This is a genomic window from Isoptericola halotolerans, from assembly GCF_013149785.1.
Lineage (GTDB): Bacteria > Actinomycetota > Actinomycetes > Actinomycetales > Cellulomonadaceae > Isoptericola > Isoptericola halotolerans.
This window is the reverse complement of sequence record NZ_JABEZU010000005.1, coordinates 168,243-225,913: the sequence shown is the minus strand read 5'-3', so window position 1 is coordinate 225,913 and position 57,671 is coordinate 168,243. Positions and strand designations below refer to the sequence as shown.

Here is a 57,671-nt window from a genome sequence, read left to right as displayed (position 1 = left end):
GCTCGACGACGCGCTGGCGGGCCGGATCGTCCCGTGAGCCGGCACGACGGCGCTCGATCGGCGGAGACGGCGTCTCGCTCGCCCGGGTGCCCGGCCGCTGCTTGACTGGCTCACCGGGCCGCCCCGCCCGCCGTCGTGCCCCGCCGTGAGGAGAGCCCGTGCCACCCACCGTCACCGTCGAGCGCGAGGACGCCGTCGCGACGCTCACGCTGCGCCGCCCCGAGGCCCGCAACGCCCTCGACCTGGCGCTCAAGGAAGAGCTGCTCGGTGCTCTGCGCGAGATCGCGGCCGACCCCGAGGTCCGGGCCGTCGTCCTCGCGGGAGCGGGGCCCGCGTTCTGCGTCGGCCAGGACCTGCGCGAGCACGTGCAGTCCCTCGAGTCGGGGGCGTGGGCGACCCAGCGGACGGTCGAGCAGCACTACAACCCCCTCGCGCAGACCCTCACCACGATGCCCCAGCCGGTGGTCGCAGCGGTGCACGGGGCGTGCGTCGGCGCCGGGCTCGGGATCGCCCTGGCGTGCGACCTGCGGGTGTTCGCGGACGACGCGGTGCTCGGCACGGCGTTCGGCGGTGTCGGCCTGACCTTCGACACCGGGCTGTCCGCCACCCTGACCTGGGCGGTCGGCGCGGCCCGCGCTCGGGAGCTCGTCCTGCTCGGGGAGACCTTCGACGCCGCGAGCGCGGTGGCGTGGGGAGTCGCGGGACGCGTGGTGCCCGCCGACGACGTGCTGCCGACGGCGCAGGAGCTCGCCGCACGGCTGGCGGCCGGCCCGCCCCTCGCCCACGCGGCGTCCAAACGTCTCGTCGCGGCGGCCACCACCCGTCCGTTGTCCAAGACCCTCGCTGCCGAGGCCGCGGAGCAGGACGCCCTCGGGCGCAGCGCGGACCACCGTGAGGCCGTCGAGGCGTTCCTGGCGCACCGGAAGCCGTCGTTCGACGGACGGTGAGCCGACGTCGCCGTCAGCGGCGAACCGCGTCGCTCCCGGCCAGCCCCGTGAGGAACCCGCCGACGAACGTGTCGCCGAGACCGATCGTCGTCGGACGCGCAGCGACCACGTCGTAGCCTGGCTCGCAGACGACGTCGGGCACCACGTCCGTCAGGCCCTGCGAGAAAGCGACAGCGACCGGGTCGCAGGGCCGGGCACACATCGTCGCGAGGTCGGGGGCCGAGAACGCGTCCCCGACCAGGTACCGGGTGGCGCCCATGACGATCCCGCTGCGCAACGACTCCCGGAACCGGCCCGCTCCCGGGCCGTGCGCCAACGCCCAGCTCTTCGTGTGCAGCACGCGCACACGTGCTGGCACCGCGACGGCCAGCTCCTGCAACGCCTGGCGCACGTCGTCGACGTCCAGCAGGTCTACCTCTCGGCCGAGCCACCACTCCAGCTCGTCCTCGTTCATCGCCCAGACGTCGACGACCGGGGCGAGCACGTCACGCACACGTCGGGAGAACTCCGGCAGGTGGTACCCGGCATCCTCGAAGTAGACGATGCCGTGCTGCGGGACGCGCTCCAGGTCGGCGCGGACGGTGGCGAGCCGATCGTCGAGGAGCTCCCGCTCCTGCATGACGTTGAAGCCGGAGACCAGCACGACATCGGCGACGGCGACCTCGTCCGCCCAGGCGTCGTCGATCACGAGGTCCCGGTTCGGCGGGTCGTTGACGTAGATGATCCGGTTCGACCTCGGCGCGACGACCTCGCCGTCGGCCAGCCGGACACGTTCCCCCTGTGCGAACTGCACGATGAGATGAGGATCGAGCGAGTCCTCGCGTGCACTGCACAGGTACGACGTCGAGGCCGGGAGCAGCCGGCGAACCGTGTCGTCGATGCTCACGAGATGCACCGTGGCTGGTAGTCCGACGGCGTCCATGGCCATGGCGGCACGGACGCAGGTACCGCCCAGGGTGACGCGCACCTCGAGGTGTCGCGCAAGCCCGGTGATGATGTCGGAGGAGGCGACGAACCGCTCTCCCCCGACACCGTCACGCACGAACGCCAGGAGGGTGCACAACAGGTCACGCTCGTCGCCGATGGCGCGTCCGGTGTCCAGGTCGGCGAGGGTCACAACGTGCTCGGCCGCGAGGTCCTCCAGGACGCGCGCGTCCCAGACGACCTCGTAGTCGACCGTGCCACCGAGCCCCAGGGCGAATCGTGCACTCATAGTGGGGTGCTGTCCCTTCAGCGGTAGAGCGAGGCCTTGCCTGCGGCGTCGAACAGGTCGATCTTGTGCGCGGCGACCTCCTTCATCGCTGCGACGCATGCCGGCTGGATGGCGTTGGGCTCTCGCACGCCGGCGTCCTCCAGCACGGCACGCATCGCGTGGTGGTACACGACCTTGATGTCGCTGGAGATGTTGATCTTGTTGATCCCCAGCTTGACGGCCTGGCCGATCTCCGTGTCAGGGTTGCCGGAGCCACCGTGCAGCACGAGCGGGATCGGGAGCGCGGCCTTGATCTGCTGGAGCAGATCGAGCCTGAGCTCAGGCTTGACGTGCTTCGGGTAGAGGCCGTGCGCGGTGCCCACCGCCACCGCCAGGCTGTCCACCCCGGTCCGTTCCACGAACTCCACCGCCTCGGCCGGCTCCGTGTAGGTGATCTCGGAGACGGCCACACCCTCCTCGGCCTGCTCGTCCAGCTTGCCGATGGTGCCGAGCTCTCCCTCGACGGAGAGGCCCACCGCGTGGGCAGACTCGACCACGCGACGCGTGATGGCGACGTTCTCCTCGAACGGGAGCAGCGACGCATCGATCATCACCGAGGTGAAGCCGATCTGGATGGCCGTGAGCGCCTGCTCGTAGGTGCCGCCGTGATCCCAGTGGATCGTCACCGGCACGCTGGACCGGTGGGCACGCTGGATGAGCGCAGGCAACAGGTCGTGGCCGAGGTGCGAGACCTCGTCGGGATGGATCGCCACGATCAGTGGTGCCTCGCGCTCCTCCGAGATCTCGAAGATCCCTTTGCCCATGGCCCAGTCGCTGATGTTGAAGGCGGGTACGGCGAAGTTGTTCTCGTTCGCGACGTCGAGCAGCGCGCGTCCGTCAATAAGCATGGTGATGCCTTTCCTGTTGTTTCGTTGAATCAGACCTTGACGGCGCCGGCCGTCATCCCACCGATGAAGAATCGCTGGAAGAGCAGGAAGAGAACCAGGACGGGAACGCATCCGAGGATGCTCATCGCCATCATCTCGTTCCACTCGTACGAGTGCTGCCCCATCAGGAGCTGGATCCCGATAGGCACGGTCCTCATGTCCTCCGTGCGTGTGAGCGTCAGCGCGAAGAGAAACTCGTTCCAGGCGATCATGAACGTGTAGACGCCGACGGAGACGAGACCAGGCACGGAGATCGGCACGAGGATGCGCCACAGCGCGGTCATCGGGCCGGCACCGTCGACCTTGACCGCCTCGTCCAGCTCGCGGGGCAACGTGTTGAAGTACCCGGTCATCATGATGATCGCGTACGGCAGGGTGAAGACCATGTACGTGAGGATCAGACCGGGGTACGTGTTGTAGAGGCGGAGCGCCACGACCAACCCGAAATAGGGGATGAGCAACGTGATCGGCGGCACGGCCTGGACGGAGATGATGACGACGTTGATCGTCTTCTTGCCCCGGAAGTCGTACCGGCTGAACGCGTAGGCGGCGAGCACGGAGACGGTCAGCGTCAGCACCGTCACGGACAAGGCGATGATGTAGCTGTTGGCGAAGAACCGCAGCTTGACCGTGTCCGTGAGGATCGCGACGTAGGCGTCCAGGGAGAACGTCTCGCTCACGAGCCGTGGTGGCGACGCGAAGATCTCAGGGTTCGGCTTGAAGGAGCTGGAGAGCATCCACAGGACCGGCAGCGAGGAGAAGCACGCACCGACCACGAGCGCGGCCAGCAGCGCTGCCTTCTTCCCGCGTTGCGGGGGTGGCGTCCTCAGATCGATGTCAGGGCGGCCGGTGGGGGCCGTCGTCACAGCCATGGTCAGTCCCTCCCCTTCTGGTGCCGCACGTAGAAGAACGCCAGCACCATCGACAGCAGCAGCACGATCACGGCCGCGGCCGACGCCAGCGAGAAGTCGTAGCTGGTGAAGGCCAGCTTGTAGGTGAAGGTGGACAGCACCTCCGTGGCGTTGATCGGCCCGCCACCGGTCGTCATCCAGATCAGGGGGAACTGCTGGCTGGTCCAGATCAGGTCGAGCAACGCCATCGAGATGATGATCGGTCGCAGCTGCGGGATCGTGATGTTCCGGAACTGCTGCCAGGCACCGGCTCCGTCGACACGTGCCGCCTCGTACAGGTCGCGCGGTATCCCCTGCAGACCGGCCAGCAGACTGATCATGAAGAACGGGTAGCCGGCCCAGATGTTGATGAACGTGACGGCGAGCAGGGCGCTCGACGGGTTCGCCAGCCACTCGGTCTGCCCATCGGTGAGCCCGAGCGACCCGAAGATGTAGTTGACGACGCCGTTCGGGTTGAGCAGGAGCCGCCAGAGCACGGCCACGATCGCGACCGTGAACAACCACGGCAGGACGTAGAGGGCGCGGAACAGCCCCTTCGTCCGATCGCCGAGCAGCGGTGAGTTGAGCATCAGCGCGAAGGCGAGCCCGATCGTGAAGTGAGCGACGACGGAGATGCCGGTGAAGACGAAGGTGTTCCGCACCGCGGTGTAGAACACCGGGTTGGCGAGGACCTCCAGATAGTTGTCGAAACCGACGAACGCCGGGTTGTCGCTCGTGATCACGCCGTCCATGAACGAGTACCAGACCACCATGATGATCGGCGTAGCCATCAGGATGATGAGTAGCACCCCGGTAGGGCTCAGGAATCCGTAGGGTGTGAGCCTGCGACGGATCTGGTGCGCGGGAGTGCGGCGTGCCGCCCGCCCCCGCGGTGGTTCCCCCGCGGGCCGCGAAGCGGCCGCAGGCCTCAGCGTCGTTGACACCTGACTTCTCCTTGGGCTGAGATCGTGCCGGGCAGGACGCCCGGCACGATCGCGGACAGGACGACGCCGAGCTAGAACTTCGCCTCCCACTTCTCCTGCGCCGCGGCAAGGGCCTCGTCCACCGTCTGCTGGCCGTCGAGAGCCTTCTGGAACTCCTCGCCGAGGTCGCGCATGAGCTGTTCGGCGACCGGCAGGCCGACGAACTCGTTCGCCGGGTAACCGTCCTGGTAGATCTCGAACGCGGCGGAGAACACCTCGTCGCCCTCGACGAAGTCGGGCACGGACTCGGTGTTACCCGGGAAGGCGTGCGCGGCCTCGGAGAGGTCGGCGTTCGGGCCCTCGCTCATGAGGAACTCGATGAGCTTGAAGGCTTCGGCCTTGTGCTCGGAGTTCTCGGCGATGCCGATACCCCACGACGCGTAGGGGATGCCCCGCTCACCCGTGTACCCGTCCTCGGCCGGGAGCGCCGAGACGCTGAAGCTCAGGTCCGGGTTGGAGTCCCGCAGGGTGTTCACGTGCGCGAGCGAGTCGATCATCATGCCGACCCGGCCGTTCGTGAACTCCTCGACCTTGTCCTGCTCCTTCATCGTGAAGGCACCGGGCGCCACGACGCCGGCATCCCACAGGTCCTTGACGAACTGCGCACCGTCAGCGACGTCGGGGTTGCCGGTCAGCGCCGGCTGCCCGTCGGACAGCATGGATCCACCGGACGCCCAGACCCACGACATCACGTCGTTCTGGACGCCGTTCGGCGCCTCGAGCGACAGCGGCAGCACCCAACCGTGCGTGGACTCGTCCAGCGCGGAGATCTTCTCGGCGGCGTCGGCGAACTCGCCACGAGTCTGCGGCGGGCCGTCGACCCCGGCCGCCGCGAGCAGGTCGTCGTTCGTGAACATCGGGTAGACGAAGTTGACGACGGGGATCATGTACGTCGAGCCGTCGACCTGGACCTCGCTAGCGAGGTTCGACGTGTCGTAGCCGACCTCCTCCATGACGGCCGACAGGTCGGCGATCGACCCTTGGCCCGCGAAGTCGTTGACCCAGGCGCCGTCGAGACCGACCACGTCCGACATCGTCCCTGCCGCGGCACCAGCGACCACCTGCTCCTTCGTCGAGGCGTACGGACCGGAGAGCAGCTCGACGGTGATGCCTGGGTTCTCCTCCTCGAACTGGTCCATCAGCCCACGGAAATACCCGTCCGGCAGCTCCGGCTCCCACCACTGGGAGAACTCGAGGACGACGTCGCCGCCATCGCTCTGCGCCGAACCGTCACTGCCGCATCCGGCCACGACCGCCAGGGCCGAGACCCCGAGTCCGGCCACCAGCGTCCGCCTGATCTGAGCACCGTTGCTCATGACAACTCCTTCCGAGATGCCGCTTCATGCGACATTCTGCGTTCTCATGCGTGTTTGCTCAACGTACTGCGGCGCCTTGGCGCCGTCAAGGGGATGTAGCAGCACAAATCAGCACCAGATTCCGCCGAGATGGGCCTCGTCACCGCAACCTGTCGCATAAAACGGCACAGGTGTGCTAAGTGTGTGTCATGGCCCCTTCTCCCACGCCAGACCCTGGCAACGGCGCACGTCGGCTCCCGGCTGGCCGCAAGGCCGAGCTCGCCGAGTTCGTCGCCCAGGCGGGCGAGGTCACTGTCGCGCAGCTCGCCGAACGGTTCGACGTGTCGGCCGACACGATCCGCCGCGACCTCGACGCCCTCGATGCCGACGGCGTCGTCGTCCGCACACACGGCGGTGCGGTCAGCACCAGTGCCGTGCCACGGCCGGACACCGGCGTCGAGGTACGCCTGCGACTGCGGACCGCCGCGAAGGAGCGCATCGGCGTGCTGGCGGCCTCTCTCGTCCGTGACGGCGCAGCGCTGCTGATCAACGCCGGCTCCACCACCTTGTCGCTCGCCCGCGCACTGTCGGACCACCGGGAGCTGACGGTCGCGACCAACAACCTGAGGATCGCGGCCGAGATGTCGCCCAGCGTCTACCGGGACCTGTACGTGCTCGGGGGTGCGATCCGGCCCAGCGCGCAGGCGACGTTCGGCCCGGTCCGCTTCGCCGCCTGGTCGGACGGCCCGGAGATCGACATACGGTGCGACCTGGCGTTCATCGCCGTCGGTGCCGTCTCGGTGACCGACGGGTTCTCCACGAGCAACGTCACCGAGGCGTCGATGATGAGCGACATGATGGACCGCGCCGAACGCGTCGTGGTACTCGCCGACTCGTCGAAGTTCGGACGACGCCTGTTCGCCACGGTCGCCGAGCTCGACCGTGCCGACGTCCTGGTCACCGACGCAGACCCACCCGCGGATCTGCGGGACGCGCTGACGGCAGCGGGAGTCGAGGTCAAGGTAGCCTCGGCATAGCAGTTCGGCCGGATTCCGCGACGACCACCCGAGGCTAGGCTGCCCGCGTGAGAACGCCCCGTTGGACCACACTGCTGCGCGCCGCGTCACGGGCGCTCGGCTCCGCGTTCGGTCCCCGGCCGGGAGGACGACGGTCCCCGGCCCGTCCCCCGGCCGGCGACTACCCGGGCGACTTCCTCGGCGTGGTGCGGCCCGTCTACTCGCCGCACCTCGACGGGAGGCCGGACCCGGGCGAGGTCGTGTGGACCTGGGTCCCGTTCGAGGAGGACCACACCCAGGGCAAGGACCGTCCTGTCCTGCTCGTCGGGCGTGACGGGCCGTGGCTCCTCGGGCTGCAGCTGACGAGCAAGGACCACGACCGGGGCGCCGCACGAGAGGACCGGTACGGACGCATCTGGATGGACCTCGGCTCGGGCCCCTGGGACAGCCAGGGCCGAACGAGCGAGGTGCGCCTCGACCGCGTCGTCCGCGTCGATCCCGCCAAGGTGCGGCGCGAAGGCGCGGTGCTCGACAACAAGCGCTTCCACTCGGTCGTCACCGCGATGCACAGGGCCAGGTAGCAGTGGACGTCTCACCGTCCGTCACCTGGACCCACGACCTGACGTTCAGCGACACCGACGTCCGCGAGCGCTACGCCTACCGAGAGCGTGGCGAGGCCGACCGCGAGCGGAAGTGTCTGACGATGCTCGCTACCCATGCCCCCGGCTTCGCTTCTCGGCCGCTGCGGCGTGACGTCGAGGAGCGCGCGCCCGTGATCATGATGGAGAGGTTGCCTGGGGCTTCCCTCGGAGGGCGGTACCCAGGTCGCATCGCTGAGACGGACGCTGCGTGCGCTCTACGCCGTGCCGCGCGACACCACCCTTGCCTCCGAGATCGGTGAACGGCCGCTCGGCCCCGCCATGCTCCGCCACGAGATCACTCGCTGGCTCCAAGACACCGGTGAGACGGCCACAGATGTCAGCCGGTCGACGTCGAGGACGGCGGTCGCACCGAGCCTGCCTACGGGCTCGCCGACGCCGTCGAGCACCTCGCAGGACGGATCGCTGGAACGTACCCACCGGACGCGCTGGCCGGGGCGGTCGGGCTCACCCCGGAGGAGCAGGACCGGATGCGAAGCCACCGTCCGTCGTGGGCGATGTACTGGCTCGTCATGCTGATGCCCGGCGACCCTGGGAATCCCGGCGTCGATGGTCAGACGCGATCAGACCTGGTAATCTAGTGCGCTGCGTGTCCGCCCAGGTCGGCGGACACAGCCACAGCTCCTCTCCACGGGTTCCCCACCCCAGTCCCGGAGCTGCGGCCGCCCTCTACGACCTATCCGCTCGCCGTCAGGCGAACACACCAGGAAGTACACCAGTGGCAAACATCAAGTCCCAGATCAAGCGCATCAAGACGAACGAGAAGGCTCGTCTGCGCAACAAGTCCGTCAAGTCGGAGCTGAAGACGCACGTGCGCAAGGTGCGCACCGCTGTCGCCGCCGGCGACAAGGAGGCCGCGACGGCCGCCCTGCAGACCGCGTCGCGCAAGCTCGACAAGGCCGTCTCGAAGGGTGTCATCCACACCAACCAGGCGGCGAACCGCAAGTCGGCCCTCGCGAAGGCTGTCGACTCGCTCTGACGCCCACGCAAGCCCTCACGAGGGCGCCGCTCCCGGATCGGGAGCGGCGCCCTCGTGCTGTGCCCCAGCCGCCGCCACGGGCCTCGCGCCCGGGCGCTCGACAGGCGCTCAGCGCATCGCGCGTGCCCGGGCGATGGTCAGGACCGCCTTCTCGACGGCGTAGACCGGGTCCCGCCCGCCGCCCTTGACGTCGGCGTCCGCCTGCGCGACCGCCGTGATCGCGGCGGCCAGCCCCTCAGGTGTCCAGCGCGCGAGATCCCGTTGGGCGTTGCGGACCTGCCAGTCCTGCAGGCCCTGCTCACGCGCCGTCGTCGACCCGCCCCGGATCGCCGCCACGCGTGCGAGCGTCCGCAGGCGCAACGCCAGCGCGGCCACCACCGGCACCGGGTCCGCGCCCGTGTCCAGGGCGTGCCGCAGCAGGGCCACCGCCGCGCCGGCGTCACCGGCGACCGCGGCGTCGGCGACCTTGAACCCGGTCGCCTCCACCCGACCGCCGTAGTAGCGGTCGACGGTGGCCTCGCCGATCGTGCCCGAGGTGTCGGCCACGAGCTGGGCGCACGCCGACGCCAGCTCACGCAGGTCGTTGCCGAGCGCGTCCACGAGCGCGCGCACAGCCGCCGGTTCCGCGCGCCGTCGCGCAGCCCGCAGCTCGCCCGAGACGAACGACACCTTGTCCGCGTCACGGCTGATGGCGTCGCACTGGAGCACGGGTGCGCCCGAGGCGAGGATCGCGTCCAGCATGCGCTTGCCCCGGTTGCCCCCGCCGTGGACCACGACCACCACGCCGTCGGGGTCCGGGGCGGCGACGTAGTCGACCATGTCCGCGACCAGGTCCTCCGTGCACGCCTCCGCGCCGCGGACCACGACGACCTTGGCCTCCCCGAACAACGACGGGCTCGCCGCGACCGTGAGCTGACCGCCGACGTACGCGGCGGCCTCCAGCTCGACCCGCTCGACGTCGGGATCGCGCGAGCGGGCGAGGCCGATCACGCCGTCGACGGCGCGCTCGGCCAGCAGCCCTTCCGGACCGCGCACCAGGACGACCGGGGCGAGCGTGGGGTCGTCCCACGGTCTGGTGTTCGCCGCAGGCTTCGATCGGCGTGCGGGGCGGGGACGGGACGAGGTCGTTGGCACGGGCCCAGCCTGCCAGACCGGTCGGACATCGGACCGGTCCGGCAGGCGGGTTCGCAGTCAGCTCGACGCGCAGCGCACCCCGTTGACGTGGAACACCTCGGGCGTGGTGCCGTCGGCGCCGCTGGAGATGAACCCGAACGTGACCGCAGCCTTGCCCTTGGCCTTGCCCTTCCCCTTGCCGGGATCGTCACGCGGCGCGGCGAGCACCGCGTTCCACGGCAGGTTGCGGGCGGTGACCGACGTGCCGTCCTGGCTGACGTCGGCGCTCCAGGAGTTGACGATCGTCTCGGTCGCCGACAGGTCGAAGGTCAGCTCCCACCCCTCGATCGACCCTGGCCCCAGGTTCGTCACCCACACCTGGGTGTTGGCCCCTCCCCCGGGCCAGGTGCCGTGCTGGGTGTACGACACCTCGCAGGTCGGTGCCGGCGGCTCCCAGGTCGGCGATCCGTCGCCCATGTCGGCCGCCCAGGAGGCGTACCAGGTCAGGGCGGCGTTCCAGTTGATCGTCGTCTCGTTCGTCGACCACGAGTCGCGGTGGTCGATGTAGCAGGCCTGCGGGGCGCAGCCCTGCAGGTTCGCCTGGGCGACCGGGTCCTGGATGCCCGAGTTCGGCCCACCGGCCAGCTTGCCGTCGGGGTAGGGCGGCAGCCGATCGGCCGACGCGTACCAGCGGCTGTGCATGTTCTGCGAGAAGTGCGTCCCGTACCCCTTGATGTAGGAGTTGTTGATGGCGTTGCGGCCCAGCAGGTAGTCGAACGTCTCCAGCGCTGCATCACGGTAGACGTCCTCGCCCGTCAGGTCGTACGCGGTAGCGATCACGGCCGCGTTGTTGGCCACGCTGTGCGCGGAGCCCCACTCGTAGTTGCCCGGGTTGTAGGCGTGGCCGAACGGCTCGGCCTGCTGGGTGGCCACGTACTGGTCGGCCCCCTCGATCACCGAGGCGATGACCTCAGCCCGTCCCGGCAGGTTGTTGGGCACCGTCGCCAGGTCGAGGCGGCCGGCCGCCGCGGTGAACTGCCAGCCGAACCCTCCCTGGTCCCAGATGTCCCCCTGCGCACCACCGACGTGGTACTCCGAGGACTGCACCGCCTCGGCGAACTCGTCCGCACCCGTGGTGAGGAACAGCTGGGCAGCCGCCCAGTAGAACTCGTCGCCGAGGTTCACGTCGTCGTACGGGCCGCCTCCCGGGTTCGGGTCGAGGTCGTTCGTGTCGGGCGCGTAGATCTCCGGGTGCGCCGCCGCGGCCTCCCAGGCACGCAGCGCGGCATCCAGCAGCTCGTCGGCGTACTCCGCGTCGTGCTCGGCGTACAACCGAGCACCCTGCGCCGCCGCGGCGGCCAGGTTGAGCGTCGCCGCCGTGGACGGCCGGTGCACGTAGCGCGGCATCGGGTCCTCGTGCGGCAGCGTGTTCAGACCCGTCCAGGCGATGTCGTGCAGCTTGTGGTGCGCCAGCCCGCCGGCGTCGACCACCTCGCCGCCGATCGTCATCTCCGTGCCGTCCGCCACCTGCATCGTCAGCATCCAGTCGAGGTTCCAGCGCGCCTCGTCCAGGATGTCCGGCACGCCGTTGTCCCGCTCCGGGATGACCAGGGTGGAGTCGCCCAGCGCGCCCTCGGCCACGACGCCCGCGTGCAGCGAGCGCTCGTAGGTCGCGAGCATCTGATAGACGGACATTCCCGAGTTCACGACGTACTTGCCGTGGTCACCGGCGTCGTACCAGCCGCCGGCCGCGTCGATGGTGTACCCCTCGGGGCAGAGCCAGCCGTCGGGGCCGTAGTGGGCGTCCGCCCCGAGCTGCGGCGCACCCTCGTGGTTCACCGCGCCGGTGGGTGGCAGACAGGGAACGGCGACGTCCCCCTGGTTGACGTCGTCGCCGCCGAACTCGGAGACGTGGCCTGCGGGTCGCACGTACTCGGTCTTCCTGAGATCGCCGTCCACCTCGATCGGCGTGATCTCGATGCCCGAGCGCTGCGTGTAGTAGACGTTGAGCGCATCGGTGCGCAGGCCCTCGTAGAGCGACGCGACGACGTCGAACGGGTACGACTCCTCGCCGTCTGCGGCCAGGCGGAAGCCCGTGCCGCTCACCGCGACGTCGGAGAAGTCGATCCGGTGCACGTCGAGGCCCGCCGAGGCATCGAACCCTGCGGGCTCCGACGTCCCGGCGGCGACCACGGCGTCGGAGGCGTCCAGCAGCTGCCAGGCGACCGGCTCGGACTCGTCGGTCACGAGCGTCGCGTTCTTCGGGCCGTCCGGCAGGTAGCCGAGCTGGTTGACGCGCACGCGCGGTCCCGTCTCGTGCTCGAACTGTGCGACCTCGCCCCCTGTCGTCAACGAGAACAGCTCCAGGCAGACCTCGAAGTCTGCGGCGTTGCCACCCATCTGCAGCTGGACCTCGGTGTCGGCACCGGCCTCGAGCTCGAACGTCTCCGAGAAGCTCTGCCCGTCCGGGCGCAGCGTCACGTCTGCGGAGTACAGGGGCGGCCAGTCCGTGCCCGGGTCCGGGATGATGACGCGCGCGGACGCCTGGGGCTGGGCGCTCGCCGTCAGCGTGACCGTGTAGGGGCGGCCCGCCTCGACCTCGATCCCGCCCTGGCCGAGGATGACGTCCCACTGGTTGCCGCCTCCGGGGACGACACCGCACATCCGGCCGTCCACCTCGGCGAGCTCGACGTCGCCGGCCACCCACCAGGGATCGAGCCCGTCCTCGAACCTCGGGTTCGTGAGCAGCTCGGCGACCGGCGAGAGGTAGACGTCGGACAGGCAGACCGTTCCCGCGGCGTCGGCGCCGCCGAGCGAGAACTGGACCCGCTCAGCATCTCCGCTGGCAGTGAAGGACCACTCCAGCGTCTCGGCGTCGGGCCCGACCGCGAAGTTCTCCTGCACGTCGTAGACCGGGTCGCCCTGCGCGCCGTCCGACTGCACCGTCACCTGCAGCCCGTCGATCTCGTTGTCACCGCGGGCGGTGAACCCCAGGACGTATGTCCCCTCGGGCACGAGGTCGATGTTGACGAAGTTGCCGAACGCGCCGGCGTCGGGCACGTCGAGGCAGAGCTCGCCGTCCGACACCTGGTCGTCGTCGATCCCCCACCACTGGTTGCCCACCGGGGGCTCGAAGGTGCCGTTCGAGACGAGGTTGGGGACGTCGTTGTCGTCGGCCTGGGCCGCGAGCGGCGCCACGGTGCCCGCGAGGGCGAGGGCGGCTACGGCGGCGACCACCGGACGGCGTCGTTGCTGTCTGGGTCTCACGCTGACTCCTCTGTGAGAGCGCTTCCATCTATTGGACGCTCCCGACCCTACCGTGTGGGGCACGTCACGTGAAACCCGTCCCCCAGGACCTGACGCGGCGGTCACCGGGGGCACGCACCGCGCCCGCTAGCCTGGACCGGTGCCCCGGACCCTCGTCGTCACCAACGACTTCCCTCCTCGCCAGGGCGGCATCGAGACGTTCGTCCACGCGATGACCTCCCGCTTCGACCCGTCCGAGATCGTCGTGCACACCTCCTCGAGCCCCGACCAGGAGGCGTTCGACCGGACCCTGCCCTACCCCGTGGTGCGCGCCGACACGCGCATGCTGCTGCCCACGCCCGCGCGGACACGCGAGGTCCTGCGGCTCGTCGACGAGCTCGGGTGCGACTCGGTCTGGTTCGGGGCGGCCGCGCCGCTGGGGCTGATGGCCTCGGCGCTGCGCCGTCGGACCGGCGTGCGCCGCATCGTCGCCACCACCCACGGGCACGAGCTCTGGTGGGCACGCGTACCCGGCACCCGTGCCGCGCTCCGGCGCATCGGCCGTGACACGGACCACCTCACCTATCTCTCCGACCGCACGGTCGGCACGCTCGCACGAGCCGTCGGTCCCGAGGCCGCCGCCCGCGCGGTGCGCCTGTCCCCCGGCGTCGACCCCGAGACGTTCGCCGACCTCGATCCCGTCGGCGGCCGGCAGGTCCGCGCACGGTACGGCTTCCCGCCCGACGCCCCGGTCGTGCTGTGCGCCGCACGGCTCGTGGAACGCAAGGGGCAGGACATGCTCGTCCGTGCCCTGCCGACGGTCCTGCGGGCCGTCCCCGACGCCCGGCTGCTGATCGTCGGGGACGGCCCCGACGCGCCACGCCTGCGTCGGCTCGTCCAGGACCGCGACCTGGCGGACCGGGTCGTCATGGCCGGCGGTCACCCGCACGCGGCGATGCCCGCCTTCTACGCGGCCGCCGACGTGTTCGCCATGCCCTCGCGCAGCCGCCGCGGCGGGCTGGAGGTCGAAGGCCTCGGCATCGTCTACCTCGAGGCCCAGGCCGCCGGGCTGCCGGTCGTGGTGGGCCGCTCCGGCGGCGCCCCCGACGCCGTGCGCGACGGCGTCACCGGGTTCGTCGTCGACGGCACGGACCCCGACGACGTGGCGCGCCGCCTCGTCGAGCTGCTCGCCGATCCCGCCCGGCGGCGCCGGATGGGTGCCGACGGACCCGACTGGGTACGGGGCGCCTGGACCTGGGACCAGCGGTTCGACATCCTCCACGCGCTGCTGACGCGGTGAGGCCATGACCGTCCCAGCACTCGCCCCGAGGCCCTTCGCCCCCCGCAGGACGGAGCTGGTCGGCCGTGACAGGGAGATCGAGGAGGTCCTGCGGGCCGTCGACGCGGCCGAGCACTCCGTGCTCACGATCACCGGCGTCGGCGGGTCCGGCAAGACGTCGCTCGCCGTCGAGGCCGGTCACCGGCTCGCCGGTCAGTTCGGGCGCCGGTGGCTGGTCGACCTCACCGCCGTCGACCACCCCGAGGACGTCGTCGTCCACGTCCTGCACGCGGTCGGCCTGCGGTCCGCCCATGGTGACCCCCACGACGTGCTCACCGCCGAGCTGCAGCGCGGACCGTCGCTCCTCGTCCTCGACAACTGTGAGCACGTCCTCGATGCCGCCGCCCATCTCGTCGGCGTCGTCGCCGCGACCTGCCCCGAGCTGACCATCATCGCCACCAGCCGCCGGCCCCTGGACGTCCCCGGGGAACACCGACTGAGCCTCGGGCCGCTGCCCGTGACCGACGACGGCGCGCCGGGCGCTGCCGTCCGGCTGCTGGCCGCACGAGCCAACGCCCTCGGCGCCCGGCTCGACGTCGGTGGACCCGAGCGCCACCATCTCCTCTCGGTGTGCCGCCGGCTCGACGGGATCCCCCTGCCGCTGGTGCTCGTCGCCACCCACCTGCGCACGATGACCCCCGCCGAGCTCGACGGCCGGCTGGCACAGGGCCTCGGGCTGCCGTCGTTGCGCGGCGGCACCGCTCACCAGCGCACCATGACGGCGTCGCTCGACTGGAGCCTGGCGTTGCTGTCCGACGAGGCCGTCGGCCTCTACCGCCGCCTCGGGACCTTCGTCGGAGGCTTCGACGCGGCATCGGCCATCGCCGTCGGGCCGCCCGGCACCACCCCGGAACGAGTGGCGGAGACGCTCTGCGAGCTGGTCGACCACTCGCTGCTGGAGGCCGACACCACCGGGAGCACGACGCGGTACCGCATGCTCGCCGTCGTCCGCGAGCACGCGCGGGCCGGGCAGGACCACGGGGCCGACGCCGACCTCGCGGTCGCGCACCGCCGCGCCGTGCTGGAACGGGTCGCCTCCCACCGTCACCGCTCGCGGTACTTCTCGCCGGACCAGGTCGCCGAGCTGGAGGACCTGCACGACGACGTCGTCGCGGCCATCGACAGCGCCGTCGCCGCGCGGGACGCCCCGGTGATCGTCGGTCTGCTCACCAGCACGATCCGCTTCTGGCGTGTCACCGGTCGCATCCGGTTCGGGCTCGACCGCACCATCGGCGCGCTCGACGCGCTCGACGGGCCGGACCGTTCCGTCATCGAGTACCTCCGCGCGGACCAGGAACGTCTCCTGGGGCTGCTCGGCGAGGCCGCCGTGCACGCCCGGGACTCGTTGGAGCAGATCCGTCGGGACGGTCCGCACGCCTGGCTCCCCTTCGCCCTCGGGGTGCACGGCGACGTCGCCGCCGCACAGGGCCGGTTCGACGACGCACGCGCGGCCTACCACGAGGTCAGCGGCATGTACGACCCGCAGGACGACCCACGCCTGCACGCCCTGTGGTGCGCCAACCTCGGCGGGATCGAGCTCGCGGCCGGGCAGGACGACACGGCGGCGGAGCTGCTGGAGGAGGCACTCGAGATCTTCCTGGTCCATCCGCCCGTCTGGCTCGTGGGGCGGGTCCGGGGGCACCTGGGCGTCGTCGCGCGCCGCCGTGGCGACATCACGAGCGCGACCTCCCTCCTGCTGCAGGGCCTGGACGACCTGGCACGCTACAACGCCCTGGCCGAGGCGGCGCCACTGGTCGACGAGCTCGCCCTCGTCCTGGCCGCGACCGGCCGTCCGCGGGACGCGGAGGACTGCCGCCTGGCCGCCGTCGCCATGCGACGGCGCATGGGGTCGCCCGACCCCACGGACACCGAGGACGCCGACGGTGAGTCGACGCTGTCCATCGTCGAGGTGGTGGAGCTGGGTCGGCGAGCCGCCCGGCCTCGCCGCGACGGGCTGCTCACGCCGCGCGAGCTCGAGGTGGCACACCTCGTGGCCGAGGGGATGACGAACCCGCAGATCGCCGCGCGGCTCGTCATCTCCCCCGGCACGGCCCGCACGCACGTCGAACGGATCCGGACCAAGCTCGGGGTCGGTTCACGGGTCCAGGTGGCGCGGTGGGTGCTCGAGGAATACGTCGATCGACAGATGCGCTGACGTCGCCCGGGCACGCACGATGGAGGCGGTTCGGGCGGCCGGTCGAGACGGCCTGCCCGGGATGTCGTGAACCGTTTCCCCCGGCGGTTCATCGTGACGCGTCGGTGGCGCCGGCTCGGCCGGCGCCACCGGTGTCCGGGGGCCGACCTCACCGCTGCGGACAGTCGAGCACCAGGCCACGGTCGCGCACAGCCAGCGACACCGTGCCGCACTCGTCCGTCCGCACCACCCGGGAACCCACCGACTCGTAGAGCCGCAGCGCCGTGTCCGTGGGATGCCCGTAGTCGTTCTCCCCGACAGGGACGAGCGTCACGCGAGGGCTGAGCAGGGCCGCGAGGTCTGCCGACTGCGACGCCGACCCGTGGTGTGCCATCTTGACCACTTCCACCGGGCCGGCGGGCAGACCGGCAGCGACGAGGCGCCGCAGGAGATCCTCCTGGCCGGCCAGCTCCAGGTCACCGAGGGCGACGACGTCCACCCCGGCGGCCGTGCGCACCGCCAGCGCGACGCTCGCGTCGTTCGCACCACCGCCGGCGTAGGCGCCCAGCACCTCCCAGGAGGCGGAGCCCGCGACGCCGCGCTGACCGGGATCGGCGACGGCCACAGGCACCGACGCGGCGCCGAGCGTGTCGCGCGCCCGCCGCGCCGGCCCGGCCGGCTCGTCCAGGGGCGACACGAGGGCCGAGGTCACCGTGCGGCCCGCGAGGACGTCGTCGAGCCCGCCGACGTGGTCGGTGTGGAAATGGCTCAGGACCAGCAGGTCGATCTGGTCGACCCCGAGGCGCCGAAGGCACCGTGCCGCGTCGGGGCCGGGCGGCCCGACGTCGACCACGACGGCAGCCCGCGGCCCGCTGCGCACGACCAGGGTGTCGCCCTGGCCGACGTCGCACGCCACCACCTGCCAGTCGCCCGAGGCCCCCGACGACCCGGGACCGGGCAGGTTGCCGACCACGAACCCGGCCGCCACGAGCAGCACCCCGGCCGTGGTCGCGACCAGGACGCGCTGCGGCACCGACGCACGACGCACCGAGCGGGCCAGGCGACGCCCTGCGGACCGCGCCCGCTCTCCCGGCGGTCGTCGCCAGCCTCGCCCGGGCGGTCTGCGCAGCACCAGCCAGAGGCAGACCGCCGTGGCAGCCGCCAGCAGCAACGCACCCGCGACCCCGTCGAGCCAGGGCAGTCGTGCGCCAGGCAGGCCGGCGAAGACCTGGGCGACCCCGGCGATCCAGGCCGTCGCACCACCGGCCACCCAGGCCACCACGGCGGCGAGGCCTGGTGACCAGGGGGCGATGACGGCGGCCAGCAGTCCGAGGACGGTCGCGGGCACCAGGGCAGGCGTGGCCAGGAGGTTCGCCGGCACGGACATCAGCGGCACCGCGGGGTCGAGCAGGACGAGCACCGGCCCGCACGCCGCCTGCGCGGCCAGCGGCACGGCCAGAGCGAACGCGAGGGCACGACCGCACCACGGAGCGAGCCGCCGAGCCAACGGGCCCGTGAGCAGGATGATCCCCGCGGTCGCCGAGCAGGACAGGGCGAACCCGAAGGACCGCGACATCCAGGGGTCGACGACCAGCAGCACCGTCGAGGCCACCGCGAGCGCGGGCGGCCCGGACGACGGCCTGCCCAGCGCCAGGGCCAGCAGGGCGACGGCGCAGGTCCACGAGGCGCGCAGCACGCTGGGCTCGGGCCGCACGAGCAGCACGAAGGCGACGGCCCCGACGACGAGCAGCAGCACGCGGGCTCCTCGCGGCACGCGCAGCAGCACGCAGGCGGCGGTCAGGGCGGCCAGCACGATCGCGAAGTGGCTGCCGGAGACGGCGGTCACGTGGGTCAGACCGGTGGTCCTCATCGCGTCGCGGATCTCGTCGGGCAGTCGGGTGGTGTCCCCGACAGATGCCCCGGGGACGAGCCCGCGAGCCTGTGGCGACAGTCCGTCGGTGACCTCCAGGAGCGCGGTCCGCACCGTGGTCGTGCCCTGCAGGACGCGGCCGGGTGGCGCCGAGGTGCTCACGGCGGTCGCGGTGGCCGAGGCCACGGTCCCGACCCCGATCCCCGGCGGTCCGAGACGGACCTCGGCAACCAGGTCCGCGCCGAACCCCGGCGGCGAGCCCGGTGCGGTGACCTCGACGTGGCCCCGCGTCGCGGACGCCGCACCGCGGGCACGGACCTCGTCGACGGCCAGCACGTAGCGGTGACCGTCACCGAACGTCGCCGGCCGGGGTTCGGACGCGACGGTGCCGTGCAGCGTCGCCACGGCCTTCTCCGCGGCCAGCTGCGGCAGCGGACCTCGGGCAGCGCTCTGCACGTGCACGGAGACGCCGACCGCGACCACGCAGCCCGCGACGAGCAGCAGGTGCGAGACGGCCGGGCGTCCTGCCCCTCGACCCCGGAGCGGCGCTCGGTCCGGTCCTGCACCTCGCTCGCAGAACAGCAGGACGACCGCTGTGAGCACCGCCAGGGCGGCGAGGACGACGACGAGGTCCGCCCGGAGAGGACCGGTGGACGTCCACGCGGTCGCCCACGCCACGAGGGCCGTCGGCGCCAGCCGCAGGTCCCGACTCACCACGTGACGAGGTCGCGGACGTCGGCCAGCAGCGCCGGTCCCACCCCGGAGATCTCGGTGAGCTCCTCCACGGCCGTGAACGGCCCGTTCTCCTCCCGCCAGGCGACGATGCGCTCGGCGGTGACCGGGCCGACCCCCGGGAGCGACATCAGCTCCTCGGTGCCCGCCGTGTTCAGCGGCACGAGACCGCCGTGGCCGACCTCACCGGACGGTGCCGACGACGCCGACGACGCCGACGGCGGCACCGGTGGCTCCTCGCCAGGCGCCGGGACGTACACCTGCTCCCCGTCGACGACAGCACGCGCCAGGTTGAGCGCCGCGAGGTCCGCGTCGTCGGTGGCTCCACCGGCCGCCTCCAGCGCGTCCGCCACCCGCGAACCGCCCGGCAGGTCGACGAGTCCCGGGTCCGCGACCTGTCCGACGACGTGCACGACCACCGCGGGGCCGTCGGTGGCCGGCTCGGGCCCCGGCGCGACCGACGCGCCCTCGTGTGCCGGCAGGCCCACGTCACCCTCGGGCTCCATGTCCACCTGCGCGGCCGGCACCGCGTCGACCGCCACGCCGAGCTCCTCGCCGCCCCCCGTGGACCAGGAGGTCAGCGCGAGGACGGCCACGGCGATCAGCAGGAGCACGGCGCAAGCACCGACCGCAGCGGGTCCCGACAGGGCCCACCGGCTGCGCGTCGCTTGCTCGTCCGCGCCGAGAGGGTGCCCGTGCGCCGCGCTGTAGGCCGCCGCGACGTGCCCGGCCGAGCGGCGAGAGCGCAGCCGCTCGACGAGCTCGGCCTCCTGCTCGTCCGCGCCGGGTCCGGGCGTCGGTGCCGGTGTCGGTGCCGGTGCCGGCGCCGGTGGCGAGTCAGGTGCCGGCGGGCGCGCGGCGTCGAGGGCCGCACGCAGGGCATCGAGGCGTGCTGCCGCCTCAGGGCCGGGGCTCGTGTCGGTGGTGGTCACGGCGCGAGGCTAGGGAACCCCGTACCCCGTGCGGCGCCGTCGGAACACGACCTCGGGACGGCTCCGACCTGTGGGCAGCCTCGAGTGGTCGTCCTACCAGGGCCCGCCCGGTTCGAGGTCGAAGACGTGGCCACCGCGGTCCACCACCACCACCGCGAGCGCACCCGGGCCCACGTGAGCCCCGAGCACCGCGCTGACCGGGGTGACGACCGGCCGCAGCCCCAGACGGTCGTGCAGGACCGTGGCGACCTCCTCGGCCCGCTCGGACGCTCCGAGGTGGTGCACGGCGACGGCGGGCCGGGTGGCCGTCCGTGCGCGGTCGACGGCCAGGTCCACCAGTCGGGCCGTCGCCGCCTTGCGTGTGCGCACCCGCTGCACCAGCTCCACCCGCCCGTCCCGCAGGCCGAGGATCGGCCGGACCCCGAGCGCCGTACCGAGCGCCGCCGCCGGGGCCGAGAGTCGTCCACCACGCCGCAGGTGCTCCAGGGAGTCGACGAGGAAGACCGCCCGCGCCGACGCGGCCACGTCGGCGGCACGCTGCGCCACCTGTGCCGTGTCGCCGCCGGCAGCGGCGCACCGGGCCGCCTCCACCGCCGCGTAGCCGAGCGCCATCGCGGCCGTGCGCGAGTCGACGGCCCGCACCGGCACCATCGCCCGCTGGCCGGCCCGCCGAGCGGAGGCGAGGGTGCCCGACAGCTCACCGGACAGATGCACCGAGACCACCGACCGTGCACCCTGCTCGACGAGCTCGCGGTAGGCGTCGGCGAGCTCGACGGTCGACGGTTGAGACGTCGTGAGCCTCTCGCCGCCCGCGATGCGCAGGGCCACGTCCTGCGGGCTGACGTCCACACCCTCGCGCAGGGAGCCGTCCTCCGTGACGACGTGCAGCGGCACCACGAGCGGGCCGTGGCCCGGCCCGTCCCAGAGCTCGGCGTACTCCGGGTCGTCGACAGCGGGAAGGCAGGCGGTCGAGTCCGTCACGACGCGCACCGCGGGAGATTCAGGCATCGGTGCGAGTGTAGCGATCGCGGCTCGCCGCGCGGTGCCCCGCGGTGTCACCTCCCGCGCGCGAACCGTACCGGGTCGGGTTAGCGTGCCTGTCATGCCCGACGATGCCACGCCCACCGCTCACGCAGCGGACCGGGTCGTCGCAGGTGCAGAGACGCACCCCGACCGAGCAGTCGTCGACGCCGGTGAGGTCGACCACCCGGGAGGAAGGAAGGCACGCACCAGGGCGTGCCCGAGACCACCGAACGGACCGCGCCCACCGGCACCGTCCCTGACAGGGGGGTAGGTGGGCCACGTCGTCGGGCGCCGGCAGCTCCGGTGCCCGACGACGTGGCCTCTGCCCGACGGCGTCGCCTCGCGCGGGTCGGCCCCGGGGGTCACAGGGGCGGCAGCACCTCGGCGTGCCAGATGCGGTCCATGTAGTCGCGCATCGAACGGTCCGAGGAGAAGAACCCCGAACGCGCCACGTTGAGCACCGCGGAACGGCTCCACGCGTCCGGGTCCCGGTAGGCGGCCTCGACGCGCTCCTGGGCGTCCAGGTAGGACTGGAAGTCGGCCAGCACCATGAAGCGGTCCTCCCCCAGCAGGTTCGACACCACCGGTTCGAAGGTCGACCGGTTGCCGCCGGAGAACTCGCCGTGGGCCACGAGGTCCAGCGCGCGCCGCAGCGAACGGTTCTTCTCGTAGTACGACGACGGACGGTAGCCCGCCTCCTGCATCGCCGCGGCCTCCGGCTCGGTCAGGCCGAAGAGGAAGAAGTGGTCGTCACCGACGAGCTGGCGGATCTCGACGTTCGCGCCGTCGTCCGTCCCGATCGTCAGGGCGCCGTTGAGCGCGAACTTCATGTTCCCCGTGCCGGAGGCCTCCTTGCCGGCGAGAGAGATCTGCTCGGACAGGTCGGCGGCCGGGACCAGGGTCTCGGCGACCGTGACGTTGTAGTTCGCCGGGAAGGCGACGCGCAGCACCTTCGAGACCTCGGGGTGCGCGCCGACCACGGCACCGACGTGGTTGATCAGCGCGATGATCTCCTTGGCCATGACGTAACCCGGCGCCGCCTTGGCCCCGAAGACGACCGTGCGGGGCACCAGGTCCTCGACGGCGACCTCGCCCGAGACGATCCGGTCGTACAGCGTGATGACGTGCAGGATCTTCAGTGTCTGGCGCTTGTACTCGTGCAGCCGCTTGACCATGACGTCGAGCATCGTGCCGGGGTCGATCTCGATCCCGTCCCGACGGGCCAGCAGGTCCACGAGCCGGTGCTTGTTCGCGTCCTTGACCTCACGGAACCGGCGACGGAACTCGGCGTCGTCCGCCAGCGGCTCCAGGTCCCGCAGCCTGTCGAGGTCGGTCACCCACCCCTCGCCGATGGCCTCGGTGATCAGCCCCGACAGCCCCGGGTTCGCGAGCCGGACGAAGCGTCGCGGCGTCACGCCGTTGGTGACGTTGGTGAACTTCTCCGGCCAGAACCGCGCGAAGTCCGCCAGCACCTTGTCCCGCAGGAGTTGGGAGTGCAGCTCGGCGACGCCGTTGACCTTGGTCGCGGCCACCGTGGCGAGGTGCGCCATGCGCACGCTGCGTGCCGGGTGCTCCGCGATGATCGACATCCGGCGCACGAGCAGCTCGTCGTCCCCGGAGTGCTCCCGCACCCGAGCGAGGAACTCGTCGTTGATGCGGTAGATGATCTCCAGGTGACGGGGCAGGAGCCGGCCCAGCACGTCGACCGGCCACACCTCCAGCGCCTCCGGCAGCAGGGTGTGGCACGTGTAGGCGAAGCAGCGCCGGGTGACCTCCCACGCCTCGTCCCAGTCGAACCCCTCCTCGTCGACCAGGATGCGCATCAGCTCGGGCACGGCGATCACCGGGTGGGTGTCGTTGAGCTGGAAGCAGATCCGCTCCGGCAGGTCGTGCAGGTCGAAGTCCTCGGGCAGGAGCTGGTTGATGAAGTCGCGCAGCGAGCACGCCACGAAGAAGTACTGCTGCTGCAGGCGCAGCTCCTTGCCCTGCGGCGTGGAGTCCTCCGGGTAGAGCACCTTGGAGATGTTCTCCGCGAACGTCCGGGAGCGCACCGCTTCGGCGTAGTCGCCGTGGTTGAAGATCTTCAGGTCGAACGCGTGGGTCGCGCGCGAGCTCCACAGGCGCAGGGTGTTGACCCGTCCGTTCCGGTAGCCCGGCACCATGTAGTTGTAGGGGACGCCCAGCACCTTCCAGCCGGGCACCCACCGGGTGCGCTCGACGGCGTCGTCGCCCTCGCCGTCGACGTACCGCTCGGTGTGCCCGCCGAAGCCCACCGTCACCTCGTGCTCCGGGTGGGCGAACTCCCAGGGAGCGCCACCCACCAACCATTCGTCGGGCTTCTCGACCTGGCGGCCGTCGACGAACGTCTGACGGAAGATGCCGTACTCGTACCGGATGCCGTAGCCGATCGCCGGCACGGACATCGTCGCGAGCGAGTCGATGAAGCAGGCGGCGAGTCGACCGAGGCCGCCGTTGCCGAGCCCGGGCTCGACCTCCGCCTCGCGCAGGTCGGCGAGGTCGATGCCGAGGGACGCGAGCGCCTCGGCCGCGATGTCCTCGAGGTCCGCCGCGACGAGCGCGTTGTCGAGCTGACGGCCCAGCAGGTACTCGGCCGAGAGGTAGGCCACCGCCTTGGGCTGGCGTCGGTAGTGCTCCGTCGTCGTGGTGATCCAGCGCGCCATGAGGTAGTGGCGCACGGTGCGAGCGAGCGCGAGGTAGTGGTCGTTGACGCTCGCCCGCTCGAGGATCGTGCCCTGGGCGAAGTTCAGCTCGCGCAGGTACTCGCGGACGAAGCCCTCGACGGTGTGCTCCGGCGTGGCGATCAGGGGGGTGGGTTCGGTCACGTGCCCGACACTACCCACGGCGGTGCGGTCGTGTCCCGGGGGCACCACGAACCGACGCCGCTCCGAAACATGCCCGTAGCCTGCCGTTCAGGTGTGGTGCGGCCCACGTCTCGCCCGCTATGGTGCGTCCGTCCTCCGCCCCCGACGTCGTGGAGCAGCATCCCGTGACCGGCACCACCCGACACCGCCTCCTCGGCGCCATCCTGAGCCTCGCCGTGGCCCTGACCGGACTGGTGGTCGCCGCCCCGATGTCCGCCGCCGCGGACACCAGGCCGCCGAGCGCTCCGCGGGTCTCCCTCGACCGCTGGCTCACACCGAAGAAGGTCCACTTCTCGGGAACCAGGCAGTGGCGTCCCCGTGCGACGTGGACGGCGGCGCGCGACGACCGCCGCGTCAGCGGCTACCAGGTCCAGGTCAAGTTTCCCGGCGGCCGCTGGCACCGACCCCACAACCGCGCCTGGCGTTCCCCCGACAGGCTCCGGTACCGCGGCGTCGTGCTCAACCCCGGCGAGCAGATGTGCCTCCGGGTCCGTGCCCGTGACCAGGCCGGCAACGTCAGTGCCTGGTCGAAGCGCCGCTGCACGTCGGCACCGTTGGTGCCGCTGGAGGACTTCGACCATGACCGGACCATCGTCCGGGACTCCGGCGCGGGGACACACCCCTTCGCCGTCGTCAGCAAGCGGAACAAGGCGGTGCCGCGGACCGACGCCCGCGTCAGCGGCGTGCGCGGCGTGCGGGTCTCGGTCCGCACGGGACCGAGCTCCGGCCGGATGAAGGTCTACGTCGGTAAGCGGTACCTCGGGACGGTCGACGCCCGCTCCTCCACCACGCGCTGGCGCGGCGTCAAGCTCACGATCCCCGCCGACCAGGCACGCACCGGTCGCCTGCGCTTCGTGCCCGTGACCAAGAAGCCGGTGAAGGTGCGGTTCGTCTGGCCGATCGGCTGACTCGTTCACACCCCGACGAGGGTGACCAGGCGTGATCGGCCCGAGGCGTCCTTGACGGCCTGCAGCACGACGTCGACGTGCGGCTCCAGCGCGCTGACCTTGTCCAGCGGCGCGCCGATGACGAGCTGGAAGCCCAACCCTCGCCAGGCGCCCACGGCCCGCCCGGCGAACCGTGCGTCGGCCTTGATGAAGGCCTCGTCGAGGAACACCGGTGCGTAGCGGGGCCGTTCGGCTCCGGCGTCACCGAGCTGGTAGCGCAGCGCAGCCCCGACGATGAACGCCACGAGCTCCTGCGACTCGCCGCCGGACTTGCCGGCGATGTGGTCGTAGACGCTGACGTGGTGGCCCGCGAGGTCCACGCACTCGGCACTGATCCGCACGTGCTCGCGCACGTCCACCAGACGTCGGCGCTCCGGGGAGTCGGGACGGATCCGGTCGATCAGCCGGGCCATGCGCTCGTAGCGTCGCTGCCGCTCGCCGGGCGTCTGCTCGCCGGGGTCGGCCGCGAGGTCACGCAGCTGCCTGCGGAACGAGACCACGTCGCGCGCCTCGGTCACCTGGGCCGTGATGCGCAGGCGGTGCTCGTCGTCGCGGAACGGCAGGGTGCCCAGGATCGCGTTGACCGGTTCCATCCGCTCACGGATCTCCGCCACGGAGCGGTTCATCACGTTGCCGAGCAGGGTCAGGTCGTGCCCGCTGAGACGGCCCAGAGTGCGTGACCACCGTTCGGCGAGCTGGTACAGGCGCTGGTCCTCGATCTCGTCGAGGATGCGCGCGAAGTCGTCGTAGGACTCCTCCGGGTCCGTCCCCAGGTTCGGGTTGGGCCAGGCGTCGCAGAACCGCTCGAACACGCCGCGCAGGGCCGCACGTGCTGTCCGTCCCGCCTCGAGGGCCTCGTCGCGGTCGCGGACGAGCTCGCGCACCACGGCCGCCGTCGCCTGCTCCAGCGCAGCCAGGGAGAGCGTGTCCGGTTCCGACGGCGACACCGCGGTCAGGGCCGCGTCCAGCCGCTCGCGCTGAGCCCGGGATGGTGCCACGCCGGCCTCCTCGGCCCTCTCCACGGCGTCCGTGACGCCGTCGACGAGCTCGGTGATCGCTGCCCACTGCTCGCCCAGCTCGCGCACCCGGTTCTCCGCGTCGGCGCGCTCGCGGTACAGCTCGGTCAGCCGGGACCGCAGCCGTTGCTCGTCCTCGGCCAGGCCACGGACCGCGTCCGAGCCGTCCCGCAGCGCCACCAGGCGCTCGACACGGTCGGCCACGGCCTGCTCGGCGCCCGCGACGTCCACGTCCTCCCAGGACACCCGCAACACCTGGCTGGCCGCCACGAACTCGTCCGTGTGCGCCGCCTGCCGCAGTCGCGCACCTTCCAGCGCGGCACCGGCGTCGCGCAACGCGTCCTGCGCCGCGTCGACGTCGGTCTCGATGCGGCTGCGCCGGCGGCCGTTCGAGAAGCCGAGCACCGACGGACGTCCCGCTCCCCCGTGCGCGCCGCGTGCGCCGTCGGACATCTGGCCGGTGCGCGTGAGCGCGCGGGGGTGGTCGCGGAGCTCGGAGGCGTCGTCGACGCAGACGTAGCCGAACCGCTCGGCGAGCCGTCGGGCGAGCCAGCCACCGAACGGGCCGGCCTTGACCTCGAGGCGCCCCGGCAGCGTCGAGGGGTCGGCCTCGTCGTCCAGCGGCAGGCCCGTGGGCACGCCCTCGAACCGGACACGCCGCCGCAGGGGCACGGCATCGATCGCCGCCCGGAAGTCCGCGAGGCGGTCGGCGTCCACGAGCAGCGTCGTCGCGAAGCCACCGAGCGCGAGGGAGACGGCGTCGCGCCACGGCTCGTACTCGCCGCGCACCTCGAGCAGCTCGCCGACGAACGGCAGCTCGTCCACCGTGAGCCCGGCCGCCTCGGCCAGCGCGACGCGTGCCGCGTGCTCCTCGGCGGGGACGTTGCCCCGCCGTCCTGCCAACGACGACTGCTCCTGCTCGAGGCGGGCCAGGCGCTTCTCGGCCTCGGCCACCGCCTGCCGGGCCGCGAAGACCTGCTCCTCGTGGTCCCCTGCTCGCTGGGTGCGGTCGTCGACCAGGTCACGGGCCCGGCGCAGCACCCGGCCGAGGTCCCGCTCCGAGGAGACCTCCTCCTGGAGGATCGCGAGCTGCGCCTCCAGACCGGCCCTGGCGGTCCGCACCTCCTCCAGGGTCTCGGTCCGACGGCGGATCTCCCGCTCCGTCGACTCGATGGCGTCGCCGCCCTGGTGGCGCAGCGACGCCCGCACCTCCTCCAGGTCCGCCTCGGTCGAGGCGATGCGGGCGGACGCGGCCGCGCGACGCTCCTCGGCGGCCCGGTGCGCCGCCCGGTTCGACTCCTCCTCCGCCCGCACCAGGGCGAGCCGACGGCCGTCACGCCAGGCGCCGAACACCGTGGGGCCGGCCGGCGCGGCCTCCTTCCGCCCCTCCGGCACGCCCAGGGTCTCCAGCAGAGCGACCGCACGCTGTGCGGACTCGACCTGCTCGCGCAGACCCCGCATCGGCCGCAGCACCTCGACCTGCCGGTTCGCGGTGAGCATCTCCGAGCGCACCGCGCTCAGCTCGTCGAAGTGCTCGACGGCGCGGTCGGCCACCTCGACCGTCTCCGGCTCGGTGAGCACCATCGCCTTGTACAGCGCGTCGACGGTGGTGATCGCCTGCCCCGCCTGGATGCGGCCCAGCAGCTGCATCGCCTTGTGCCCGTCCCCGGCCGCACCGATGCCGAGCGCGGAGTGCAGGCGCGTGGCGAACGCGACGTCGGTGTCGTACAGCGACAGCCCGGCGTCGGTGAGACCGGCCCGGGCGAACCGGCCCGCCGCCAGAGTCTCCAGCTCGCGCAGGTCGAACGCGCCGTCGGCCGTGGCCCGCACCACGACGCACTCCTCGTTGCGTGTCGCGCCGCGGGGCACGTACCAGGCGCGGAGCGCCGTGAGGACTCCGCCGGACTGGTCGGACCACGACATCGCGATCGCCGTCCAGGTGTCCGCCCCGTCGCCGCGCAGCACCTGCTCGCGGCTCGTCGCTCCGTCGGCCCGCGACTCGTCGAGCTTGCCGCGGGCGTACGACAGCACGTTGCGCTGCTCGCGCCCTCGGGCACGCCCCGCCGCGGCACCGTTCGAGGCGCCGTTGAACGGCGTCGTGTGACTCATCATCAGCGCGATGTAGGCGTCCAGCAGGGTCGACTTGCCGGAGCCGGAAGCCCCGGAAAGCAGCGTCGCGGACGGTGAGAAGCGCACCTCGTGGTGGCCGTGGTAACCGCCCCAGTTGACGAGCTGCATCGAGGTCGCGGTCCACTGGCGGCCGTCGGAGGCCGCCGGGATGAGGCCGAACAACGAGTCGGTCATCCGGACGCCCACCGGGTTCGTGACGCTCATTCGTCGATCTCCTCGGGGCTCTCGGCGGCGTGCTCGACGGTCTCGGCGGAGGCGCCGTGCAGCCACCTCGTGAGCTCACGCAGCCTGTCGACCGGCATCAGGATCTCGACCACCGGCAGGATGCGGTAGCGGCCGGTGACGACCTCGTCGAGGACACGCTCACGGGCCAGCGCCGCCACCGCGTTGTCGATCTCGCGCCGTCGGGCGGCGAGGTTCGTCTCGTCGTGCGCCAGGAAGCCGAGCGCGTAGTCGACCATCTCCTCGGTGTCGACGTAGGCGGCGGTCTGGCCCGCACCCTGCTCCTGCCGGAACCGGTTGCGGACGAACAGCATGAGCAACGTCTCGACGCGCTTGTACGGCTCGTCCTTGAGCAGCACGGGGATGGTCAGCCCGTCGGACCGGACCTGACGCTTGTAGGCGATCTCGTAGTCGCGGTCCACGACCAGCTCGACGAACAGGTCGTGCAGGCGCGAGGAGATGACCTGCTGGTGGCTCAGCAGCGCCTTCCACTCGACAGGGTGGTCCGCGGCCGCGAGGTAGCGCCGCTGGAGCAGGAGGGCCAGCACCCGGCGGGCCCCGAACGGCAGCACACCGGTGTCGCCCGGGAACAGCCCCGGGTCGTCGTCCTCGACCGCGACGGCCTCCACGAAGGTGCCCGACGCCGCAGCCTCCTCGTCTCCGGTCACCTCCGCGGCACCGGTCTCCTCGACCGTGTCCAGGTCAGTCATCCGTCCTCCTGATCGGGGTGCGGGGCAGCACGAAGTCGCGGGCCGTCCCGTCGGCGCGCACGGCCGTGACCTGCTCGAGGTCGTCCGCCGGGACGTCGCCCGACGTGCCGCCGTCGGCGGCTCCGTCGGTCGCGACGTCGAGGTAGCCGAGCAGCTCGACCGGGCGACGCAGGTCCTGCGGGCCCGCGGCGAACGCCTGGCCGACGCTCGACGGGCCGGTCAGGGTGCCCAGGTGCGCCAGGATCGCGGCGTGCTGGGGCCCTCCCATCGCGCGCAGGTCGGCGATCTCGTCGCTCGGGGCGGGATCGTCGGCCCAGTCCTCCAGACCGTCCGGCGGGGTCTCCGGGCGCAGGTCGTGCAGGGCGGTGCGCAGACGGCCGGGGCGCGCCCGCTCGAACCAGCGCAGCGGGTCCACCCGGGCTGCGCGCCCGGACGACGGGAACCAGTCGGCCATGGCCGCCGTGGCCTCGCGCAGGGCGTCGTCCAGCTCCCGGTCCCGCAGCGGGTTGTGGTGGCGGACCTGCGCGGTGACCGTGCGCGAGGCCCGGGCCTGCGCGGCCAGCACCACCTCGATCGCACCGACCAGCTGGGAGCGCAGGCTCGCCAGCACGGCCCGGTGCTCGGCGGGGAGGTCGGCCGCGAACGGGTGCGCGAGGATCGAGCCGACCCGGCGCTCGAGCCCGTCGAGCAGGTCCGGGTCGCCGAGCAGCTCCATCGCCCCGGCGAACGCGCGGCCTTCCGGGGTGCGCTCCAGCAGGTTCTCCGAGGCGTCCAGGTAGTCGGCGACGACGACACCGGTGGTGCGCTCGTCCTGGCGCAGCCGCGTGACCATCTCGCGCTGCAGCACGGCGATCGACTCGGCGACGCGGGCGAAGTCGGCGGGCAGCTCGCGCACGAGCGACAGCACGTGGTCGTACTGCTCGACCAGGCGCGACGGAGCCACCGACTCCACCTGCCCGCCCGCCTCGAGGCGCTCGAGCTCTGCCTGCGTCTCGTCGACGCGCGAGCGCAGCTCACGCATCCGCGCCTCCCGGTCGGGGTGGGCGTCCCGCGCCAGGTCCTCGACGGTCACCAGCAGCGTGCGGATGCGCGACTCGCTGACCAGTCCTCGTGTCCCCTGCGTGCGGGCGACGACGTCCAGCGCCTCGGTCGCATAGCTGGACAGCTGGTACCGCTCGGCGCCCGTGTCGTCGAGAGACCGCACCAGCCAGCGCTCCCGCACCCACCGCGTGCACAGCACCCGCGCCGGGTCGTCGGGGACACCGCGCGCAGGCGTCTCGGCCGCGCCGGACACCGCCGACCGCAGCCCGGCCAACAGGTCGTCGACCTCGACGTGCAGCTGCTCGGTGGCGACCGTCGGCCGGTCCGGGGTGAAGACGCAGCGCAGCAGCGCCACGACCAGTGGGGCCTCGGCCTTGTGCAGCAGGCCGAGCGTGGGCGCGGCGAAGGCCTGCTCGACACCGGCGAGCGCCGCGGCCAGGGGCGAGAGGCCCGCTGCCGGCCGGTCCGGGACGAGGCTCATCGCAGCGTGGCCGCAGCGAGCACGGACGCCGGGTACATCGCCGCGGCGGCCACGACCCCGGTCACCGCACAGCCCGCGAGGACGGGCAGCCGACGTCCGCGTGCCCGGGCGATACCCTGCGCGGCGGCTCCGGCGAGCAGCCCGCAGCCGACCGCCACGGCGAACCGCGCTCCAGCCACCACGTCGGGTGCGGTCGCCACGGCACCGGCCAGCCAGACGACGGTCCCGATGCCCAGCAGCGTCGACCCTGCCCAGAGGGTCTTGTTGCGTCCGCGCGCCTCCGTCATACCGAGCCCGCAGCTCAGACGACGATGTTCACGAGCTTCGGCGCGCGCACGATCACCTTGCGGATCTCGGCGCCGTCGATCGCCCGCTGCACGTTGGGCTCGTCCAGGGCGGCGGCCTGCAGGTCCGCCTCGGAGATGTCCGGGGCCACCTCCAGACGTCCGCGCACCTTGCCCTTGACCTGGATCACGCACGTGACCGTGTCCGCGACGAGGTACTGCTCGTCGGCCGTGGGGAACGGCTCGCGGGCCAGCGAGTCGGGGTGCCCGAGCCGCGCCCACAGCTCCTCGGCGATGTGCGGGGCGATCGGGGCGACCATGAGCACAAGCGGCTCGACGGCGGCACGCGGGACGACGTCCAGCCCGGTGAGGTGGTTGTTGTACGTGATGAGCTTGGCGATCGCGGTGTTGGGCCGCATCTGCTCCATCTCGACGCGGACGTCCGCGATGGTGCGGTGCAGGGCGCGCAGGGTCTCGCGGCCGGGCTCGTCGTCCGAGACCACCGGCTCACCGGTGTCCTCGCTGACCACGTTGCGCCACAGCCGCTGCAGGAACCGCTGGGAGCCGACGACGTCGCGGGTGTTCCAGGGGCGCGACAGGTCCAGCGGACCCATGGCCATCTCGTAGACGCGGAAGGTGTCGGCCCCGTACTCGGTGTACATGTCGTCCGGGGTGACGACGTTCTTCAACGACTTGCCCATCTTGCCGTACTCACGCTGCACCGGTGCGCCGTCGTAGGTCCAGCCGGTCTGCTCGTCGCCGGAGACCTCCGCGGCCGGCACGTAGGAGCCGCGCTCGTCGGTGAAGGCGTAGGCCTGGATGTAGCCCTGGTTGAACAGCTTGCCGAACGGTTCGCGCGAGCTGACATGCCCGAGGTCGTGGAGCACCTTGTGCCAGAACCGTGCGTACAGCAGGTGCAGCACCGCGTGCTCGACGCCGCCGACGTACAGGTCGACGCCGCCGGCAGGGCCGGCCGTGTCGTTGTGCTGCGGTCCCATCCAGTACCGCTCGAGGGCCGGGTCGATCACGGGCAGCGCCGCGTCGGTGGCGCCGTCGGCCCCCTCCGAGCCCCAGGCCGGGTCGAGGTAGCGCAGGTAGTACCAGCAGGATCCGGCCCAGTTGGGCATGGTGTTGGTGTCCCGGCGGTACTGCTGGGGGCCGTCGCCGAGGTCAAGGGTGACGTGCACCCAGTCGTCGTTGCGCCCCAGGGGCGCCTCCGGCTCGGAGTCGCGGTCGTCCGGCGCGAAGGTGCGCGGTGAGTAGTCCGGCACCTCCGGCAGGTCCACGGGCAGACGGTCGGCGGGCACCGCCACCGGGCGGTCCTGCGCGTCCCACAGGATCGGGAAGGGCTCGCCCCAGTAGCGTTGACGGCTGAACAGCCAGTCGTTGAGCCGGTAGGTCGTGGTGCCCTCGCCGGAGCCCCGCGCCTCCAGCCAGTCGATGATCTTCGACTTGGCTTCCGCGACGCCCAGGCCGTCCAGCGAGATCTCGTCGTTGGACGAGTTCACCGCGACGCCGTCGCCGGTCCAGGCTCCCTGGTGGTCCTCGGGCAGACCCCCGGCAGGCTCGACCGTGCGCACGATCGGCAGATCGAAGGCCTCGGCGAACGCGTGGTCGCGCTCGTCGCCGCCCGGGACGGCCATGATCGCCCCGGTGCCATAGCCCATCAGGACGTAGTCCGCGGTGAACACCGGGACGGTCTCGCCGTTGACGGGGTTGACGGCCAGGTGCCCGGTGAACACGCCCGTCTTCTTGCCGGCGTCGGCCTGCCGCTCGACGGCAGTCTTGGCCGCGGCCTCGGCGCGGTAGGCGGCGACCGCGTCCACCGGGCTGGTGTGACCGCCGGTCCACGCGGCACGGGTGCCGTCGGGCCAGGTCGCGGGGACCTCGTCCAGCAGCGGGTGCTCCGGGGAGACCACCATGAACGTCGCCCCGAACAGGGTGTCGGGCCGCGTCGTGAAGACCTCGATCTCGCTCCCCGCACCGGCGGCGTCGCGGGCGGCGTCACCGGAACCGACGACGTGGAACCGGACGTTCGCGCCGGTGGAGCGGCCGATCCAGTTCTTCTGCATCGCCTTGACCTTGTCCGGCCAGTCGATGAGGTCCAGGTCGTCCGTCAGGCGGTCGGCGTACGCGGTGATCCGCATCTTCCACTGGCGCAGGTTCTTGGTGAACACCGGGAAGTTGCCGCGCTCGGAGCGGCCGTCGGCCGTGACCTCCTCGTTGGCGAGCACCGTGCCCAGACCGGGGCACCAGTTCACCGGGGACGAGTCCACGTAGGCCAGCCGCTGGGAGTCCAGGACGTCGCGCTGCTCGCCCTCGCTCAGCGTGGACCACGCGCGGCCACCGGGCACGGCACGGGTGCCCTCGGCGTACTCGGCCTCGAGCTCGGCGATGCGCCGCGCCTTGCCGAGCCCGCCGTCGGGCCGCACGAACTCGGGGTCGTACCAGGAGTCGAAGATCTCCAGGAAGATCCACTGGGTCCAGCGCACGTAGTCGGAGTCGATGGTGGCGAAGGAACGCCGCGGGTCGTGCCCCAGCCCCATGCGACGCAGCTGGCGCCGGTAGGTGACCATGTTGCGCTCGGTGACCAGGCGCGGGTGCTCACCGGTCTGGACGGCGTACTGCTCGGCCGGCAGGCCGAAGGCGTCGAAGCCCATCGCGTGCAGCACGTTGTCGCCGCACATCCTGCGGAAGCGTCCGACGACGTCCGTGGCGATGAAGCCCAGGGGGTGCCCGACGTGCAGCCCCGCGCCGGACGGGTACGGGAACATGTCCATGATGAAGAACGGCTTGCCGTCGCCGGCGTGCTCGCCGTCGCCGCTCGTGAGCCCGCCCGTGGGGTTCGCGGCGTAGAACGTGCCGCGCTCGTCCCAGCGGTCCTGCCAGCGCTCCTCGATCACCTGGGCGAGGGCAGGCGTGTAGCGGTGGGCGTGCTCGGAGGGGCGGTGCGGCGTCTCGGCGTCTGGCGTGCTCACGCCGGGGAGTCTACCGGCCACCGCCCGGCGGACCTGCCGCTCTTCGGTCGTCCCGGAGCCGCCCGTGGTCGGGGCGCCGACCTCAGAACGAGTCGATCAGGCCTGGCCCCACGGCCAGCAGCAGCCAGGCGACCGCGACGACGTAGCCGATGGCCAGGATCACCCAGCGGTTGCCCACCACCAGGCGCCGCAGGCCCTCGCCGACGCGCAGGTGCCGTTCCTGCACCGCACGCACCACCTGCACCCACAGCAGCGGCCACATGGCGACCCACACGACCATGCACGCCGGGCACAGCCGGTACAGGGCGTAGAAGCTCGTCCACATGAGGAAGAAGATGAGCACCTGGCCGAGCGCGGTGCCCGCCAGCAGGCTCAGGTGGTACCAGCGCGGCAGGCGGGCCCCGGTGAGCAGCACGACCCCGGTGGTGACGACCACCGGGAAGGCCGCGACGCCGAGGAACGGGTTCGGGAACCCGAGGAGCGACCCCTGCCACGAGTCCATGGCGGCGCCGCAGTCGAGGAACAGGTTGATGCTGCACGAGGCGACCCGCTCCGGGTCCTGCAGCTTGAGGATCTTCTCGATCGCCAACCAGAGCGAACCGCCGAGCCCGACGGCGCCGAGCAGGACCAGCAGGATGCCGTAGGCCCGGGCGGACAGCCGTCGCAGGCCCGGCGAGGGATCCGCGAGATCGAGGCCGTCAGGGCTCGTCTGAGAGCCGCCGCTGCTCACCGTCGTGTCGGTCACGCGGGCACGGTACCGCACGGTCCTGGAAGGCATCTGGGAAGTCATCGATCAGGTCGGTAGCGTGCGGCCGGATCGGCACGGTGGCGTACCGATCCGGCCGCGCACGACCGACCTGATCGGTCGGCCGAGGGGTGCCGTCAGACTGAGACCGGTACCGGTGCCCCCCGTGACCGCATCGAGGCGAGCACGATCACCAGGCCGACGAGCGTCAGCACCAGTCCCGTCCACGCGGGAGCCACGTAGCCGTAGCCCGCGGCGATGACCAGCCCGCCGAAGAACGCCCCGCCGGCGTTGGCCAGGTTGAGCGCCGAGTGGCACAGGGCGGCACCGAGCGACTCCGCCCGGGGCGAGAGGTCCATGAGGCGGGTCTGCATCGCCAGGCCGAGCACCTGCGAGGTCACCCCGAGCAGGAAGAGCCCGGCGACGGCGCCGATCACCGACTCGGCCGTCAGGGCGAAGAGCACGAGGGCGGCGGCCGTGGCCAGGAACCCGCCGATCACCGTCCCCGGCACGGAGCGGTCGGCGAGCCGCCCGCCCACCAGGGTCCCGACCGTCATGCCCACGCCCATGGCGGCCAGCACCCACGGCACGGCCCCCTCGGTCATCCCGGTGACCTGGGTGACGGTCGGCGCGACGTAGGTGTAGACGGCGAACAGGCCGCCGAAGCCGATCGCGCCGGCCCCGAACGCGACCCACATCGGCCCGTTGGCCAGTGCACCGAGCTCCTGACGCACGCTGGACTCGACCGGGCCTCGCTCGGGCACGAACCGCCACAGCCCGAGCAGCGCGACGCCGCCGAGCAGCCCGATGAGCACGAAGGCCACCCGCCACCCGAACTCCTGGCCGACAGCGGTGGACAGCGGCACGCCGACGACGTTGGCGACGGTGAGCCCGGTCATCATCACCGCGACCGCGTGGCCCCGGCGCCCTGGGCCGGCGACCGAGGCACCGACGGCCGCACCGACACCGAAGAACGCCCCGTGGGGAAGGCCGGCGAGGAAGCGGCCGACCACCAGCCACTCGATGCTCGGCGCCGCGGCGGAGACCACGTTGGCCACGGTGTAGAAGCCCATGAGCCACAGCAGCAGCCGACGCCGCGACATCCGTGCGGCAGCCACGGTCAGCAGCGGCGCGCCGACCACGACGCCGACGGCGTAAGCGGTGACCGCGTGCCCGGCCACCGGGTCGGTGACCCCCAGGTCCGCCCCGAACTGCGGCAGCATGCCCATGGTGGCGAACTCGGTGGTGCCGATCGTGAAGCCGCCGAGGGCGAGCGCGAAGAGCGCCCACGAGGCGGGTGTGAGGCGCCGGTGCGCGGCAGGGCGGGAGGGAGCCAGGGTCACGGGGGTCCTCGAGGGTCAGGCGTGCTCGAAACGGGTCAGGCGCGCTCGAAACGATTCGACGGCGCATCGCAGTGATCGCGAGCACGCCGTCGGGGATGCGCCCAGCCTACGCGCGAACCACCCGGATGCGCGAGGCTGCCAGGTGACCCAGGTCGACGGAGACCGGCTCGCCGGCAGCGGCCGTCCACGCCACCGTCAGCGTGCCGGCGTAGTCCCGCCGCCGGACCACGGAGACCTCCACGTCCAGGTCGAGCCCGAGACTCGCGAGATAGCGCAGGGCCTCGGGGTCGGCGTCCGAGATCCGGGCGACCACACCACGCTCCCCCTCGGCGAGGTCCGCGAGCAGGACGGCGTCGGGCCGCGCGACCCGGCCGTCCGCCGTGGGGATCGGGTCGCCGTGCGGGTCTCGGTCGGGGTGCCCGAGCCGGGCGCTGATCCTCTCGACGAGGCGGTCGGAGACCGCGTGCTCGAGCACCTCGGCCTCGTCGTGCACCTCGTCCCAGGTGTAGTCGAGCTCGCGCACCAGCCACGTCTCGATCAACCGGTGGCGGCGCACCATCGTCAGCGCGTGCCGTCGTCCGAGGTCGGTCAGCCACACCCCGCTGTACGGCTCGTGACCCAGCAGACCCTGGACCGTGAGTCGTCGGACCGTCTCGGAGACCGTGGACGGCCCGACGCCGAGCCGGTCGGCGAGCAGCCCCGTCGTGACCCTCTCGTCGCTCCACTCCTGCGCGGACCACACGGCCTTGAGGTAGTCCTGCGCCACGGGCGTGAGGTCGGCCGGGTAGGTCTCGGTGTCGGTCACAGCTCAAAGCCTACGCGGCGGCACCCGCCCCGAGGTCGCGCCGGAGCCAGCCTCACGGCGCGACCGGGCCGTCGAGCGAGGGCGACCCCGACGGCGCGGGCTCCTCGTCCTGCTCGTCGCCGTCCGGCGGCGAGAACGGTGGGACGGCGTCCTCCAGCTCGCCCACCGGGGGGACGACGACGGGCATCCGTTCGCGGTCGTAGACGGTCGCCTCGCCCGACGGCGTGACCGCGATGACCTGGACGTCGAGCCACTCGCGCGTGGTCGTGTCGAAGCGCAGCAGGGTCATCTCCGCGGTGCCACGCAGCGGTCCGACGGTGGGCTGGCCCGACGCCGCGCCCGCCGTGCTGGCCGAGACGTAGCGGATCCCACGGCCCACCTGCACCGGCCCGAAACGCTGGTGGGTGTGCCCCGAGACCTGCAGCGGGACGCACCCGGCGTCGAGCGCCGGCAGCCCGACCACCGGGGTGTGGACCAGCAGCAGGTCGGGGTCCTGCTCGCAGGCCGCGGCGGCCAGGTCGGCAGCCTGCTCGCCAGGGGTCCGTTCGCGCGCCACCGCCGTGCCCTCGCCGATCCGGGTCTCCAGAGCGTCCCGGTCACCGAGGATCCGTACGCCCGCGACCTCCACCGTCCCGCCGTCGAGGATGGTCTGGCCGTGCGCTGCCTCCTGCTGGGAGGTGATCACGGAGTCGTGGTTGCCGTCCGCGACGACCATGGGCACGTCGCCGACGGCGGAGGCGAACGCGTCGACGCAGACCTTCTCCACGGCGGTGCCGTTCATCGTGGTGTCCCCCGCGTTGAGCACCACGTCCGCACCCGAACGCTGCACCGCCTCCTCGATCACCGTGGACATGCCCGTGTTGCAGTGCAGGTCGGCGACGACCAGCATCGACACGATGCCCTCGCCGTCCTCGCCGCTGACCGGGTCGGGCGGCTCCTCGCCCAGGTTCGTCCGCACGGCATGCCGGATCTCCCAGGAGTTCCACGCCTGCCCCAGGTCCGCCCGAGCGGCCTCGTAGAAGGCTTCGTTCTCGTCGTAGAGCGCCACGAGCTGGCCACCGTAGGTGTCGATGACACCCGCGAGGCGACCTGTGATGCGCGCGCCCTCCAGGGCCGTCCCCTCGAACACCGCCGAGGCAGGACGGCCCTGGCGTGGGCCGTCGACGTCCGCCGAGACGAGCGTGGTCCCGACGAACGCGACGATGACGACGCCGGCGGTGAGCTGCCACGTCCGCGGCGCGAGCGAGGCGGAGAGCTGGCGGCGCCGGGCTTCACCCAGCAGCACCCGCACGCCCCAGCCCACGAGCACCACCCCGACGAGGGCGAGCCCGGCCCGTCGGGCCGCGTCACCCAGCAGCGCCACCGTCACCGCGTCGATCGTCACCTGCGGGCTGTCGTAGAACTGCAGGTAGCCGTCCAGGTCCCCGACCAAGCGGTCCAGGGTCGACGACGCGCCGACGGCCGACAGGTCCGCCGGGATCTCCTTGACGGTGACGTCCACGCCGAGCCCGAGGGGCAACGGCGAGTCGATCTCCAGGGTCCCCAGCGGGCCGAGGTCGACGACCACCAGGCCGTCGGTGTCCACGGAGTACTCCGCCTCGTGCGGGCCGAGGCTCAGGGTGGCCGACGCCGTCGTGATGCCGAAACCCACGCAGGCGATCACGGCGGCGAGGGCTGCGAGGGTCCAGCGCAGCCAGCGGGCAGGAACGGGTCTGTCGTGCATGGTGGCCCCACCTTCACCGACGAGGGGGTCCCACCACAACCCGGCTCACCTCAGCGGCGTGTCTCACGCAGCGTGAGCAGGGCGACGACCGCCGCGACGAGGGTGAGGACCACCCCGATCGTCGCCGTCGTCCCGACACCGCCGGCGAACGCCTGCTGGGCCGAGGCCAGCAGCTCGGACGCCGTGGCGGCAGGCAGGCTCGCGGCGATCTCGGTCGCACCGCCGAGGGTCTCGGTCGCTGCGGCGGCGTCGGCCGGCGAGACACCGTCCGGGACCACCACCGACGCCGCGTACGAGGCCGTGAGGATGCTCCCCAGCACCGCCGTGCCGAGGACGGCACCCAGCTCGTACGCCGTCTCGGAGATCGCCGACGCGGCTCCGGCCTTGGCGGCCGGCACGCTCGAGACGATCATGTCGTTGCTCACCGTCTCGGCGGCGCCGATGCCCACGGAGAGCACGACGAACGCCACGACCAGCGGGGCCAGCGCGCCGGACCCTCCCAGGAGCGCCACCAGCAGGTACCCGAGCGAGGACAGGCACAGGGCCGTGGCCACGACCCGCTGGGCGGGCAGCCGGCGCACCACGCGGACGACCGCGAGCCCCGCGACCACCATCGCGACGGTCCCGGGCAGCAGGGCCAGACCGGCGTTGACGGGCGCGAGCCCGTGCACGAGCTGCAGGTCCTGGGAGACGAAGAACAGGAAGCCGACCAGCGAGAACACGCTGAGCAGGTTGACCACGACGCCGCCGCTGAAGGCGGGCACCCGGAACAGCCGGACGTCGAGCATCGGCACCGGGCGGCGCAGCTGGCGCCGCACAAAGGCGTACCCGCTGGCGAGCCCGACACCGGCGGCCACCAGCGCGGCCGGGGTGACGCCGTACGAGGCGGTCTCCTTGATCGCCCAGACCAGCGGGGTCATCGTGACCATGGCCAGGGCGACGGACACGGGGTCGAGCGGGCCGGGGGCCGGGTCCTTCGACTCCGGCAGCACGATCGGTGCCAGCACGAGGAAGACCACCAGCACGGGCACGGCCAGCAGGAAGACCGAGCCCCACCAGAAGTGCTGGAGCAGGAGCCCGCCCACGATCGGGCCCAGGGCTGCTCCGGCCGCCCAGCCGGTGGCCCAGATGGCGATTGCCAGCCGGCGCTCCTCGCGGTCGACGAACACGTTGCGCAGCAGCGACAGCGTCGACGGCATGAGCATGGCGCCGAAGAACCCGAGCGCGGCACGGGAGGCGACCAGGGTGCCGGCGGTCGGCGCGAAGGCCGCGACGGCGGAGACCAGGGCGAAGCCTACGGAGCCGATCAGCAGCAGCCGACGGCGGCCCAGCCGGTCTGCCAGGGAGCCCATCGGGACGAGCAGCCCGGCCAGGACGAGCGGGTAGACGTCGACGACCCACAGCAGCTGGGTGCCGGTGGGCCGCAGGTCGGCCGAGATCTGGGGCAGGGCAAAGCTCAGGACGGTGTTGTCCACGGACACGAGCAGCACCGGAAGCATGAGTGCGACGAGGGCGGCCCAGCGCCGGGGGTAGGGGGCGGGGGCCTGGAGCTGCGGTGTCGTCACCGAGATGGTGGTCACGACGTTCCTCTCACGACGATCGACGGCCAGGGCGACGCTGCGCGCCGAACTTCTGTACCGTCCAGACGGTACAGTAACGTCTCGACCGCTAGTCTGACAACCATGCCTCCCGCCCCTGCCGCCCGAGCCAAGGTGCTGCACGCCTTCGCCGAGATCCTCGTCACCTCCGGGGAGCGTTCCGCCACCCTGGAAGCCGTCGCCGAGAGCGCCGGCGTCTCCAAGGGCGGCCTGCTCTACCACTTCCCCACCCGCGACGCCCTGGTCGACGGGCTCGTCCAGCACCTCCACGAGCTGATCGCCGCCGACGTCGCCACCATGAAGGCCGCGCCCGAGGGCCCCGTGGCCTACCTGCTGCGCAGCTCGCTGGACGTGGGCGGAGAGCTCGACCTCGCCTTCCGTGCGGTCTCCCAGCTGGCCCAGGGATCGGCGCCCCACGCCCGCAGCGCCCTGGACACCGCCCACGACACGTGGACCGAGGCCATCGCCGTCGAGGTCGAGGACGCCCCGACCGCCCACGCGATCATGCTGATCAGCGACGGCCTCTACCACCGCAGCTCGATCGGGGCCCAGTCCCCCGACCTCGACGAGCTGCTGCACATCGTCGAACGCCTGGCCGCCTCTCCCCGCACGACGGCGGGCTGAGGTCAGGCGCGGCGAGGCCTCAGGGGTCCAGCTGCCGCCCGGGGGTATCGCCCGCCGCCTCACCCGCTCCGAGAATCCTGCGGTGCGCAAGATCCTCGACGTCCAGGATCGCCATCGCCGACTGAACGGATCGACCGATCCGCGCGGTGCCCGTACTACCCGTCACCAGCTACCGCGCCCTGGACCCGGCGGGGGGGCACCACCGAGGCGTGCCCCCCGGATCCGACGTCACGCACCAGCCGGTCCGCGGCGCCGGCGCCACCGCCCAGGCCATGCCGACCCAGGGAGAAGAAGCCATCCACGACCAGCACCGCGCGTGGTGGCCGCCACGACGATGGCGCAGAACGCCGCGCGCGTCTTCGTCACTGGCGCCGCAGACCTGGTCGTCGCGAATGCCAGGAACTTCCGGCTCGGAATCGCCTGGGCTCAGGCAGAGCACGAGCATTCGCTACGGCGAACGCCTCGCCGAGATTGGTGCGGTCCCCTCGATCGGGACCGGTCGGCGACTCCTGAGACAACGCGTTGGCCGAGTGGTGTGCCCCGGCTTTCGTGGAGCCGGGTTGCTGGAATCTAGGCCACGGTGATCGTTGCTGTGTTCTCGAACTCTACGGGTGTCAGCCAGCCGAGGGCGGAGTGCCGGCGCTGGCGGTTGTGGAAGATCTCGAGGTACTCGAAGATCGCGTTGGCGAGCTCCAGGCGGGTGCGCCAGCCGCGTCGGTTCAGGAGCTCGACCTGCATGCGCGACCAGAAGCTCTCGATGACGGCATTGTCGTAGCAGTCACCGATCGATCCCATCGAGGGCACCAGGCCGGACTCCTTGGCCCGGGTGGTGAAGGCCCAGGAGCCGAACTGGACGCCGTGGTCGGAGTGAATGATCGTCCCGGCCGGTGGCCGGCGGTTCTCGATGGCCATGCCGAGCGCGTTGGCGACCAGCGCCGCGGTGGGCGACGAGTCGATCGACCACCCGACCACTCGCCGCGAGCACACATCAAGCATGACGGTGCAATACACCTTGCCCTCCCTGGTCGGGTGCTCGGTGATGTCGGTGACCCACAGCTCGTCGCCCGCTCGCGGGCGAACTGCCGATCGACGAGGTCGTTCGAGATCAGGTCCGGGCGGGTCCGACGCCACTTCGGGCGTCCGCCCCACGCCCTTGAGCCCGGCACGAGCCATGAGCATCTCCACGGTCCCGTGCCAGACCTGGACGCCGTGACCCTTGGTCAGCTCAGCGTGCACCCGCCGGGCGCCGTAGACACCCCGCGAGGCGGTGTGGATGGTGCGGATGGTCTCGGTCAGCAGAGCGTGCCGCACCCGGCGGGCCGATGGTGCTCGCACCCGCGAGGCGTAGTAGCCCGACTCCGAACAGCCCAGCACCCGCGCCGCGGGCTGGACCGGCAGGCCTTCGTCGGCCATCACCGCGATCGCTGCGAACCGCCTTTTGGGGGCACCACCTTGCCCAGCCGCTCACTCGCACGCCGGTGGATCGCCAACTCGGTCTCCAGCTCGGCGATCCGCTTCCTGGCCGCGGTCAGCTCGGCCCGCTCCGTACTGGTCAAGCCCGGCTCAAGGCCCTTGTCGATGCGGTCCTGGCGCCGCCAGGAGTAGATCGTCTGATCGCTGATCTCCAGATCGCCCGCCACGTCCGCGACCTTGCGGCCCGACTCGAGCAGGTCCAACACCTTGCGCCGGAACTCCGGCGGATACCCACGACGTCCCACGAGGCCCCTCCTACAGGGTCAGGTGGCACAAGAATCCAGTAATCCGACTCCATCGAACGCGGGACACACCAGAGCCTCCACTGAACCCAGGGCGCAACAGTCGCCTTTCGAGCCTATCCGGAAAGACGAACTCCGCACAAGCCAAGGATCAGACCAGAATCCCAACCTCAAGAAAATAGACCATCCATCGCGATGGATAATATACCTATTGTCATGAATGCCGCCCCGACGATCGCAGTCCGCCTTTGCATATCGATACCCATGGGCGCCTCTTTTACCGACTTTGCAAGCGGGCGAGGAAGCCAGCGGTCCGACATCTGGTAGAGTTTGGCGCCAATTGCTTTTCGGAACGCCAGGCAAACTATGCCAAACATGACCATTGCCAAGCTAGCTACGAGCACGACAGGTTCCACAGTTCAACTCGATTCCATCATCTTGCAGATCAGTGTTGTGTCCAGTACTTGCCCGACTCAATATGCGCACCGTACTGCCAGCCGAGACCAATTCCGGCCGAGTCCCACTGGTAGGCAGGCAGCACCTCCAGAACCGGCGCCGCCGCACCCTCTCCCTCAGCGACAACAGTGACGCCAACCTCGTCCGAACCGACCTGCACCAGCTCCAAACCTTGACCAGTCGAGATCTCGAAGCCCAGACCGTCCTCACCGACCATCGCCAGCACAGCATCGGCGGCACCCGGTGTGCCCAGCACGAGCACCGGGGTCAAGCCGGTCGTGTCAGGAGAGATGCGCACCACGAGCTCCGCGTCCTCGATCAGTGCACCGTCTGCGTCCAGCACCGGATAGACCGCGCGATTCTCCTGGACCGTCGGCTCACCCAGGCCGACCGTCACAGCCAGGCCGAGATCACCATCCTTCGTCGCCAACGATGCGAACGACTCGCCCGGACCCGTAGCGCCAGCCAGCTCCATCTCCACCACCGGCGACACCACCCGCAGGCCACCCTCACCGTCCACCTCGAGGCGAGGATCCACCGGCTCCCAGGCACCGCTGACATCGGTCCGCTCCGCCACGACCGTCGTGTCACGCACGAACCGTCCCTGCGGCGTGGCGTAGACCGTGTCCCACGGCGACAGCTCATCCAGGATCAGCACATCATGGCCACAGCTCGCAGCGATCCAGAACGCCTCGGGGGGGCGATGCCGCCTCCTGCACGCACTGCGGGGGCTCGATCGGCTCGTCCCACTCCTCGGCGGCATCGTCCACCTCGGGTGACCCCGGGTCCTCGTCACCGACATCCGGCATGAGATCGAGGACCGCCTCGGCAGCGTCCTCCAGGACATCGCCGACAGACACCGTGTCGGACTCGACCCACGGCCTGTCCGCGGCCTCCGGCTCGCCCACGTCCGCGCTGGCGTCCGTCGCGACGAAGACCAACGCCACCGCCAGCGCCACGGCCGGCCTCCATCGTCGAGAGGAGGCCTTCTCCCCCACTTGCCGTGAACCAGCCATGACGTGCTGCACTGCACACTCCGGTCATCGTCGATAAATCAGACACTTCGATGGAGGCGAAGGTAACGAGATGACCACCTCGCGTCAAGGTTGCGTTCAGGCTCTGATGCGTCGACGATCACCGGAGCCTGCTCGCGCAGCCACGAGCGGCGCACTTCCAGCCCGTCTGCACCATGGCGCCGCGCACTGGCGCTACGCTTCCCTCGAACGTCCGTACGGGGCCCGTGTGCCGCCGTCGGGCACCGCCTCGCAGCCGAGAGCGATCCAGGGTGCCGCACCGCATGGCGCGCACGAAAGCAGCCCAGGGTCGCCGCCATTCACCATGGACCGCCGTCGATGAGAACGGACTTCGGCAGCCCTTCCGTCCGTACTGGCCGAGAGGTCTGCCCCAGCCTCAGCCCGTCTTCTTGGCCCCCTCGACGCTGCGCCGCAGCGCGTCCATGAGGTCGATGACCTCGCCGCCCTCGCCCTCCTCCTTCTCCCCGAAGGTCTCGGCCGGATCCATCGTGTCGCCCTTCTCGATCTTGGCGTCGATGAGCTGCCGGAGCTGGACCTGGTACTCGTCGGTGTAGTCCTCCGGGGTGAAGTCGGACTCGTAGCTCGACACGAGCTGGGCGGACATCGCGAGCTCCTTGTCCGAGACCGAGACCGAGCCGTCCAGCGAGGGAAACTCGGCCTCCCGGATCTCGTCGGCCCACAGCAGCGTCTGCAGCGTCAGGACCTCCTCGCGGACGCGGAGCGCCGCGAGCCGGGTGCGCTGCCGCAGCGCGAACTTCACGATCGCGGTGCGGTCCGTCTCCTCCAGCGTGCGGCGCAGGAGCACGTACGCCTTGGGGCTCTTGGAGTCCGGCTCGAGGTAGTAGGTGCGGTCCAGCAGGACCGGGTCCACCTGGTCGCTGGGCACGAACTCGACGACCTCGATCTCGCGGTTGCTCTCGGCCGGCAGCGCGGAGAAGTCCTCCTTGGTGAGGACGACGACCTGCTCGCCGTCCTCGTAGGCCTTGTCGATGTGCTCGTACGGCACCGTCTCGCCGTCGAGCTCGCAGACCCGCCGGTAGCGGATCCGGCCGCCGTCCGCGTCGTGCACCTGGTGCAGCGGCACGTCATGACCCGACGTGGCGCTGTACAGCTTCACCGGGACGTTGACGAGGCCGAACGTCACGGCACCCTTCCAGATCGCCCTCATGACCCCATGGTCACGCGCAACGCGCGTCCGCGCAGGACGGGTCGTTCAGGCGACGAGTCCGAGCACTCCCACGACACCGACCAGCAGCGCCAGAACCACGGAGACCACCACCAGGACGGCGTGCACGGTGTAGAAGCGGGTGGGACGGCCGGCCTCGTCGCGAGCACGCGGGTCCTTGGTCACCCTGCGCCAGAACTGCGGCCACACCACCAGGTTCCACACCGCAGCGACGAGCAGGACGAGGGACCACACCAGAGGGATCTGCACCCGCCCATCGTCCCACGGGCTGAGACAGCGCTTTCCTCCGGCGACGGTCTCCCCATAGATTCATCGTTGTAGAGCCGCGGCGAGGGGGCCGCGCGGCACGCCTTCGATGCAAAGGAGCACGACGTGCGAACGATCGCTTTCCCGAGCAACACCCCGTGGCGGAGCACCCGACGGCTGGTGGCGTCGCTCGCCGCCCTGCTGGTCGCCGTGGCGACGCTGACCGTCGTCGGCGCGCCCGCCGCCCGGGCCGCCACCATCGACACCTCCGCCGAGTACGTGCTGGTCAACCGGCACAGCGGCCTCGTGGCCGACGTGCTGAACGCCTCGACCGCCAACGGTGCCGAGATCATCCAGTGGCACCGCACCGATGCCGCGTGGCAGCGGTGGCGCTTCGTCGACGCGGGGTCCGGCCACTACCGCATCGTGTCGGTCCACTCCGGCAAGGCGCTCGAGGTCTGGGAGCGCTCCACCGCGGACGGCGCCGAGATCCGCCAGTACACCGACAACGCGGGCGCCAACCAGCAGTGGCGTCCCGTGGACACCTCCGGGGGCGTCCAGCTCCTCAACCGGCACAGCGGCAAGGCGCTCGAGGTCTGGGAGTGGTCCAGCGAGCCCGCCGCGCGGCTCAGCCAGTTCACCTCGCTGGGCGGGGCGAACCAGGTGTGGGACCTCGTGCAGGTCGGTGGTGGAGGGTCGACCGAGTGCGGCGCCGGCTCCTTCACCACCGAGGCCGTGCAGTCCGGCTCCACCTGGACCGCCCGTCGCGGCGGCACCACCCTCTACACGGGCAGCGACATGGTCGCGGCCGTCCGCGCCGCCGTCGGCGGGCTCACCGCCGGGCGCACCACCCAGCAGCGCGTCGTCGTCCGCGGGTCCGGCTCGATGCCGGGCTCCACGTCGATCAACCTGCCGAGCCACACCTCGCTGGAGGTCTGCGGCACGATCAACGTCACCGGCTCGGCCACCGCCAACAACGCCGCCATCCGCATCCGGCACGCACGCGACGTGTCCGTGCCGCACCTGTCGCTGACCGGCGCGCCCTACTTCGGGATCTGGGTGCGGACCTCCTCCGACGTCCACCTCGGGCAGATCGATCTGCGGATGTCCGGCGGGCACGGGCTGCGGATCGACTCCCGCGACAACGACGCGGTGCGCGAGGCCCGCAACATCCGGGTCGACAACGTGTACGTCTCCGGCACCGGGTCGCACGGGGTGGAGACCTACGGCGTGGACGGGCTGACGATCGGCACCGTGACCGCCCGCAACACCGGGTACGCGGGCCTGCTGCTCAACGACACCGTCAACGCCACCGTCGGGAAGGTCGACGGGCAGGGGGCCGGGACCGGCACCGGGTACGCCGCCTTCCGGATGGCCAACCGCAACGGTGCCGTCGGGAACAGCTACCCCACGAACATCCGGGTGGGCGAGGTCGTCGCCCGCGGCGGCGGCCGGGGCATCTTCTGCGTCTCGCAGTCCGGCGGGGTGGAGATCGGGCGCGTGGACATCGCGAACACCGGCGGCGACTCCATCCTCATCGAGAACTGCTACAACGTCACCATCGCCTCCCAGGGCGGCACCGTGTCCGGCCCGGGCGGCATCCGCATCGCGGCACGCTCGGAGTTCGCGAACACCCGGGACGTGACGTTCTCGAACCTCACGCTCAACGGGGTGACGCTGCGCGAGTCCCCCTGCGCGGTCAACACGCGGGTCAGCAACATCACCTGGAACAACAGCAGCAACCAGACCTGCTGAGCACCCTGTTGTGGGCGGGAAATCTGGGCCTAAGAAGGGTACGCACCGGGCGTATCGGGCCAGATTTCCCGCCCACAGCACGGCTCAGTGGAGCAGACCGTGGTGCAGGGCCCGCAGCACCGCCTTGGTGCGGTCGGTGGTGTCCAGCTTGAGCAGCACGGCCGAGACGTGGTTCTTCACCGTGCCCGGCGCCAGGTGCAGCACCTCCGCGATCTCCCGGTTCGTGCAGCCCTCGGCCATGAGGCGCAGCACCTCTGTCTCCCGCTCGGTCAACGGCTGCACGAAGGCCTCGTCGACCCCCTCGCGTTCCTGCTCCGGCAGCACCCCGGACCTCACCGCACGCGTCAGCCGTGCGGTCACCGACGGCTGGACGTGCGTCCCACCGTCGGCCAGCGTGCGCACCGCACCCGCGAGCTGCTCGACGGTGACGTCCTTCAGCAGGTAGCCCTGGGCGCCGGCACGCAGCGCGGCCAGGACGAGCTCGTCGTCGTCGAAGGTCGTCAGCACCAGCACCGGCACCGCCAGCCCACGACGGCGCAGCTCACCCAGCGCCCACAGCCCGTCCGTCCCGGGCATGCGCAGGTCGAGGAGCACCACGTCCGGGCGATGCTCCACCACCGCGTCCACCCCGGTGGCACCGTCGTCCGCCTCGGCCACCACCTCGAGGCCACCGGCGATCTCCAGCAGGCTCCGGATACCGTGGCGCACCAGGGTCTGGTCGTCGACGAGCACCAGGCGCAGGTCGCGCCCTGCCCCCGGCCCGCCCGTCACGAGCGCACCCGCTGCGGCATGGCCACCTCGAGCCGGAAGCCCCGTGACCCGTCGAAGCGCACCGCGCCCCCGAGCGCCTCGGTGCGCTCGACGATCCCGCGCAACCCGTTGCCCGGTGTCACCTGCCCGGCCGCGTACCCGTCGTCGTGTGCGACCAGCGTGAGCTCCTCCCCGCGCGCCGTGACCTCGATCGTCAGCACCGATGCCTCCTCGGCGTGGCGGACCGCGTTCGTCGCCGCCTCCTGCGCCACCCGGATCAGGGCGGCGGTCTGCTCCTCGTCGGCGACGACGTCGTCGGCCACGGACACCTCGATCCGTGGCTGCGGCACCGCGGCGGCGACGGCGTCCAGCGCCTCGCGCAAGTCGGGCGCCCGGCGGCGCAGCTCCCCCACGGTGGCGCGCACGTCGCCGAGCAGCTCGCGCGCCGTGCTGCGGGCCCGCTCGATGTGCTCGGCCTGCGCCGTGCCCGCGCGGTGCGTCGCCGACTCCAGCTCCAGGCTCAGCACCGCGAGCTGATGCCCGAGCAGGTCGTGCAGCTCGCGCGCGATCCGCAGCCGTTCCGACGCCCGGCTCATCTCGTCGCGCAGCACCGTGGCCGCCGCAAGCTCCGTGTGCGCGACGGAGAGCTCCACACGCATGCGCTGCTCACGCTGCAGCGCGGCGCTGACCAAAGCGGCGGACACCTGCAGGAGCAGGTACAGGCCGGCGCCGAGGACGAGCTCCGCCACCGGCAGATCCCCGCCCCGCTGCTGGGCGCCGAGCACGGAGGCGACCAGCAGGATGCCCGTGTTGACGGCGATCACCGCCGCCGTCACCCGCCACGACGCCAGGTAGGTGCTCAGCGCGGCCCCGAACACCAGGATGATCGGCAACCAGCCGGCCCCCGGCCACCCGATGATCAGCACACCCGCGAGCGCCGTCTGGACGGCGACACCGACCACCGTCCCGCGGGCGTGCGGCTTCTGCACCATCACCCAGAAGGTCGACGCCAGGTAGGTGACCGCTGTGGTCCACCAGACCCACGGAGCCACCAGGTGGTCCGGCCCCTCGACGAGCAACGGGACGAGCAGCACGACGCACACGCACACGCCGAGCACCGTCAGCCCTGCCACCGTGTCTGCCCCTGGTCGTCGCACCGTTCCACGCTACGGCAGGTCAGGTCGGTGCGGGCGTGCCAGAAGTCACGGGTGGCGGTCATGACCGGCGGCACGCGCGCCCGCGGCGGCACCGCTCCTAGCGTCGTGGCCATGACAGCGATACGAGCGACGAACCTGCACAAGGAGTACCGGCGCCGCGGCCGGACCACCGTCGCGGTGGACGACGTGAGCCTGCACGTCGAGGTGGGCGAGATCGTCGGGCTGCTCGGCCGCAACGGGGCCGGCAAGTCGACCACGGTCGACCTCGTCAGCGGGTTGCGCGCGGCGGACGACGGTACGGTGCGCGTCCTGGGGCACGACCCGAGGGTGGACCGGGCCAAGGTGCGCGGCGTGCTCGGCGTCCAGCTGCAGCAGCCACGGCTGCACGACGCGCTGACCGTGCGGGAGCTGGTGCGGCTGCACCGGTCGTTCTACCCCACGGGGCGTGACCCGGACGAGCTCGTCGAGGCCATGGGGCTGGCCGACCGGCGCGACACCCGCTTCGAGAAGCTCTCCGGCGGGCAGATGCAGCGCGTGTCCATCGCGGTGGCCCTGGTGGGCAACCCGCGGGTGGTGATCCTCGACGAGCTCACCACCGGCCTGGACCCCGAGGCCCGGCGCGGCATGCTCGACCTGGTGCGCGGCCTGCGCGAGGACGGCACCACGGTGCTGCTGGTCAGCCACCACATGGACGAGGTGGAGAAGCTGTGCGACCGCGCGATCGTGCTCGACGCCGGGCGCGTCATCGCCGACAACACCCCCGCAGGCCTCGTCACCGACGCCAGCCTGCCCGCGGACGCCGGCCTCGAAGAGGCCTACCTGACCCTGACGGGAGCCGCACGATGACCGACACCCTGATCCCCCAGCTGCCCGAGGTCCGTCCCGGTGCCCGGGCGTGGCTGGCCATGACGGTCGCCGAGGCGAAGATGGTCGCCCGCGACACCGGTGGTCTGGTCATCCCGCTCGGCATGCCGCTGCTCATCCTCGTGATGAACGGCATCGCGTTCGACACCGACGAGGTGATCCCCGGGACGGGAGGACGCACCGCGTTCGACCTCTACGTCCTGCCGATGACCCTGACCCTGGTGATCGCCACGGTGGGGGTCATCAACATGCCGAGCTTCGTGGCCGGGTACCGGCGCACCGGCATCCTGCGGCGGCTCGGTGTCACCCCGGCCTCGCCGGCGATGGTGCTCGTCGCCCAGGCCGCGGTCGGGATCGTCCAGATCGCCCTCGGCATCGCGATCGCCCTGACGCTCGCCCTCACGACCTTCGACGCCAACCCGCCTGCACACCTCTGGGCGGCGCTCGGTGTGCTGTGCCTCGCCGTCGCCTCGATGTACGCCGTCGGGATGCTCGTCGCCGCGGTCGCTCCCACCCCCCAGTCCGCGCTGGCGCTCGGGCTCATCGCCTTCTTCGCGATGGCCGCCGTGGGTGGCATGTTCGGACCGCGGGAGAACCTGCCCGACGTGCTCGCCGAGGTGGGCGGCGTGCTGCCGTTCGGTGCTGCCGTGGACGCGCTCGGCGCGGCGTGGGCCGGGCAGGCCGTCCCGGGCCAGACGCTGGTGGGGATGGCGACGGCCACCGTCGCGGCGGGAGCCGGCGCCGCCCTGTGGTTCCGCTGGGAGTGAGGGCCGGGCGGCCCGGTGTGCACCACCCGGCCACCCGGGCGACCATGGGCGCATGACAGCCGACGTCCCCCGTGCCGGGCGGTCGCAGACCGTCTCGGTCGAGGGACGTCGGCTGCAGCTGACCAACCTGGACAAGGTGCTCTACCCCGCCGCCGGCACCACGAAGGGCCAGGTCCTGCACTACCTGGCCCAGGTGGCGCCCGCGCTGGTGGCGCACGCCGCGCACCGGCCGGCCACGCGCAAACGCTGGCCGAACGGTGTGACCGGCCAGATGTTCTTCCAGAAGAACCTCGACGCCTCGACCCCCGAGTGGGTCCCGCGGCGCACCATCCGGCACACGTCCTCCACCAACGACTACGTGCTGGTCGACGACCTGGCCACGCTGACGTGGCTGGGCCAGACGGCCACCCTCGAGATCCACACCCCGCAGTGGCAGTTCGGGCGCACCGGCGCGCCGCTGGCGCCGGACCGCCTGGTCCTCGACCTCGACCCGGGTCCCGGCGCGGGCCTGCCCGAGTGCGCCGAGGTCGCCCGGCTGGCCCGCGACATCCTCGTGGGCATGGACCTCGAGCCGCTGCCCGTGACCAGCGGCTCCCAGGGCATCCACCTGTACGCGGCGCTCACCGCGGCGCACGGCGAGCTGACGTCCGACGCCGTCTCCGCCGTCGCCAAGGAGCTCGCCCGTCACCTGGAGTCCGCCCATCCCGACCTGGTGGTCAGCGACATGAAGAAGTCGCTGCGCACGGGCAAGGTGCTGGTCGACTGGTCGCAGAACAACGGGGCCAAGACCACGATCGCGCCCTACTCGTTGCGCGGGCGCGACGAGCCGACCGTCGCGGCGCCGCGGACGTGGGAGGAGCTGGACGACCCGCACCTGGCCCAGCTCGGCTACGCCGAGGTCCTCGAGCGGCTCGAACGGGACGGCGACCTGCTGGCGCCGTTGCTCACGGGGCACCTGTCCCGCCTCGAACCCACACCCGAGCGGCTCGCGTCCTTCCAGCGGCTCGAGACCTACCGGTCCAAGCGTGACCCGGGCAGGACGCCGGAGCCCTTCGGGCCGGGAGCCGGGCGCGAGGCCGGAACGACACCGGCCCCCGCGAGCACCACCACCGGCCCGTCGTTCGTCATCCAGGAGCACCACGCCCGGCGGCTGCACTGGGACTTCCGCCTGGAGCACGAGGGCGTCCTCGTGAGCTGGGCGCTGCCCAGGGGCGAACCGACCGATCCTGCGCAGAACCACCTCGCGGTACAGACGGAGGACCATCCGCTGGAGTACGGGGGCTTCGAGGGCACGATCCCCGCCGGCGAGTACGGCGCCGGGGAGGTGACGATCTGGGACTCCGGGACCTACGAGCTCGAGAAGTGGCGCGAGGGCAGGGAGGTGATCGTCACCCTGCACAGCGAGCGCCGCGGGTCGCGCCGGCTCGCCCTGATCCACACCGGCGGACGGGACGGCAGCGAGAACGGCTGGCTGATCCACCGCACGAAGGCCCAGCCCGACGGCGAGGGCCCGGCCCGCGAGCCGGACACCACGTCACCGGGGGCAGGGCGTGAGGAGGCACGGCCGTCGTCCGGTGCTGTGCCCGGTGCTGTGCCGGGTCCCGCACCTCGCCCGATGCTGGCCACGACCGCCTCGCCCGCGGAGCTGGCACGGATGGGCGCCGACGAGTGGGCGTTCGAGGCCAAGTGGGACGGGTTCCGGGCGATCGTCGAGGTGCTGGCCGCCGAGGACGGCGACGCACCCGCGCGCGTGCGCCTCACCTCCCGCTCGGGGCGCGACCTCACCGCCACGTTCCCCGAGCTCGCCGGACTGGCCACGATGGTGCCGGACGACGAGCTGCCGATGGTGCTGGACGGCGAGGTGGTCGCGCTGGACGCCCAGGGGCGGCCGAGCTTCCGGCGCCTGCAGCAGCGCGCCAACCTGGTCCGGCCGCGCGACGTGGAGCGGGCCCGTCGCGGCGTCGGCGTGGACCTGGTGCTCTTCGACGTGCTGCGTGTGGCGGGTATCGACGTCGTCGACCATCCGTACGACGAGCGCCGGGCGATCCTGGCACGGGTGGTGACGCCCCGTCCTCCGGTGCACGTGCCGGACGTCCTACCCGGCAGCGCGCAGGAGGCCATGGCCGAGTCGCAGCGCCTCGGGCTGGAGGGAGTGCTGGCGAAGCGGCGCACCTCCCCGTACGCCGCCGGGCACCGCTCCCGCGACTGGTTGCGGGCCAAGCACGTCGCCGTGCAGGAGGCCGTCGTGGTGGGCTGGCGTCCGTTGCGCAGCGGGACGCCGACGGAGGACCCCCGGTCGGTGGGAGGCCTGCTCCTCGCCGTGCCCGACGACGGCGGCCTGCGGTTCATCGGACGGGTCGGCACCGGGTTCCGGGACACCGAGCGCCGCGCGTTGCGGGACGTGCTGGTGGCAGCAGAGCGCACCGACCCGGCCGTCGCGGACGTCCCGGCCGTCGATTCCGCAGGCGCCCGCTGGGTCGAGCCCACCGAGGTCGTCGAGGTGGCGCACGCCGGCTGGACCGGCGGGACCCCGGGCGCGGGGAGCCTGCGGCACCCGGTGTGGCGAGGACGGCGCGCGGACAAGCGACCGCAGGACGTCCGGGTGGAGTGAGGTGCTGCGGGCACGGCCGGAATGCGACGGAGCGGTGGACGGTTGCCCCGGGTATGCGAGCCATCACCTACAGCACCTACGGCGACGCCGACGTCCTCGAGCTCACCGATCGGCCGGACCCGCACGTGGGCCCCGACGTCGTGGTGGTCGGGGTCCGAGCCGCCTCCGTGAACCCTGTCGACTGGAAGGTCCGTCAGGGCTATCTCGACGGGCTCCTGGACGCGCAGTTCCCGGTGGTCCCGGGCTGGGACGTGGCCGGGGTCGTGGAGCAGGTCGGCCTGGACACCCCCGAGCACCAGGTGGGCGACGAGGTCTACGGCTACGTCCGCACCGACGTCGTGCACGGCGGTACGTTCGCCGAGAAGGTCGCCGCTCCCGTGCGCACGCTGGCGCGCAAGCCGCGCTCGCTGTCGTTCGAGGAGGCAGCCGCCGTCCCCCTGACCGGGCTGACCGCCCTGCAGTCGATCCGGCGGTCCGGGGTCCGCGACGGCCAGACGGTGCTCGTCCATGCCGCCGCGGGTGGGGTGGGCAGCTTCGCCGTGCAGATCGCCCGGGCCCTCGGCGCACGGGTGATCGGCACCGCGAGCGAGGCGAACCACGAGTTCCTGCGCTCGCTCGGCGCGGAGCCCGTGACCTACGGTGACGGGCTCGCCGAACGGGTGCGCGCCCTGGCGCCCGACGGGGTCGACGTCGCGCTGGACTACGTGGGTGGCGACGCCGTCGCGGTCTCCGCGGAGGTCCTGGCCGACGGCGGCACGATCACCTCGATCACGGACCCTGCGGCCCGGGACGAGCACGGCGGTCACTACGTGTGGGTGCGGCCCTCCACGGCGGACCTGGACGACCTCACCGCGATGTTCGACGCCGGCACGCTGCGGGTCGAGGTCGCCCGGACCTACGACCTGGCCGACGCCGCCGACGCCCACCGGGCCAGCGAGGACGGGCACGTGCGCGGCAAGATCGTGGTGCGCGTCTGACCGGGGACGTCGAGCGAGCGCGCGCCGACGGTCAGCTCTGCGCCGCCCTGCCGTGGCGCCAGTAGCCGACGAAGTCGACGTGCGCCTTGGGGACCCCACGGTCGTTCACCAGGTGCCGTCGCACCCCCGTGGCGAGTCCGGACTCACCGACCGCGAACGCGTACACGGCCCCTGCCGGGAAGCGCGCCTCCCGCACGACGGCGAGCGCCGCCGCACCGGGCACGGCGGCCGGGTCGGCGCGGTCTCGCTCCACCCACAGCAGCTCGATCCCGTCGGGGACCCGAAAGTCCTGCTTGTCGTCGGCGGTGGGGACCTCGACGACGGCGATGCCGCGGGCGTCGTCCGCCAGCGACTCGCAGACACCTGCCACGGCGGGCAGGCCCGACTCGTCCGCCACGAGCAGCGTCCAGTCGTGCTCGTGGCGCGGGTTGTAGCCGATGCCCTGGTCGAGGATGCCGACGCTGTCACCCGGCCGGGCCGTCTCGGCGAACGTTGTCCCGGGCCCGTGCGGCTCGTCGTCCGCGCCGTGGACCACGAAGTCCACGTCGATCTCGTGCAGGTCGGGCCGGGATCCCCGGATGGTGTAGCTGCGGACCCAGGGGCGCTGCGACCGCGGCGTGACGAGGTACTGCGCGTACCAGCCGAGGCTGGAGGTGCGGGTGGGCAGGCGCATGGCGTCCTGGCCCGGCCGCGGCAGGAAGAGCCGGAACCACTGGTCGTGACCGCCGAGGGTGAGCTGACCGATCCCCGGGCCACCGAGGGTGACGCGGACCAGGTTCTGCGACATGCGCTTGGTCGTGACGACCTCGGCGACCAGCACGTGCGGCTCGACCGGACGGCGGCCCTTGTAAGCACTCATACGGTGAGGTTAGGCGAACCTCACCCGTTTGCCCAGGGGCCGTTCACCGACCGGACGCCCGCATGCCCCAGACTGGTGCGGTGAGCTCCCGTCACCGCCCTCGCCAGGTCTCGCCCCTGCTGGCGGTCGTGCTGACCGTCACGGCGGGTCTCACCGCCTGCACGTCCGGGGGCACGACCACGACAACGCCCGACGACCCGCCCGCTCCGGCCGCCCCGTCGCCGTCGGCCCCCTCGCCGACGCCCTCGGAACCCTCACGGCCCGGTACCCCCGTCGACCAGGAAGCGAGGCACGTCCGGTCCGGTGACGTCGAGCTCGTCGTCTCCTCCACGTCGGCGCCCGAGGTCGCCACGGCACCGGGGGCGGTCCTCGTGACCGTCGACGTCGGTCCCGACGCACCGGCCCTCCTGACCACCGACGTCGGCACCCTGGACCTCCACCCGGACGGGACGGTGACCGTCCGCGACGACGACGGCACGGCGATCGCCGCCCTGACCTCGCCGTCCGACGGGGCGGACCTCGCGGTGGTGGACGGAGGCGTCCAGATCGTCGCCGACGCGCCGGGCCGCACCACCACGACCTTCGGCTCGCAAGCGGTGGCGGGCACCGACTGGGGCGACCGGGAGGGCGGCCGCTCCCTCGCCGTCTCCCCCGCCGCCTGGGCACGGGGCGCGGGGGCCGCGGGCGAGGAGCTCGTGTGGACCGAGCTGGTCGCGGCCGACCCGGACGTCGACACGGCGACCATGCGCGACCAGCTCACCTGTCACACTCTCGGCGCGCCGGACAAGGAGACGTGGAACCTCGAACCGTGGCGTCCCGACGTGGGGCTGGTGGCCGTGCTCGCGGCCCGGTGCAACCCGACGGAGGACCAGTCCGGATGACCAGGACTCACCACCGCTGACGGACGTCCTCGGCCCACCCCTCCAGACGTCCGACGTCCAGCCGCTCGCCGGAGTCTGTCGTGACCCACCCCGACCACCGTCCGAAGCACTGGTCCGTCGCCGAGGCGACGACACCGAGGTTCGTCCGGCTCACCCGGTCGAAGAAGGGTGCGAACGACAGGTCCAGACGTTCACCCCGCACGTGCCAGGGCCGCAGGTAGGCGTGCGGGTCGAAGGACCACTCGAGCTCGTCGTGGATCTTGTGCAGCCGGCCGTCGACGAACACGGCGTTCTCCGTCGTCGGGCCCTGGCGCGTCCACGACCCACCGAGCTGCAGCCCGACCCGGCGCTCCCGCCCCGCGGCGTCGCGCACCGTGCCGAAGCCGACGCCCCACTGCCACGACACCGAGTACGGCCAGCGGCCGCGACCGTGGTCGTGCACCGCCCACGCCGGCCCGGCGATCGCGTGGCTCGTGCCGTCGACACGCAACGACCCGCGCACGGGACGCCCGACGTCCTTGACGGTGTACTGGAAACGACGCGACGACCAGGGGACGACGACTCCCAGCACCTCGTGCGTGGCCGGACGGGCGATGACGACGTCCAGCTCGACCCTGGAGGTCCGGGCCCGCAGGCGGGTCGCGGGGCGGTACCCGCTGTGCCCGCCGCGCTCGGCCGGCTCGGCGGTCCGGTGCGCGTCGTCCACGGCGATCTCCACGCGCCGCGTGCGCGACCGCACCGCGCCGCCACCGATGGTGCCGGGCAGCTCGGCCGTCCCCGACAACGGAGCGACGACCACGTCGTCCGTCTCGATCCCCGTGGAGCGCTCCAGGACGTACACCTGGTGCAGGGCCGCGTAGTCGAGCGCCGCGGTCGTCACCGCGACGACGTGCGTCGGCGTCATGATGCCCCAGTACTCCCACCGTTTGTCGCGCCCCCGCCGTCGCCCACGGCCGATGCCCGACGTGTCGTGCAGGGGCTCGCGGGTCCAGCCCACGGCGTCGGGGTCCAACGAGCCGTCGGGCAGGCAGAGCTGCACGCCGGCGGTGATCTCGTCCTCGGTCACCGTTCGACGGTAACCGTCCCCGGCTCTCCGACACCCCTCGAGAGGTGCAGAACGCCAGGTCCGCCCCCGTTTTCACCCGCACCACCCCGCGCCGGGCGCGCGTCAGGCGCGTCCGAGGATCTCGTCCTCCTGCTCGACCGTCAGGCCCGTCACGGACGCCGTGGGGTCGGCCCGCAGCCACGCCAGGACGTCGCGGGCGGTGTCCTGGACGGACCGCGGTCGCAGACCGGCGGCCAGGGCGGGAGCGGCGTCGTGCGCCGCGAGCCCGTCGTACCGCGGCCGAGGCAACCACAGCGGGACCGACCGCTCCCCCGCCCAGGGCCGCACGTCGTGCGCGACGAGGGTCGCGTCGTCGAGCCATCGCCAGCGCGGCGAGGCACCGCAGCCCCGGGCGACACCGTCCAGCACCTCCCCGAGCGGAGTCACCGGGCCCACGGCGTCGTACGTCCCCACCGTGCGCCGCTCGGCGAGGTCGACGATCCACGTGGCGAGGTCGCGGACGTCGAGCACCTGCACCGGAT

48 protein-coding genes (2 of these 48 cut by a window edge) are annotated in these 57,671 nt (G+C 72.1%); 15 read left to right on the top strand and 33 right to left on the bottom strand.

All coding sequences use genetic code 11. The annotated features are described in order from the left end of the window. Together HDG69_RS17945 and HDG69_RS17940 are read left to right on the top strand one after the other, a co-directional pair. Positions 1 to 37, top strand: partial view of a maleylpyruvate isomerase N-terminal domain-containing protein gene (locus HDG69_RS17945; protein WP_171785192.1) — the 3' end only. Its footprint begins 767 nt before the window's first position; 37 of the gene's 804 nt are visible here — the last part of the coding sequence; the start codon falls outside the window, past its left edge; it ends in the stop codon at positions 35 to 37. A gap of 121 nt (positions 38 to 158) precedes the next feature. Continuing rightward, positions 159 to 947, top strand: coding sequence for an enoyl-CoA hydratase-related protein (locus HDG69_RS17940; RefSeq protein WP_171785191.1), 789 nt, complete (start codon positions 159 to 161; stop codon positions 945 to 947). A gap of 13 nt (positions 948 to 960) precedes the next feature. On the opposite strand, the gene HDG69_RS17935 is transcribed toward HDG69_RS17940, so the two are convergent. The 5 genes from HDG69_RS17935 to HDG69_RS17915 form a co-directional block, all read right to left on the bottom strand. Then, positions 961 to 2,160, bottom strand: coding sequence for an ADP-dependent glucokinase/phosphofructokinase (locus HDG69_RS17935; RefSeq protein ID WP_171785190.1), 1,200 nt, complete (start codon positions 2,158 to 2,160; stop codon positions 961 to 963). Between the two features lie 17 nt (positions 2,161 to 2,177). Next, on the bottom strand, positions 2,178 to 3,047 hold the full coding sequence (locus tag HDG69_RS17930; protein WP_171785189.1) for a ketose-bisphosphate aldolase: 870 nt from the start codon (positions 3,045 to 3,047) through the stop codon (positions 2,178 to 2,180). A gap of 29 nt (positions 3,048 to 3,076) precedes the next feature. After that, positions 3,077 to 3,958, bottom strand: a complete 882-nt coding sequence (locus HDG69_RS17925; RefSeq protein WP_171785188.1) for a carbohydrate ABC transporter permease — start codon at positions 3,956 to 3,958, stop codon at positions 3,077 to 3,079. A gap of 2 nt (positions 3,959 to 3,960) precedes the next feature. Then, positions 3,961 to 4,767, bottom strand: coding sequence for a carbohydrate ABC transporter permease (locus HDG69_RS17920; protein WP_246256768.1), 807 nt, complete (start codon positions 4,765 to 4,767; stop codon positions 3,961 to 3,963). A 224-nt stretch (positions 4,768 to 4,991) separates the two neighbouring features. Then, entirely contained in the window at positions 4,992 to 6,275 is a 1,284-nt protein-coding gene (locus HDG69_RS17915; RefSeq protein WP_171785187.1) for an ABC transporter substrate-binding protein, read from the bottom strand. A 188-nt stretch (positions 6,276 to 6,463) separates the two neighbouring features. Between HDG69_RS17915 and HDG69_RS17910 the strand changes: the two genes are divergently transcribed. The 3 genes from HDG69_RS17910 (at position 6,464) to rpsT (ending at position 8,908) form a co-directional block, all read left to right on the top strand. Then, on the top strand, positions 6,464 to 7,291 hold the full coding sequence (locus tag HDG69_RS17910) for a DeoR/GlpR family DNA-binding transcription regulator (protein WP_171785186.1): 828 nt from the start codon (positions 6,464 to 6,466) through the stop codon (positions 7,289 to 7,291). A 47-nt stretch (positions 7,292 to 7,338) separates the two neighbouring features. After that, a complete protein-coding gene (locus tag HDG69_RS17905; protein ID WP_171785185.1) occupies positions 7,339 to 7,851 on the top strand; it encodes a type II toxin-antitoxin system PemK/MazF family toxin in 513 nt (170 codons plus the stop codon). A 796-nt stretch (positions 7,852 to 8,647) separates the two neighbouring features. Continuing rightward, a complete protein-coding gene (gene rpsT, locus HDG69_RS17900) occupies positions 8,648 to 8,908 on the top strand; it encodes a 30S ribosomal protein S20 (protein WP_171785184.1) in 261 nt (86 codons plus the stop codon). Between the two features lie 108 nt (positions 8,909 to 9,016). On the opposite strand, the gene holA is transcribed toward rpsT, so the two are convergent. Next, positions 9,017 to 10,042, bottom strand: a complete 1,026-nt coding sequence (holA, locus tag HDG69_RS17895) for a DNA polymerase III subunit delta (RefSeq protein WP_171785183.1) — start codon at positions 10,040 to 10,042, stop codon at positions 9,017 to 9,019. A 57-nt stretch (positions 10,043 to 10,099) separates the two neighbouring features. Next, entirely contained in the window at positions 10,100 to 13,288 is a 3,189-nt protein-coding gene (locus HDG69_RS17890) for a glycoside hydrolase family 9 protein (protein WP_171785182.1), read from the bottom strand. 139 nt (positions 13,289 to 13,427) lie between these two features. Between HDG69_RS17890 and HDG69_RS19670 the strand changes: the two genes are divergently transcribed. Beyond that, on the top strand, positions 13,428 to 14,567 hold the full coding sequence (locus tag HDG69_RS19670) for a glycosyltransferase (RefSeq protein ID WP_171785181.1): 1,140 nt from the start codon (positions 13,428 to 13,430) through the stop codon (positions 14,565 to 14,567). Positions 14,568 to 14,571: 4 nt separating this feature from the next. Beyond that, on the top strand, positions 14,572 to 16,761 hold the full coding sequence (locus HDG69_RS17880; RefSeq protein ID WP_171785180.1) for a LuxR C-terminal-related transcriptional regulator: 2,190 nt from the start codon (positions 14,572 to 14,574) through the stop codon (positions 16,759 to 16,761). Positions 16,762 to 16,909: 148 nt separating this feature from the next. Here HDG69_RS17880 and HDG69_RS17875 read toward each other — a convergent pair whose 3' ends face one another. The 4 genes from HDG69_RS17875 to HDG69_RS17860 all read right to left on the bottom strand — a co-directional run bounded on the left by HDG69_RS17875 (position 16,910) and on the right by HDG69_RS17860 (position 24,140). Further along, a complete protein-coding gene (locus HDG69_RS17875) occupies positions 16,910 to 19,324 on the bottom strand; it encodes a ComEC/Rec2 family competence protein (protein ID WP_171785179.1) in 2,415 nt (804 codons plus the stop codon). Then, the gene (locus HDG69_RS19665; RefSeq protein ID WP_171785178.1) at positions 19,321 to 20,274 is read right to left on the bottom strand and encodes a ComEA family DNA-binding protein; all 954 of its coding nucleotides are present in this window, start codon (positions 20,272 to 20,274) and stop codon (positions 19,321 to 19,323) included. The genes HDG69_RS17875 and HDG69_RS19665 overlap by 4 nt, the downstream gene beginning before the upstream one ends. A 93-nt stretch (positions 20,275 to 20,367) precedes the next feature. After that, entirely contained in the window at positions 20,368 to 21,282 is a 915-nt protein-coding gene (locus HDG69_RS17865; RefSeq protein ID WP_171785177.1) for a DegV family protein, read from the bottom strand. Positions 21,283 to 21,659: 377 nt separating this feature from the next. After that, entirely contained in the window at positions 21,660 to 24,140 is a 2,481-nt protein-coding gene (locus tag HDG69_RS17860) for a glycogen/starch/alpha-glucan family phosphorylase (protein WP_171785176.1), read from the bottom strand. Between the two features lie 164 nt (positions 24,141 to 24,304). On the opposite strand from HDG69_RS17860, the gene HDG69_RS17855 reads away from it, so the two are divergent. Next, positions 24,305 to 25,087 carry a glycoside hydrolase family 78 protein gene (locus HDG69_RS17855; RefSeq protein ID WP_171785175.1) on the top strand — a complete coding sequence of 261 codons (783 nt, stop codon included), beginning with the start codon at positions 24,305 to 24,307 and terminating at the stop codon, positions 25,085 to 25,087. A gap of 5 nt (positions 25,088 to 25,092) precedes the next feature. Here HDG69_RS17855 and HDG69_RS17850 read toward each other — a convergent pair whose 3' ends face one another. The 10 genes from HDG69_RS17850 to HDG69_RS17805 form a co-directional block, all read right to left on the bottom strand. Then, entirely contained in the window at positions 25,093 to 28,476 is a 3,384-nt protein-coding gene (locus tag HDG69_RS17850) for an ATP-binding protein (RefSeq protein WP_171785174.1), read from the bottom strand. Continuing rightward, positions 28,473 to 29,204: a DUF4194 domain-containing protein gene (locus tag HDG69_RS17845; protein ID WP_171785173.1), complete on the bottom strand. Its 732-nt coding sequence runs from the start codon at positions 29,202 to 29,204 to the stop codon at positions 28,473 to 28,475. Before HDG69_RS17845 ends, HDG69_RS17850 begins: the two co-directional genes overlap by 4 nt. Next, the gene (locus HDG69_RS17840; protein WP_171785172.1) at positions 29,197 to 30,726 is read right to left on the bottom strand and encodes a DUF3375 domain-containing protein; all 1,530 of its coding nucleotides are present in this window, start codon (positions 30,724 to 30,726) and stop codon (positions 29,197 to 29,199) included. The genes HDG69_RS17845 and HDG69_RS17840 overlap by 8 nt, the downstream gene beginning before the upstream one ends. Continuing rightward, positions 30,723 to 31,013, bottom strand: coding sequence for a hypothetical protein (locus HDG69_RS17835; RefSeq protein ID WP_171785171.1), 291 nt, complete (start codon positions 31,011 to 31,013; stop codon positions 30,723 to 30,725). Before HDG69_RS17835 ends, HDG69_RS17840 begins: the two co-directional genes overlap by 4 nt. 14 nt (positions 31,014 to 31,027) lie before the next feature. Beyond that, complete coding sequence (gene leuS, locus HDG69_RS17830) at positions 31,028 to 33,988, bottom strand: leucine--tRNA ligase (protein ID WP_343036513.1); 2,961 nt, start codon at positions 33,986 to 33,988, stop codon at positions 31,028 to 31,030. A gap of 82 nt (positions 33,989 to 34,070) precedes the next feature. Further along, positions 34,071 to 34,733: a vitamin K epoxide reductase family protein gene (locus HDG69_RS17825; RefSeq protein ID WP_171785169.1), complete on the bottom strand. Its 663-nt coding sequence runs from the start codon at positions 34,731 to 34,733 to the stop codon at positions 34,071 to 34,073. Between the two features lie 137 nt (positions 34,734 to 34,870). Beyond that, a complete protein-coding gene (locus HDG69_RS17820; protein ID WP_171785168.1) occupies positions 34,871 to 36,076 on the bottom strand; it encodes an MFS transporter in 1,206 nt (401 codons plus the stop codon). 106 nt (positions 36,077 to 36,182) lie between these two features. Then, a complete protein-coding gene (locus HDG69_RS17815) occupies positions 36,183 to 36,881 on the bottom strand; it encodes an iron dependent repressor, metal binding and dimerization domain protein (protein WP_171785167.1) in 699 nt (232 codons plus the stop codon). A gap of 52 nt (positions 36,882 to 36,933) precedes the next feature. Beyond that, positions 36,934 to 38,604 (bottom strand): metallophosphoesterase family protein, encoded by a 1,671-nt coding sequence (locus HDG69_RS17810; RefSeq protein WP_171785166.1) that lies wholly within the window; start codon positions 38,602 to 38,604, stop codon positions 36,934 to 36,936. 50 nt (positions 38,605 to 38,654) lie between these two features. Further along, complete coding sequence (locus HDG69_RS17805) at positions 38,655 to 40,184, bottom strand: MFS transporter (protein ID WP_343036512.1); 1,530 nt, start codon at positions 40,182 to 40,184, stop codon at positions 38,655 to 38,657. A gap of 102 nt (positions 40,185 to 40,286) precedes the next feature. Here HDG69_RS17805 and HDG69_RS17800 point away from each other — a divergent pair, with 102 nt between their 5' ends. Beyond that, complete coding sequence (locus tag HDG69_RS17800) at positions 40,287 to 40,826, top strand: TetR/AcrR family transcriptional regulator (RefSeq protein WP_171785165.1); 540 nt, start codon at positions 40,287 to 40,289, stop codon at positions 40,824 to 40,826. A 570-nt stretch (positions 40,827 to 41,396) separates the two neighbouring features. Here HDG69_RS17800 and HDG69_RS17795 read toward each other — a convergent pair. The 6 genes from HDG69_RS17795 to HDG69_RS17775 all read right to left on the bottom strand — a co-directional run bounded on the left by HDG69_RS17795 (position 41,397) and on the right by HDG69_RS17775 (position 45,466). Continuing rightward, on the bottom strand, positions 41,397 to 42,239 hold the full coding sequence (locus HDG69_RS17795) for an IS3 family transposase (protein ID WP_425484054.1): 843 nt from the start codon (positions 42,237 to 42,239) through the stop codon (positions 41,397 to 41,399). Beyond that, positions 42,239 to 42,544: a transposase gene (locus tag HDG69_RS19700; RefSeq protein WP_425484053.1), complete on the bottom strand. Its 306-nt coding sequence runs from the start codon at positions 42,542 to 42,544 to the stop codon at positions 42,239 to 42,241. The genes HDG69_RS17795 and HDG69_RS19700 overlap by 1 nt, the downstream gene beginning before the upstream one ends. A gap of 442 nt (positions 42,545 to 42,986) precedes the next feature. Further along, positions 42,987 to 43,655, bottom strand: coding sequence for a hypothetical protein (locus tag HDG69_RS17790; protein ID WP_171785164.1), 669 nt, complete (start codon positions 43,653 to 43,655; stop codon positions 42,987 to 42,989). A 1-nt stretch (position 43,656) separates the two neighbouring features. Beyond that, a complete protein-coding gene (locus HDG69_RS17785; protein WP_171785163.1) occupies positions 43,657 to 44,025 on the bottom strand; it encodes a hypothetical protein in 369 nt (122 codons plus the stop codon). 382 nt (positions 44,026 to 44,407) lie between these two features. Next, positions 44,408 to 45,199: a non-homologous end joining protein Ku gene (ku, locus tag HDG69_RS17780; RefSeq protein ID WP_171785162.1), complete on the bottom strand. Its 792-nt coding sequence runs from the start codon at positions 45,197 to 45,199 to the stop codon at positions 44,408 to 44,410. Between the two features lie 45 nt (positions 45,200 to 45,244). Next, on the bottom strand, positions 45,245 to 45,466 hold the full coding sequence (locus HDG69_RS17775; protein ID WP_171785161.1) for an SCO4848 family membrane protein: 222 nt from the start codon (positions 45,464 to 45,466) through the stop codon (positions 45,245 to 45,247). A 123-nt stretch (positions 45,467 to 45,589) separates the two neighbouring features. On the opposite strand from HDG69_RS17775, the gene HDG69_RS17770 reads away from it, so the two are divergent. Next, positions 45,590 to 47,218, top strand: coding sequence for an RICIN domain-containing protein (locus HDG69_RS17770; protein ID WP_216645877.1), 1,629 nt, complete (start codon positions 45,590 to 45,592; stop codon positions 47,216 to 47,218). Between the two features lie 84 nt (positions 47,219 to 47,302). Here the strand turns inward: HDG69_RS17770 and HDG69_RS17765 are convergent, their stop codons facing one another. The 3 genes from HDG69_RS17765 to HDG69_RS17755 are packed head-to-tail and all read right to left on the bottom strand — an operon-like array spanning position 47,303 to position 49,238. Then, positions 47,303 to 47,989 (bottom strand): response regulator, encoded by a 687-nt coding sequence (locus tag HDG69_RS17765; RefSeq protein WP_343036511.1) that lies wholly within the window; start codon positions 47,987 to 47,989, stop codon positions 47,303 to 47,305. Next, entirely contained in the window at positions 47,986 to 49,101 is a 1,116-nt protein-coding gene (locus HDG69_RS17760; RefSeq protein WP_216645876.1) for a histidine kinase, read from the bottom strand. Before HDG69_RS17760 ends, HDG69_RS17765 begins: the two co-directional genes overlap by 4 nt. Next, positions 49,089 to 49,238: a hypothetical protein gene (locus tag HDG69_RS17755; RefSeq protein ID WP_171785014.1), complete on the bottom strand. Its 150-nt coding sequence runs from the start codon at positions 49,236 to 49,238 to the stop codon at positions 49,089 to 49,091. Before HDG69_RS17755 ends, HDG69_RS17760 begins: the two co-directional genes overlap by 13 nt. Here HDG69_RS17755 and HDG69_RS17750 point away from each other — a divergent pair. The 4 genes from HDG69_RS17750 to HDG69_RS17735 are packed head-to-tail and all read left to right on the top strand — an operon-like array spanning position 49,237 to position 54,344. After that, the gene (locus HDG69_RS17750; RefSeq protein WP_216645875.1) at positions 49,237 to 49,971 is read left to right on the top strand and encodes an ABC transporter ATP-binding protein; all 735 of its coding nucleotides are present in this window, start codon (positions 49,237 to 49,239) and stop codon (positions 49,969 to 49,971) included. The genes HDG69_RS17755 and HDG69_RS17750 overlap by 2 nt on opposite strands. Then, the gene (locus tag HDG69_RS17745) at positions 49,968 to 50,756 is read left to right on the top strand and encodes an ABC transporter permease (RefSeq protein WP_171785158.1); all 789 of its coding nucleotides are present in this window, start codon (positions 49,968 to 49,970) and stop codon (positions 50,754 to 50,756) included. The genes HDG69_RS17750 and HDG69_RS17745 overlap by 4 nt, the downstream gene beginning before the upstream one ends. Before the next feature lie 52 nt (positions 50,757 to 50,808). Further along, the gene (locus HDG69_RS17740) at positions 50,809 to 53,367 is read left to right on the top strand and encodes an ATP-dependent DNA ligase (RefSeq protein WP_171785157.1); all 2,559 of its coding nucleotides are present in this window, start codon (positions 50,809 to 50,811) and stop codon (positions 53,365 to 53,367) included. A 53-nt stretch (positions 53,368 to 53,420) separates the two neighbouring features. Next, complete coding sequence (locus HDG69_RS17735) at positions 53,421 to 54,344, top strand: NADP-dependent oxidoreductase (protein WP_171785156.1); 924 nt, start codon at positions 53,421 to 53,423, stop codon at positions 54,342 to 54,344. 31 nt (positions 54,345 to 54,375) lie between these two features. Here the strand turns inward: HDG69_RS17735 and HDG69_RS17730 are convergent, their stop codons facing one another. Beyond that, on the bottom strand, positions 54,376 to 55,203 hold the full coding sequence (locus HDG69_RS17730; RefSeq protein WP_171785155.1) for a siderophore-interacting protein: 828 nt from the start codon (positions 55,201 to 55,203) through the stop codon (positions 54,376 to 54,378). Positions 55,204 to 55,283: 80 nt separating this feature from the next. On the opposite strand from HDG69_RS17730, the gene HDG69_RS17725 reads away from it, so the two are divergent. Next, the gene (locus HDG69_RS17725; RefSeq protein WP_171785154.1) at positions 55,284 to 56,084 is read left to right on the top strand and encodes a DUF2599 domain-containing protein; all 801 of its coding nucleotides are present in this window, start codon (positions 55,284 to 55,286) and stop codon (positions 56,082 to 56,084) included. 7 nt (positions 56,085 to 56,091) lie between these two features. On the opposite strand, the gene HDG69_RS17720 is transcribed toward HDG69_RS17725, so the two are convergent. Further along, a complete protein-coding gene (locus HDG69_RS17720) occupies positions 56,092 to 57,150 on the bottom strand; it encodes a DUF2804 family protein (protein ID WP_171785153.1) in 1,059 nt (352 codons plus the stop codon). 102 nt (positions 57,151 to 57,252) lie between these two features. Then, positions 57,253 to 57,671, bottom strand: the end of a protein-coding gene (locus HDG69_RS17715) for a Rossmann-fold NAD(P)-binding domain-containing protein (RefSeq protein WP_171785152.1). Its footprint extends 565 nt past the window's final position; 419 of the gene's 984 nt are visible here — the last part of the coding sequence; its start codon lies off the right edge, out of view — the gene reads right to left on this strand; its stop codon occupies positions 57,253 to 57,255.

What these genes read in the sequence shown, in the direction of transcription:
- HDG69_RS17930 (WP_171785189.1), bottom strand. Translation starts at nt 3,047, where the DNA reads ATGCTTATTGACGGACGCGCGCTGCTCGACGTCGCGAACGAGAACAAC.
- HDG69_RS17735 (WP_171785156.1), top strand. Translation starts at nt 53,421, where the DNA reads ATGCGAGCCATCACCTACAGCACCTACGGCGACGCCGACGTCCTCGAG.
- HDG69_RS17845 (WP_171785173.1), bottom strand. Translation starts at nt 29,204, where the DNA reads ATGACTGACCTGGACACGGTCGAGGAGACCGGTGCCGCGGAGGTGACC.
- HDG69_RS17865 (WP_171785177.1), bottom strand. Translation starts at nt 21,282, where the DNA reads ATGCCTGAATCTCCCGCGGTGCGCGTCGTGACGGACTCGACCGCCTGC.
- HDG69_RS17795 (WP_425484054.1), bottom strand. Translation starts at nt 42,239, where the DNA reads ATGGCCGACGAAGGCCTGCCGGTCCAGCCCGCGGCGCGGGTGCTGGGC.
- HDG69_RS17750 (WP_216645875.1), top strand. Translation starts at nt 49,237, where the DNA reads ATGACAGCGATACGAGCGACGAACCTGCACAAGGAGTACCGGCGCCGC.
- HDG69_RS17755 (WP_171785014.1), bottom strand. Translation starts at nt 49,238, where the DNA reads ATGGCCACGACGCTAGGAGCGGTGCCGCCGCGGGCGCGCGTGCCGCCG.
- HDG69_RS17920 (WP_246256768.1), bottom strand. Translation starts at nt 4,767, where the DNA reads ATGGCTACGCCGATCATCATGGTGGTCTGGTACTCGTTCATGGACGGC.
- HDG69_RS17745 (WP_171785158.1), top strand. Translation starts at nt 49,968, where the DNA reads ATGACCGACACCCTGATCCCCCAGCTGCCCGAGGTCCGTCCCGGTGCC.
- HDG69_RS17850 (WP_171785174.1), bottom strand. Translation starts at nt 28,476, where the DNA reads ATGAGCGTCACGAACCCGGTGGGCGTCCGGATGACCGACTCGTTGTTC.
- HDG69_RS17840 (WP_171785172.1), bottom strand. Translation starts at nt 30,726, where the DNA reads ATGAGCCTCGTCCCGGACCGGCCGGCAGCGGGCCTCTCGCCCCTGGCC.
- HDG69_RS17740 (WP_171785157.1), top strand. Translation starts at nt 50,809, where the DNA reads ATGACAGCCGACGTCCCCCGTGCCGGGCGGTCGCAGACCGTCTCGGTC.
- HDG69_RS17835 (WP_171785171.1), bottom strand. Translation starts at nt 31,013, where the DNA reads ATGACGGAGGCGCGCGGACGCAACAAGACCCTCTGGGCAGGGTCGACG.
- ku (WP_171785162.1), bottom strand. Translation starts at nt 45,199, where the DNA reads ATGAGGGCGATCTGGAAGGGTGCCGTGACGTTCGGCCTCGTCAACGTC.
- HDG69_RS17810 (WP_171785166.1), bottom strand. Translation starts at nt 38,604, where the DNA reads ATGCACGACAGACCCGTTCCTGCCCGCTGGCTGCGCTGGACCCTCGCA.
- HDG69_RS17880 (WP_171785180.1), top strand. Translation starts at nt 14,572, where the DNA reads ATGACCGTCCCAGCACTCGCCCCGAGGCCCTTCGCCCCCCGCAGGACG.
- HDG69_RS17910 (WP_171785186.1), top strand. Translation starts at nt 6,464, where the DNA reads ATGGCCCCTTCTCCCACGCCAGACCCTGGCAACGGCGCACGTCGGCTC.
- HDG69_RS17915 (WP_171785187.1), bottom strand. Translation starts at nt 6,275, where the DNA reads ATGAGCAACGGTGCTCAGATCAGGCGGACGCTGGTGGCCGGACTCGGG.
- HDG69_RS17925 (WP_171785188.1), bottom strand. Translation starts at nt 3,958, where the DNA reads ATGGCTGTGACGACGGCCCCCACCGGCCGCCCTGACATCGATCTGAGG.
- HDG69_RS17800 (WP_171785165.1), top strand. Translation starts at nt 40,287, where the DNA reads ATGCCTCCCGCCCCTGCCGCCCGAGCCAAGGTGCTGCACGCCTTCGCC.
- HDG69_RS17935 (WP_171785190.1), bottom strand. Translation starts at nt 2,160, where the DNA reads ATGAGTGCACGATTCGCCCTGGGGCTCGGTGGCACGGTCGACTACGAG.
- HDG69_RS17730 (WP_171785155.1), bottom strand. Translation starts at nt 55,203, where the DNA reads ATGAGTGCTTACAAGGGCCGCCGTCCGGTCGAGCCGCACGTGCTGGTC.